This window comes from Achromobacter sp. JCM 18799, from assembly GCF_055395645.1.
Map to the genome: position 1 here is coordinate 223,154 of NZ_AP043866.1, position 53,687 is coordinate 276,840.

General features: G+C 68.5%; 53 protein-coding genes (2 of these 53 running past the window's edge). 29 read left to right on the top strand and 24 right to left on the bottom strand.

The features are described from left to right. Window positions 1–23, bottom strand: the 5' portion of a protein-coding gene (locus tag ACZ5YA_RS01315) for a MarR family winged helix-turn-helix transcriptional regulator (RefSeq protein WP_280015688.1). The gene continues 436 nt to the left of window position 1, outside the view; only the first 23 of its 459 coding nucleotides appear in the window; its start codon is at window positions 21–23; its stop codon lies off the left edge, out of view. A gap of 239 nt (window positions 24–262) precedes the next feature. Here ACZ5YA_RS01315 and ACZ5YA_RS01320 point away from each other — a divergent pair, with 239 nt between their 5' ends. Both ACZ5YA_RS01320 and ACZ5YA_RS01325 read left to right on the top strand, forming a co-directional pair. Further along, on the top strand, window positions 263–2,548 hold the full coding sequence (locus ACZ5YA_RS01320; protein ID WP_464092888.1) for a nitric-oxide reductase large subunit: 2,286 nt from the start codon (window positions 263–265) through the stop codon (window positions 2,546–2,548). Window positions 2,549–2,653: 105 nt separating this feature from the next. Then, window positions 2,654–3,529: a formylglycine-generating enzyme family protein gene (locus ACZ5YA_RS01325; RefSeq protein WP_118933753.1), complete on the top strand. Its 876-nt coding sequence runs from the start codon at window positions 2,654–2,656 to the stop codon at window positions 3,527–3,529. Here the strand turns inward: ACZ5YA_RS01325 and ACZ5YA_RS01330 are convergent. Continuing rightward, entirely contained in the window at window positions 3,526–4,371 is an 846-nt protein-coding gene (locus ACZ5YA_RS01330; RefSeq protein ID WP_464091896.1) for a Crp/Fnr family transcriptional regulator, read from the bottom strand. The genes ACZ5YA_RS01325 and ACZ5YA_RS01330 overlap by 4 nt on opposite strands. Before the next feature lie 156 nt (window positions 4,372–4,527). Between ACZ5YA_RS01330 and nirK the strand changes: the two genes are divergently transcribed. From nirK to aceE, 3 genes are all read left to right on the top strand, one after another. Then, on the top strand, window positions 4,528–5,610 hold the full coding sequence (gene nirK, locus ACZ5YA_RS01335) for a copper-containing nitrite reductase (RefSeq protein ID WP_059380265.1): 1,083 nt from the start codon (window positions 4,528–4,530) through the stop codon (window positions 5,608–5,610). A gap of 82 nt (window positions 5,611–5,692) precedes the next feature. Continuing rightward, a complete protein-coding gene (locus ACZ5YA_RS01340; protein WP_059380264.1) occupies window positions 5,693–6,019 on the top strand; it encodes a c-type cytochrome in 327 nt (108 codons plus the stop codon). A 159-nt stretch (window positions 6,020–6,178) separates the two neighbouring features. Beyond that, complete coding sequence (aceE, locus tag ACZ5YA_RS01345) at window positions 6,179–8,842, top strand: pyruvate dehydrogenase (acetyl-transferring), homodimeric type (RefSeq protein ID WP_251880760.1); 2,664 nt, start codon at window positions 6,179–6,181, stop codon at window positions 8,840–8,842. Between the two features lie 7 nt (window positions 8,843–8,849). Here the strand turns inward: aceE and ACZ5YA_RS01350 are convergent, their stop codons facing one another. Beyond that, on the bottom strand, window positions 8,850–9,473 hold the full coding sequence (locus ACZ5YA_RS01350; protein WP_251880758.1) for a LysE family translocator: 624 nt from the start codon (window positions 9,471–9,473) through the stop codon (window positions 8,850–8,852). Between the two features lie 171 nt (window positions 9,474–9,644). Here ACZ5YA_RS01350 and gorA point away from each other — a divergent pair, with 171 nt between their 5' ends. After that, entirely contained in the window at window positions 9,645–11,003 is a 1,359-nt protein-coding gene (gorA, locus tag ACZ5YA_RS01355) for a glutathione-disulfide reductase (protein ID WP_059380261.1), read from the top strand. Between the two features lie 6 nt (window positions 11,004–11,009). Here the strand turns inward: gorA and ACZ5YA_RS01360 are convergent, their stop codons facing one another. Next, window positions 11,010–11,825 carry a DUF72 domain-containing protein gene (locus ACZ5YA_RS01360; protein ID WP_118933757.1) on the bottom strand — a complete coding sequence of 272 codons (816 nt, stop codon included), beginning with the start codon at window positions 11,823–11,825 and terminating at the stop codon, window positions 11,010–11,012. A gap of 151 nt (window positions 11,826–11,976) precedes the next feature. Here ACZ5YA_RS01360 and ACZ5YA_RS01365 point away from each other — a divergent pair, with 151 nt between their 5' ends. Both ACZ5YA_RS01365 and ACZ5YA_RS01370 read left to right on the top strand, forming a co-directional pair. After that, a complete protein-coding gene (locus tag ACZ5YA_RS01365) occupies window positions 11,977–12,609 on the top strand; it encodes a LysE family translocator (RefSeq protein WP_059380273.1) in 633 nt (210 codons plus the stop codon). Continuing rightward, window positions 12,609–12,905 carry a hypothetical protein gene (locus tag ACZ5YA_RS01370; protein WP_306633063.1) on the top strand — a complete coding sequence of 99 codons (297 nt, stop codon included), beginning with the start codon at window positions 12,609–12,611 and terminating at the stop codon, window positions 12,903–12,905. The genes ACZ5YA_RS01365 and ACZ5YA_RS01370 overlap by 1 nt, the downstream gene beginning before the upstream one ends. Here the strand turns inward: ACZ5YA_RS01370 and ACZ5YA_RS01375 are convergent. Further along, entirely contained in the window at window positions 12,876–13,838 is a 963-nt protein-coding gene (locus ACZ5YA_RS01375) for a LysR family transcriptional regulator (protein ID WP_223124322.1), read from the bottom strand. The genes ACZ5YA_RS01370 and ACZ5YA_RS01375 overlap by 30 nt on opposite strands. Window positions 13,839–13,935: 97 nt before the next feature. Here ACZ5YA_RS01375 and ACZ5YA_RS01380 point away from each other — a divergent pair, with 97 nt between their 5' ends. Genes ACZ5YA_RS01380 through ACZ5YA_RS01400 form a run of 5 tightly spaced genes read left to right on the top strand, consistent with a single transcriptional unit; the run spans window position 13,936 to window position 18,772 of the window. Further along, complete coding sequence (locus ACZ5YA_RS01380) at window positions 13,936–14,913, top strand: Bug family tripartite tricarboxylate transporter substrate binding protein (protein WP_464091897.1); 978 nt, start codon at window positions 13,936–13,938, stop codon at window positions 14,911–14,913. Between the two features lie 14 nt (window positions 14,914–14,927). After that, window positions 14,928–16,184, top strand: coding sequence for a CaiB/BaiF CoA transferase family protein (locus ACZ5YA_RS01385; RefSeq protein ID WP_464091898.1), 1,257 nt, complete (start codon window positions 14,928–14,930; stop codon window positions 16,182–16,184). Window positions 16,185–16,207: 23 nt separating this feature from the next. Continuing rightward, complete coding sequence (locus ACZ5YA_RS01390; RefSeq protein WP_464091899.1) at window positions 16,208–17,110, top strand: SDR family NAD(P)-dependent oxidoreductase; 903 nt, start codon at window positions 16,208–16,210, stop codon at window positions 17,108–17,110. After that, a complete protein-coding gene (gene bktB, locus ACZ5YA_RS01395) occupies window positions 17,089–18,273 on the top strand; it encodes a beta-ketothiolase BktB (protein WP_464091900.1) in 1,185 nt (394 codons plus the stop codon). The genes ACZ5YA_RS01390 and bktB overlap by 22 nt, the downstream gene beginning before the upstream one ends. Window positions 18,274–18,280: 7 nt before the next feature. Continuing rightward, window positions 18,281–18,772 (top strand): MaoC family dehydratase, encoded by a 492-nt coding sequence (locus ACZ5YA_RS01400; protein WP_251880751.1) that lies wholly within the window; start codon window positions 18,281–18,283, stop codon window positions 18,770–18,772. Here the strand turns inward: ACZ5YA_RS01400 and pdxR are convergent. Next, window positions 18,747–20,225, bottom strand: a complete 1,479-nt coding sequence (gene pdxR, locus ACZ5YA_RS01405; protein WP_059380253.1) for a MocR-like pyridoxine biosynthesis transcription factor PdxR — start codon at window positions 20,223–20,225, stop codon at window positions 18,747–18,749. The genes ACZ5YA_RS01400 and pdxR overlap by 26 nt on opposite strands. A gap of 123 nt (window positions 20,226–20,348) precedes the next feature. Here pdxR and ACZ5YA_RS01410 point away from each other — a divergent pair, with 123 nt between their 5' ends. Beyond that, on the top strand, window positions 20,349–21,077 hold the full coding sequence (locus ACZ5YA_RS01410) for a GNAT family N-acetyltransferase (RefSeq protein WP_464091901.1): 729 nt from the start codon (window positions 20,349–20,351) through the stop codon (window positions 21,075–21,077). Next, entirely contained in the window at window positions 21,068–21,967 is a 900-nt protein-coding gene (locus tag ACZ5YA_RS01415; protein WP_059380251.1) for a DMT family transporter, read from the top strand. Before ACZ5YA_RS01410 ends, ACZ5YA_RS01415 begins: the two co-directional genes overlap by 10 nt. 11 nt (window positions 21,968–21,978) lie before the next feature. Here the strand turns inward: ACZ5YA_RS01415 and ACZ5YA_RS01420 are convergent, their stop codons facing one another. The 4 genes from ACZ5YA_RS01420 to ACZ5YA_RS01435 all read right to left on the bottom strand — a co-directional run bounded on the left by ACZ5YA_RS01420 (window position 21,979) and on the right by ACZ5YA_RS01435 (window position 26,152). Further along, window positions 21,979–22,917 (bottom strand): DMT family transporter, encoded by a 939-nt coding sequence (locus ACZ5YA_RS01420; protein ID WP_118933765.1) that lies wholly within the window; start codon window positions 22,915–22,917, stop codon window positions 21,979–21,981. Next, entirely contained in the window at window positions 22,914–23,249 is a 336-nt protein-coding gene (locus ACZ5YA_RS01425; protein WP_042793046.1) for a thioredoxin family protein, read from the bottom strand. The genes ACZ5YA_RS01420 and ACZ5YA_RS01425 overlap by 4 nt, the downstream gene beginning before the upstream one ends. Window positions 23,250–23,360: 111 nt before the next feature. After that, window positions 23,361–24,626 carry a Zn-dependent hydrolase gene (locus ACZ5YA_RS01430; protein WP_419342914.1) on the bottom strand — a complete coding sequence of 422 codons (1,266 nt, stop codon included), beginning with the start codon at window positions 24,624–24,626 and terminating at the stop codon, window positions 23,361–23,363. A gap of 26 nt (window positions 24,627–24,652) precedes the next feature. Continuing rightward, window positions 24,653–26,152, bottom strand: a complete 1,500-nt coding sequence (locus tag ACZ5YA_RS01435; RefSeq protein ID WP_464091902.1) for an MFS transporter — start codon at window positions 26,150–26,152, stop codon at window positions 24,653–24,655. A 119-nt stretch (window positions 26,153–26,271) separates the two neighbouring features. Here ACZ5YA_RS01435 and ACZ5YA_RS01440 point away from each other — a divergent pair, with 119 nt between their 5' ends. Continuing rightward, on the top strand, window positions 26,272–27,150 hold the full coding sequence (locus tag ACZ5YA_RS01440; protein ID WP_118934960.1) for a LysR family transcriptional regulator: 879 nt from the start codon (window positions 26,272–26,274) through the stop codon (window positions 27,148–27,150). Here ACZ5YA_RS01440 and ACZ5YA_RS01445 read toward each other — a convergent pair. Beyond that, on the bottom strand, window positions 27,147–27,941 hold the full coding sequence (locus ACZ5YA_RS01445) for an enoyl-CoA hydratase/isomerase family protein (protein ID WP_464091903.1): 795 nt from the start codon (window positions 27,939–27,941) through the stop codon (window positions 27,147–27,149). The genes ACZ5YA_RS01440 and ACZ5YA_RS01445 overlap by 4 nt on opposite strands. Before the next feature lie 137 nt (window positions 27,942–28,078). Here ACZ5YA_RS01445 and ACZ5YA_RS01450 point away from each other — a divergent pair, with 137 nt between their 5' ends. Then, window positions 28,079–28,990, top strand: a complete 912-nt coding sequence (locus tag ACZ5YA_RS01450) for an SDR family oxidoreductase (RefSeq protein ID WP_059379346.1) — start codon at window positions 28,079–28,081, stop codon at window positions 28,988–28,990. On the opposite strand, the gene ACZ5YA_RS01455 is transcribed toward ACZ5YA_RS01450, so the two are convergent. Next, the gene (locus tag ACZ5YA_RS01455; protein ID WP_059379347.1) at window positions 28,954–29,679 is read right to left on the bottom strand and encodes a TetR/AcrR family transcriptional regulator; all 726 of its coding nucleotides are present in this window, start codon (window positions 29,677–29,679) and stop codon (window positions 28,954–28,956) included. The two genes, ACZ5YA_RS01450 and ACZ5YA_RS01455, sit on opposite strands and share 37 nt — an antisense overlap. A gap of 124 nt (window positions 29,680–29,803) precedes the next feature. Between ACZ5YA_RS01455 and ACZ5YA_RS01460 the strand changes: the two genes are divergently transcribed. The 3 genes from ACZ5YA_RS01460 to ACZ5YA_RS01470 all read left to right on the top strand — a co-directional run bounded on the left by ACZ5YA_RS01460 (window position 29,804) and on the right by ACZ5YA_RS01470 (window position 34,224). After that, entirely contained in the window at window positions 29,804–31,426 is a 1,623-nt protein-coding gene (locus ACZ5YA_RS01460) for an acyl-CoA synthetase (RefSeq protein ID WP_464091904.1), read from the top strand. A gap of 145 nt (window positions 31,427–31,571) precedes the next feature. After that, window positions 31,572–33,428 carry a phosphoenolpyruvate carboxykinase (GTP) gene (locus ACZ5YA_RS01465; protein ID WP_059379349.1) on the top strand — a complete coding sequence of 619 codons (1,857 nt, stop codon included), beginning with the start codon at window positions 31,572–31,574 and terminating at the stop codon, window positions 33,426–33,428. A gap of 166 nt (window positions 33,429–33,594) precedes the next feature. Beyond that, a complete protein-coding gene (locus ACZ5YA_RS01470) occupies window positions 33,595–34,224 on the top strand; it encodes a class I SAM-dependent DNA methyltransferase (protein ID WP_059379350.1) in 630 nt (209 codons plus the stop codon). 1 nt (window position 34,225) lies between these two features. Here ACZ5YA_RS01470 and ACZ5YA_RS01475 read toward each other — a convergent pair whose 3' ends face one another. The 7 genes from ACZ5YA_RS01475 to ACZ5YA_RS01505 all read right to left on the bottom strand — a co-directional run bounded on the left by ACZ5YA_RS01475 (window position 34,226) and on the right by ACZ5YA_RS01505 (window position 41,122). Next, window positions 34,226–34,723: an ureidoglycolate lyase gene (locus ACZ5YA_RS01475; RefSeq protein ID WP_464091905.1), complete on the bottom strand. Its 498-nt coding sequence runs from the start codon at window positions 34,721–34,723 to the stop codon at window positions 34,226–34,228. Beyond that, on the bottom strand, window positions 34,723–35,457 hold the full coding sequence (locus tag ACZ5YA_RS01480; RefSeq protein ID WP_059379352.1) for an ABC transporter ATP-binding protein: 735 nt from the start codon (window positions 35,455–35,457) through the stop codon (window positions 34,723–34,725). The genes ACZ5YA_RS01475 and ACZ5YA_RS01480 overlap by 1 nt, the downstream gene beginning before the upstream one ends. After that, on the bottom strand, window positions 35,450–36,187 hold the full coding sequence (locus ACZ5YA_RS01485) for an ABC transporter ATP-binding protein (RefSeq protein ID WP_251880738.1): 738 nt from the start codon (window positions 36,185–36,187) through the stop codon (window positions 35,450–35,452). The genes ACZ5YA_RS01480 and ACZ5YA_RS01485 overlap by 8 nt, the downstream gene beginning before the upstream one ends. After that, entirely contained in the window at window positions 36,187–37,167 is a 981-nt protein-coding gene (locus tag ACZ5YA_RS01490) for a branched-chain amino acid ABC transporter permease (RefSeq protein WP_251880737.1), read from the bottom strand. Before ACZ5YA_RS01490 ends, ACZ5YA_RS01485 begins: the two co-directional genes overlap by 1 nt. 2 nt (window positions 37,168–37,169) lie before the next feature. Then, window positions 37,170–38,060 (bottom strand): branched-chain amino acid ABC transporter permease, encoded by an 891-nt coding sequence (locus tag ACZ5YA_RS01495; RefSeq protein WP_059379354.1) that lies wholly within the window; start codon window positions 38,058–38,060, stop codon window positions 37,170–37,172. Between the two features lie 116 nt (window positions 38,061–38,176). Continuing rightward, the gene (locus ACZ5YA_RS01500; protein WP_059379355.1) at window positions 38,177–39,382 is read right to left on the bottom strand and encodes an ABC transporter substrate-binding protein; all 1,206 of its coding nucleotides are present in this window, start codon (window positions 39,380–39,382) and stop codon (window positions 38,177–38,179) included. 168 nt (window positions 39,383–39,550) lie between these two features. Beyond that, entirely contained in the window at window positions 39,551–41,122 is a 1,572-nt protein-coding gene (locus tag ACZ5YA_RS01505) for an amidase (protein WP_280014963.1), read from the bottom strand. A 174-nt stretch (window positions 41,123–41,296) separates the two neighbouring features. Between ACZ5YA_RS01505 and ACZ5YA_RS01510 the strand changes: the two genes are divergently transcribed. After that, window positions 41,297–41,986: a FadR/GntR family transcriptional regulator gene (locus tag ACZ5YA_RS01510; protein ID WP_173142751.1), complete on the top strand. Its 690-nt coding sequence runs from the start codon at window positions 41,297–41,299 to the stop codon at window positions 41,984–41,986. A 6-nt stretch (window positions 41,987–41,992) separates the two neighbouring features. Here the strand turns inward: ACZ5YA_RS01510 and ACZ5YA_RS01515 are convergent, their stop codons facing one another. The 3 genes from ACZ5YA_RS01515 to ACZ5YA_RS01525 are packed head-to-tail and all read right to left on the bottom strand — an operon-like array spanning window position 41,993 to window position 44,527. Further along, window positions 41,993–42,574 carry an amino acid synthesis family protein gene (locus tag ACZ5YA_RS01515; RefSeq protein WP_251880734.1) on the bottom strand — a complete coding sequence of 194 codons (582 nt, stop codon included), beginning with the start codon at window positions 42,572–42,574 and terminating at the stop codon, window positions 41,993–41,995. Window positions 42,575–42,610: 36 nt separating this feature from the next. Then, on the bottom strand, window positions 42,611–43,576 hold the full coding sequence (locus ACZ5YA_RS01520; RefSeq protein ID WP_464091906.1) for a Bug family tripartite tricarboxylate transporter substrate binding protein: 966 nt from the start codon (window positions 43,574–43,576) through the stop codon (window positions 42,611–42,613). A 42-nt stretch (window positions 43,577–43,618) separates the two neighbouring features. After that, window positions 43,619–44,527 (bottom strand): NAD(P)-dependent oxidoreductase, encoded by a 909-nt coding sequence (locus ACZ5YA_RS01525; protein ID WP_306633034.1) that lies wholly within the window; start codon window positions 44,525–44,527, stop codon window positions 43,619–43,621. Window positions 44,528–44,652: 125 nt separating this feature from the next. Here ACZ5YA_RS01525 and ACZ5YA_RS01530 point away from each other — a divergent pair, with 125 nt between their 5' ends. The 7 genes from ACZ5YA_RS01530 to ACZ5YA_RS01560 all read left to right on the top strand — a co-directional run bounded on the left by ACZ5YA_RS01530 (window position 44,653) and on the right by ACZ5YA_RS01560 (window position 51,266). Then, window positions 44,653–45,573 (top strand): LysR family transcriptional regulator, encoded by a 921-nt coding sequence (locus ACZ5YA_RS01530; protein ID WP_464091907.1) that lies wholly within the window; start codon window positions 44,653–44,655, stop codon window positions 45,571–45,573. A gap of 179 nt (window positions 45,574–45,752) precedes the next feature. Continuing rightward, window positions 45,753–46,541, top strand: a complete 789-nt coding sequence (locus ACZ5YA_RS01535) for an SDR family oxidoreductase (protein WP_059379361.1) — start codon at window positions 45,753–45,755, stop codon at window positions 46,539–46,541. 20 nt (window positions 46,542–46,561) lie between these two features. Continuing rightward, window positions 46,562–47,803: a styrene monooxygenase/indole monooxygenase family protein gene (locus tag ACZ5YA_RS01540; protein ID WP_059379362.1), complete on the top strand. Its 1,242-nt coding sequence runs from the start codon at window positions 46,562–46,564 to the stop codon at window positions 47,801–47,803. Continuing rightward, a complete protein-coding gene (locus ACZ5YA_RS01545; RefSeq protein WP_059379363.1) occupies window positions 47,800–48,327 on the top strand; it encodes a flavin reductase family protein in 528 nt (175 codons plus the stop codon). The genes ACZ5YA_RS01540 and ACZ5YA_RS01545 overlap by 4 nt, the downstream gene beginning before the upstream one ends. Window positions 48,328–48,352: 25 nt before the next feature. Further along, the gene (locus tag ACZ5YA_RS01550; RefSeq protein ID WP_464091908.1) at window positions 48,353–49,963 is read left to right on the top strand and encodes a phytoene desaturase family protein; all 1,611 of its coding nucleotides are present in this window, start codon (window positions 48,353–48,355) and stop codon (window positions 49,961–49,963) included. Beyond that, window positions 49,960–50,856: a SphA family protein gene (locus tag ACZ5YA_RS01555; RefSeq protein WP_251880725.1), complete on the top strand. Its 897-nt coding sequence runs from the start codon at window positions 49,960–49,962 to the stop codon at window positions 50,854–50,856. The genes ACZ5YA_RS01550 and ACZ5YA_RS01555 overlap by 4 nt, the downstream gene beginning before the upstream one ends. 92 nt (window positions 50,857–50,948) lie before the next feature. Next, complete coding sequence (locus ACZ5YA_RS01560) at window positions 50,949–51,266, top strand: hypothetical protein (protein WP_251880724.1); 318 nt, start codon at window positions 50,949–50,951, stop codon at window positions 51,264–51,266. A gap of 11 nt (window positions 51,267–51,277) precedes the next feature. Here ACZ5YA_RS01560 and ACZ5YA_RS01565 read toward each other — a convergent pair whose 3' ends face one another. Beyond that, on the bottom strand, window positions 51,278–51,904 hold the full coding sequence (locus ACZ5YA_RS01565; RefSeq protein WP_464091909.1) for a hypothetical protein: 627 nt from the start codon (window positions 51,902–51,904) through the stop codon (window positions 51,278–51,280). Window positions 51,905–52,133: 229 nt separating this feature from the next. On the opposite strand from ACZ5YA_RS01565, the gene ACZ5YA_RS01570 reads away from it, so the two are divergent. Further along, entirely contained in the window at window positions 52,134–52,745 is a 612-nt protein-coding gene (locus tag ACZ5YA_RS01570) for a hypothetical protein (protein WP_464091910.1), read from the top strand. 12 nt (window positions 52,746–52,757) lie between these two features. On the opposite strand, the gene ACZ5YA_RS01575 is transcribed toward ACZ5YA_RS01570, so the two are convergent. Further along, on the bottom strand, window positions 52,758–53,687 hold the 3' portion of the coding sequence (locus ACZ5YA_RS01575; RefSeq protein ID WP_464091911.1) for an AraC family transcriptional regulator. 99 nt of this gene lie beyond the right edge of the window; the window shows 930 of its 1,029 coding nt (coding positions 100–1,029); its start codon lies beyond the right edge, outside the window — the gene reads right to left on this strand; the stop codon is at window positions 52,758–52,760.

The window sequence follows — 53,687 nt, forward strand, 5'->3', positions numbered from 1 at the left end:
GCATCGGGCTTGCCCCTGGCCATGCGGTCGGTTCCTTTGAAAGAGGTGGGAATGCAGCGGGGATTGTAAGAGGCGGGCGCCTGGCGCGACGCCGGCATTTCGTGGTCCAAACGACCCTTTATCGGTGATTTATACCCTGGCCGGCAATGGTGAAAAAGACCGGGTGAATTGCAATGCCCTGATTTGCATGGGATTTTTCCTGGCACGAAATTCGCATATGGGTACGTACCCCAAAACCGCAACACTGGAGGGCGTTCCCATCATGGGTCCGTATCGGAAATTATGGTTCACCTTGATCGCCGTATTGGCGGTCACGTTCGCATTGCTGGGTTTCTACGGCGGCGAGGTCTATCGCCAGGCGCCGCCGATTCCCGGGCAGGTCGTGACGACCGACGGCAAACCGCTGTTCGGGCGCGACGACATCCTGGACGGCCAGACCGCCTGGCAATCGGTCGGCGGCATGCAGCTGGGATCGGTCTGGGGACACGGCGCCTACCAGGCGCCCGACTGGACGGCCGACTGGCTGCATCGCGAACTGACGGCCTGGCTGGACCTGGCCGCGCGCGAGCAGCACGGCTGGGACTATGCGCAGCTGGACGCGGGCGCCCAGGCCGCGCTGCGCGCGGAACTGAAGGCCGAGTACCGCGCCAACCGCAGCGACGCCGCCACCGACACGCTGGCGGTGAGCCCGCGGCGCGCGCGCGCCATGGCGCAGACGGCGGCCTACTACGACCAGCTGTTCTCCGACGCGCCCGCGTTGCATCGCAGCCGCGAGAATTTCGCGATGAAGGAAAACACGCTGCCCGACGCCGCGCGCCGCACCCAGCTCACGCATTTCTTCTTCTGGACAGCGTGGGCCGCGGCCACCGAGCGCGAAGGCAAGTCGGTCACCTATACCAACAACTGGCCGCATGAGCCGCTGATCGACAACGTGCCCAGCGCCGAGAACGTCATGTGGTCCATCCTCAGCGTGGTGGTGCTGCTGGCCGGCATCGGCTTCCTGGTCTGGGCCTGGGCCTTCCTGCGCGGCAAGGAAGACGACGAGCCGCTGGCGCCGGCCAAGGATCCGCTGACCACCTTCGCCCTGACGCCGTCGCAGCGCGCCCTGGGCAAGTACCTGTTCCTGGTGGTGGCGCTGTTCGGCTTCCAGGTGCTGCTGGGCGCCTTCACCGCGCACTACACCGTCGAAGGGCAGAAGTTCTACGGCATCGACCTGTCGCAATGGTTCCCGTATTCGCTGGTGCGCACCTGGCATATCCAGAGCGCGCTGTTCTGGATCGCCACGGGTTTTCTGGCCGCCGGTCTGTTTCTTGCGCCGTTGATCAATGGTGGGCGCGATCCCAAATTCCAGAAGCTCGGGGTCGACATCCTGTTCTGGGCGCTGGTGTTGGTGGTGGTCGGATCGTTCACCGGCAACTATCTCGCGATCGCGCAGATCATGCCGCCGGACCTGAACTTCTGGCTGGGTCACCAGGGCTATGAATACGTGGACCTGGGCCGCCTGTGGCAGATCGGCAAGTTCGCGGGCATCTGCTTCTGGCTGGTGCTGATGTTGCGCGGCATCGTGCCCGCGCTGCGCACGCCGGGCGGCGACAAGAACCTGCTGGCGTTGCTGACCGCCTCGGTGGGCGCCATCGGCCTGTTCTACGGCGCGGGCTTTTTCTACGGCGAGCGCACGCACCTGACGGTGATGGAGTACTGGCGCTGGTGGATCGTGCACCTGTGGGTGGAGGGCTTCTTCGAAGTCTTCGCAACCACGGCGCTGGCCTTCATCTTTTCGACCCTGGGCCTGGTGTCGCGCCGCATGGCCACCACCGCCAGCCTGGCCTCGGCCTCGCTCTTCATGCTGGGCGGCATACCCGGCACCTTCCATCACCTGTACTTCGCCGGCACCACCACGCCCGTGATGGCCATCGGCGCCAGCTTCTCGGCGCTGGAAGTGGTGCCGCTCATCGTGCTGGGGCATGAGGCCTGGGAGAACTGGCGCCTGAAGACCCGCGCGCCCTGGATGGAAAACCTGAAGTGGCCGCTGATGTGCTTCGTGGCCGTGGCCTTCTGGAACATGCTGGGCGCGGGCGTCTTCGGCTTCATGATCAACCCGCCCGTTTCGCTGTACTACATCCAGGGCCTGAACACGACGCCGGTGCACGCGCACGCGGCCCTGTTCGGCGTGTATGGCTTCCTGGCGCTGGGCTTCACCCTGCTGGTGCTGCGCTACATCCGTCCGCAGTATGCGCTGAGCCCCGGCTTGATGAAGCTGGCGTTCTGGGGCATGAACCTGGGCCTGGCGCTGATGATCTTCACCAGCCTGCTGCCGGTGGGGCTGATCCAGTTCCACGCCAGCGTCAGCGAGGGCATGTGGTACGCCCGCAGCGAAGGCTTCATGCAGCAGGAGCTGCTGCAGAACCTGCGTTGGGGCCGCACCTTCGGCGACGTGGTGTTCCTGCTGGGCGCGCTGGCCATCGTGATGCAGGTGATCCTGGGCCTCTTGAGCGGCAAGCCCGCGCTGGCCGAGCCGCGCCTGCAGGCCAAGGCGGCGCGCGGCTAGCGTCCCGTCCCGCGCAGGCGTGGCGCACGCTTGCGCGGCAGGACGCCAGGCAAGCGCCGGGCTCTTTGCTTCAGCGCAAAGAGCCCGGCCGCCGCAGCCGGTCCAATGGAATCCAGCCCGCGCCCGACCGGCGCGGGCATTCCGGAGCACCGCCGCATGCGCATCCTGCCGACCGTCATTGTTCTATTGCTGTTGACCGCTTGCGGGCCCCAGGACGGGGCCCGCTTGGCTTTGCCGGAAATCACGCGCCTGCCGCCGGGCGAGGTGAGCTACGTGCCGCCGGGCGAGGCGCTGCGCAACGGCTATCCCGCCACGCCCGCGCCCCGCAGCGCGCGCTACCCGGATGGCCTGGCCATCATGACGCGGCAGGTCAGCCAGGCCGACTACGCGGCCTGCGTGCGCGCCGGCGGCTGCAAGCCGCTGGACCCCGCACAGCGCCAGGCGGCTGCGCCCGACCTGCCGGCGGTGGGCATCAGCTGGACCGACGCGTCCGCCTATGCCGCCTGGCTGTCCGAGCGCACCGGCAGGCGCCTGCGCCTGCCCAGCTATGCGGAATGGGTCTACGCGGCGGGCGAAGCCTATCGCGAGGAAGCCTTGCCGGCCTTGCCAGGCGGCAGCGACCCCGCGCAGCGCTGGCTGGCGGAATACGAGCAGCAGAGCCGCCGCGGCGCGCAGGGCGACGCCACGGTGCGGACCTTTGGGGCCTACGGCCGCAATCGCGCCGGCCTGATGGACATGGCGGGCAGCGTGTGGGACTGGACTGACGATTGCCATGCGCGGCGCGTGCTGGACGGGCTGCGCGATGGCGCAAGCGTCACCGCTGCGCAGGAACAGGAAAGCCGCAACTGCGGCATACGCGTCGCGGCGGGCAGGCACATCGCCTATCTGCCCGACTTCATCCGCGATCCCAAGGGCGGGGCGTGTTCGGTAGGCGTGCCGCCGGCGAACCTGGGTCTGCGGCTGGTGCTGGAGCCCGGCTAGGCCATGTTGCCTGCGCGCCATGCGCCGGCCAGCTCGGCGCTCGCGTCGCAGGCCTCGTCCGCGGCCGGCGATCCCTGGCGGCAGGACAGGCAGGCCGAACAGTCCACGGCGGGCGCGGCGTGCTCGCCCAGGCGGGCCAGCGCGGCGGGCGAGCGCAGCACCACGCGCTTGCGTCCGGCCGAGACGATGCCGCGCTGCTTCCAGTCGCTGAGCAGCCGGCTGACCGTGTGCAGGGTGGTGCCGGTCATTTCGGCGATGTCCTGGCGGGTGATGGGAAAGCCGATGCCGATGCCGTCCTGCATGGGCTGGCCGGATTGCTGCACCAGCCTCAGGATGGCGCGCGCCACGCGCTGTTCGACTTCGTCGGTGGACAGTTCCTGGATGCGGACGTGGGCGTCCTGCAGGCGCTGCCCCATGGTCTGCAGCGCGGCCGCGCCCAGCTGGGGATGGCAGGCGATGAAGCGTTCCCAGGCCGCGGCCGGCCATGCCAGGCAGACGCTTTCCTGCACCGCCTGCACGGTGGCGGGATAGCAGGGCTGCCGCATGGCGCAGGCCAGCCCGAACATGTCGCCGGGATGGACGTAGCGCACCACGACTTGTTCGCCCTCCGGCGTCAGCTGCGCCACCTTTAGACAGCCATGCAGCAGCACGAAAAAGTGCGCGGCCGCGGCGCCCTGGCGATAGGCCAATGCGCCGGCCTCCAGGCGGCAGGGCAGCGCGCCGCGCAGCGCGGCGTCCAGTTGCGCATCGGACAAGGGCCTGAACAGATCCAGGTTGCGGAGCAGGGCATGGCACAGGGGCGACGAGGCCGCAGGCCGCCCGGAAGCGTGTGGAGGGTCCATGCCCCGATGGTGACATCGCATCCGCGCAGCGGCAATGCGCGCCGGGCCGCGGGTTGGTTCGAAGTTTGCGCTACAGCAAAGAACACGAGCGATGCCCGGCCTTCAATGGAACCGCCGACAGACTCGGCGTTGCAGAAACCCGAACAGGAGTTGCACATGAACGCTTTGCGCCCCACCTTGCTTGCCATGGCATTGATCGCAGCGATGGCGGGCGGCCCAGCCGCCGCCCAGAACGCCGATCAGCTGGAACGCGCCAAGGTTGCGCTGGTCGCCCCGCCCATGGTCCACCCGCATGAGCAGGTGGCCCGTTCGGGCCCCAAGGTGATCGAATTCACGATGACCATCGAAGAAAAGAAGATGGTCATCGATGACAAGGGCACGACCTTGCAGGCAATGACGTTCGACGGGTCCATGCCCGGTCCTACCCTGGTGGTGCACGAAGGCGATTATGTCGAGCTGACCCTGGTCAATCCGGCCACCAACGCCATGCCGCACAACGTGGATTTCCATGCCGCCACCGGCGCGCTGGGCGGGGCCAAGCTCACCAACGTGAACCCGGGCGAGCAGGCCACGCTGCGCTTCAAGGCGGACCGCAGCGGCACCTTCGTCTACCACTGTGCGCCCGAAGGCATGGTGCCCTGGCACGTGGTGGCGGGCATGAGCGGCACGCTGATGGTGCTGCCGCGCGACGGCCTGAAGGATCCGCAGGGCAAGCCGCTGCGCTACGACCGCGCCTACACGATAGGCGAGTTCGACCTGTACATCCCCAAGGACGCGAACGGCAAGTACAAGGACTACGCGACCTTGGCGGAAAGCTATGGCGACACGGTCGAAGTCATGCGCACGCTGACGCCATCGCATATCGTCTTCAATGGCAAGGTCGGGGCCTTGACGGGGGCGAACGCGCTCACGGCCAAGGTCGGCGAGACGGTGCTGCTGATCCATTCGCAGGCCAATCGCGACACGCGCCCGCATCTGATCGGCGGCCATGGCGACTGGGTCTGGGAAACCGGCAAGTTCGCCAATCCGCCGCAGAAGGACCTGGAGACCTGGTTCATCCGCGGCGGCTCGGCGGGCGCCGCGCTCTACACCTTCAAGCAGCCCGGCGTGTACGCCTACCTGAACCACAACCTGATCGAGGCCTTCGAACTGGGCGCGGCCGGGCATATCAAGGTCGAGGGCAAATGGAATGACGACCTGATGAAGCAGATCAAGGCGCCGGGTCCGATCCCGCGCTGAGCGCTGCGGCAGGGCGCGCTCAGCGCGCCTTGCCCGTATCGGTCCGCCACGCCGTCACGCATTTTCCTTCCGGAGCCATTCCATGTCCTCGCTTTATCGAATCGCGTTCGCCGCCGCGCTGGCCAGCCTGCCCGTCCCGCAAGCGGGCGCCGAGTCGCTGGCCGCCATCAACCCTGCCGGAGAAAAACTCTACAAGTCCGCCTGTGTCGTGTGCCACGCCAGCGGGGTCGCCAACGCGCCCAGGCTGGGTGACAAGCAGGCCTGGTCGCCATTCATCGCGCAGGGCGCGGACGCGCTGTTGGCGACCGTGCTCAAAGGCAAGGGCGCGATGCCGCCGCGCGGCGGCTCATCGGCGGACGAGCCCACGCTCAGGGCCGCGGTGGAATTCATGATGGCCGCGTCCCGCTAGCCGCCGCGCGCGGCGGGCGGGCGGATTAATAGTTGCACTTGCAATTATTAAGAATCCTCCATACGATTGCAATTGCACATGATGCAATTGCAATTCACGATGCGAAATGACGGCGGCCGTACACCGGGATGCCGCCTTCGCGCCCACCAGGAGGACGCCATGGACACCCCGATAGAACCGACCGACGCCGATCCGCAGGAAACCCAGGAATGGCTGGAGGCCATGCAGGCCGTGCTGGCCCACGAGGGCCGGCCACGCACCCACTACTTGCTGGACCAATTGATCGGCCAGGACCGCGCCGGCCACGGCGGCTACGCCGCGCCGAACGCCACGCCCTACGTGAACACCATCCGGCCGGCGGACCAGGGGCTGTTCCCGGGCGACATGGGCATCGAGCTGCGGCTGGACGCCTATCTGCGGTGGAACGCCATGGCCATGGTGCTGCGCGCGGGCAAGACCTCGGGCGTGGGCGGACACATCGCGACCTACGCCTCGGCCACGACCTTGTACGAAACCGGCTTTCGCCATTTCTTCCGCGCGGCCACGCCGGATTTTCTGGGTGACATGCTGTACATCCAGGGCCACTCCGCGCCCGGCATCTATGCGCGCGCCTATCTGGAAGGCCGCATTTCCGAGGAAGAACTCGACCGCTTCCGGCGCGAGACGGCCGGCGGCGGACTGGCGTCCTATCCGCATCCGCGCACCATGCCCGGGTTCTGGCAGTTCCCGACCGTGTCGATGGGCCTGGGGCCGCTGATGGCCGCCTACCAGGCGCGCTACATGCGCTACCTGGAAGACCGCGAGCTGATCCCCGCGCAGGGCCGCAAGGTATGGGGCTTTCTGGGCGACGGCGAACAGGACCAGCCGGAGACGCTGGCGGCGGTGGCGATGGCCGGGCGCGAAAAACTGGACAACCTGATCTTCGTGGTGAACTGCAACCTGCAGCGCCTGGACGGCCCGGTGCGCGGCAACGCCAAGATCATCCAGGAACTGGAAAGCGTGTACCGCGGCGCCGGCTGGAACGTCATCAAGGTGATCTGGGGAGCCGGCTGGGATGCGCTCTTGGCCCAGGACCACGACGGCCGCCTGCGCCGGCGCATGATGCAGTGCGTGGACGGCGAGTACCAGGTGTTCAAGGCGCGCGGCGGCGCCTACGTGCGCGAACATTTCTTCGGCGCGGACCCGGTGCTGCTGGAGCGCGTGGCGCACCTGAGCGATGAGGAGATCGGCGCGCTGAACCGTGGCGGCCACGATCCGGCCAAGATCTATGCCGCCTACGCCACGGCGCTGGCCCATCGCGGCCAGCCCACCGTCATCCTGGCCAAGACCGTCAAGGGCTATGGCATGGGCGCGGCGGGCGAGGCGGCCAACACCAACCACCAGCAGAAGAAGATGGCGGACCCGGCGGTGCGCGCCTTTCGCGACCGCTTCTCCATCCCGGTCCCCGACGATCTGCTGGAACAGATTCCCTACATCAAGCCCGCGCCCGGCAGCGCCGAACGTACCTATTTCGACGCCGCGATCGCGCGCGCGGGCGGCCATCTGCCGCGGCGGCCGGCCGGGCCCGGCCCGTTGGCCACGCCGCCGCTGGAGGCTTTCGCCGCGCACCTGAAGGGCAGCGACGGCCGCGAGTTCTCGACCACCATGGCCTTCGTGCGGGTGCTGGCGCAATTGCTCAAGGACCCGGCCATCGGCCAGCGCGTGGTGCCCATCGTGCCCGACGAGTCGCGCACCTTCGGCATGGACGGCATGTTCCGGCAGGTGGGCATTTATTCGCACGTGGGGCAGCTGTACACGCCGCAGGACGCCGACCAGCTGAGCGTCTACCGCGAAGACCGGCGCGGCCAGATCCTGCAGGAAGGCATCAACGAATCGGGCGCGATGGCCTCGTGGATCGCGGCCGCCACCGCACACAGCACGCACGGCGTGGCGACGATTCCGTTCTACATTTTCTATTCCATGTTCGGCTTCCAGCGCGTGGGCGACCTGGCCTGGGCGGCGGGCGACATCCGCGCGCGCGGCTTCCTGCTGGGCGCGACCTCCGGACGCACCACGCTGGAAGGCGAGGGCCTGCAGCATGACGACGGCCACAGCCACGTGCTGGCTTCGGTCATCCCCTCATGCGTGGCCTACGACCCGGCCTACGCCTACGAGATCGCGGTGATCGTGCAGGACGGCATGCGCCGCATGTACCAGGACGAAGAAGACGTCTTCTACTACTTGACGCTGATCAACGAGAAGACCGCGCATCCGCCCATGCCGCAAGGCGCCGAGGAAGGCATCCTGCGCGGCATGTACCGCCTGCGCGACGGTGGCGATGGCGCGTTGCGGGTGCAGTTGCTGGGCAGCGGCGCCATCCTGGGCGAAACGCTGGCGGCGGCCGATCTGCTGCGTCAGGACTTCGGCGTGGCGGCCGACGTCTGGAGCGTGACCAGCTATTCGGAACTGGGCCGCGACGGCCAGGAGGCAGAACGCTGGAGCCGCCTGCATCCGCTGGAGGGCAGGCGCCGCGGCTACGCGGAAACGGTCCTGGCGGACAGCGAGGGGCCGGTGGTGGCGGCCACCGACTACATGAAGACGGTGGCCGAACAGATACGCCCGTTCATGCAGGACCGCCGTTACGTCACGCTGGGCACCGACGGCTTTGGCCGGTCCGACACGCGGACGGCCTTGCGCGCCTACTTCGAGGTGGACCAGCATCACATCGCGTTGGCGGCCCTGAAGGCGCTGGCGGACGACGGGCTGATGCCGCGCGACTGCGCGGCGGACGCCATCGCCCGCTACGGCATCGACCCGGAGGCCGTGTCCGCGGCGCGGCCCTAGGGGCAGGCTAGACGCGCCGCGCCAGCAAGGCCCAGATCCCGGCGGCGGACAGCAGGGCGCCGCCGCCCAGGTTGAAGCCGCGCTGCGCGCGGGGCGAGGCCAGCAGGCGCCGGGCCGACCCGGCGAAGATGGCGTAGGCCGTGGCATTGATGCCGGCGCAGGCGACGAAGGTGGCCGACAGGATCCAGAGCTGGCGCGTCACGTCGCCCGCCGGATCGATGAACTGCGGCAGGAAGGCCACGAAGAAGATGATGCCCTTGGGGTTAAGCGCCGTCACCAGATAGGTGTTGGCGAACAGTTTCCAGCGCGAGCCCGCGGCGCTGGCGGCGGGCAGCGTCGCCGGCGAGACGCCGGCGCGCAGCAGCTTGAAGCCCAGGTACAGCAAGTACAGGCCGCCCACGACCTTGACCGCCGTGAACCAGAACGCCGACGCCGCCAGCAGGGCGCCCAGGCCCAGCAGCGACAGCAACAGGGCGGTGGAGTCGCCCAGCGCCACCGCCAGCACCAGCGGCAGGCGGGCGCGCCGGCCTTGCGCGATGGAGTAGCTGATGACGGTGAGTATCGTGGGGCCGGGCAGCATCAAGAGCAGGGCGGACGCGCCCAGGAAGGCCAGCCAGGTTTCAAGCGACATGGGATCTGCTCCAGGGGTGGGGCTGTGCGCGGCGGCCAGCCTGCGGGCCACTGTATAGCAATCGCGGCCGCCTGCAAACCGGGCGCGGCCGGGCGTCAGCGCCGGGTGGTGTTAAATACAGCTTTCCCGGACAGTGAACGCGGCGCCGCAAGGCGACGCGAAGGAAACACCATGGCATTCGATTTTGATCTGTTTGTGATCGGCGCGGGCTCCGGCGGCGTGCGCGCGGCGCGTTTCGCCGCGGGCTTCGGCGCGCGCGTGGCGGTGGCGGAAAGCCGCTACCTGGGCGGCACCTGCGTGAACGTGGGCTGCGTGCCCAAGAAACTGCTGGTCTATGGCGCGCATTACAGCGAGGACTTCGAGCAGGCCCGCGGTTTCGGCTGGAGCGCCGGCGAGCCCAGTTTCGACTGGCCCACGCTGATCGCGAACAAGAATCGGGAAATCGAGCGTCTTAACGGCATTTACCGCAATTTGCTGGTCAATAGCGGCGTGACCCTGTTGGAAGGCCACGCCCGCATCCTGGATCCGCACACGGTCGAGATCAACGGCAAATCCTATAGCGCCGCCCATATCCTGGTGGCGACCGGCGGCTGGCCCCAGGTGCCGGACATTCCGGGCAAGGAACACGCCACCACCTCGAACGAAGCCTTCTTCCTGAAGGAACTGCCGCGCCGCGTGCTGGTGGTGGGCGGCGGCTACATCGCCGTGGAATTCGCCTCCATTTTCAACGGCATGGGCGCGCAGACCACGCAGGTCTACCGCGGCCCGTTGTTCCTGCGCGGCTTCGACCAGGGCGTGCGCGAGCATCTGCGCGACGAGCTGGTGAAAAAGGGTATCGACCTGCGCTTCAACTCGGAAGTGACGCGCATCGACAAGCAGGCCGACGGCACGCTGGCCGCCACCCTGAAGGACGGTTCCGTGGTCGAGGCCGATTGCGTGTTCTACGCCACCGGCCGCCGGCCCATGCTGGACAACCTGGGCCTGGAGAACACGGCGGTCAAGCTGGGCAAGGGCGGCTTCATCGAGGTGGACGACGAATACCGCACGGCCGAGCCTTCCATCCTGGCCATCGGTGACGTGATCGGCCGGGTGCCGCTGACGCCCGTGGCCCTGGCCGAAGGCATGGCGGTGGCGCGGCGCCTGTTCCGTCCCGAGGAATACCGCAAGGTCGACTACCAGCTGATCCCGACCGCCGTGTTCAGCCTGCCCAACATCGGCACGGTGGGCATGACGACGGAAGAGGCGCGCGCCGCCGGGCACGAGGTCAAGCTGTTCGAAAGCCGCTTCCGGCCCATGAAGCTGACGCTGACCGAGTCGCAGGAAAAGACGCTGATGAAGCTGATCGTGGACGCCAAGACCGACCGCGTGCTGGGCGTGCACATGGTCGGTCCGGACGCCGGCGAGATCGTGCAGGGCATCGCCATCGCGCTGAAGGCCGGCGCGACCAAGCAGGTGTTCGACGAGACCATCGGCATCCATCCCACGGCGGCCGAAGAGTTCGTGACCCTGCGCACCCCGGTCGCCCAATAGGGCGCGCTACAGGCGTTCGATCATGGCGCGCGCCGCCAGCGGCGCGAGTTCCTTGGCGCCATTGATGAAGAACGCGAAGACATTTCCCGGCCGCGCCGTCTTTTCCGGGGCGCCGGCGAGCGGCAGGTCGGCCGGGTGGCTGCCGCGGGCCCAGCCGCGCAGGCGGTCCGCCCAGGCGTCCAGCGCCTTGGGCGCGTAGCCCGCCTTGTAGGCGGTACTGGCGCGCATCAGCCGCGCATAGACGAAATCGGCGGTACGGTCGGCGATGGATGGGTAGTCCTCGCTATCCGTGTAGACGGTGGCTGCGCCGTGGCGCCGCGCCAGTTCCAGGTATTCCTCGCAGGCGAAGCTGGCATGGCGCACGTCCAGCACGTGGCGCAGCGGCAAGCCGTCCACCTTGTCTGGCAGCAGCGCGAGGAAGGCGGCGAAGTCGTCCGCATCGAACGCCTTGGTCGGCGCGAACTGCCAGACGATGGGCCCAAGCTTCGGACCCAGTTCGGCGATGCCGCTGTGCACGAAGCGGTGGATCGAGTCCTTGGCGCCCGCCAGTTCGCGGCGGTTGGTCGCGTAGCGCGAGGCCTTCAGCGAAAAGACGAAGCCTTCGGGCGTCTCATCGCGCCATTTGGCGAAGGTGGCCGGCTTCTGGGTGCTGTAGTAGGTGCCGTTGATCTCGATGGCGGTGAGCTGGCTGCTGGCGTATTCCAGTTCGCGCGCGTGCGGCAGGTTTTCGGGGTAGAAGAGGCCGCGCCAGGGGGCGTAGGTCCAGCCGCCGATACCGATGCGGATGGCGCCGTCTTTCGGATGAGGATGCGCTTGCGGCATGTCCGGCCCTCCAGGCGTGGGAACCGGACAACTGTATCGCCGGCGCCACTGGTCCGCAAACCGCTGCCGGAAGTTCGCTGTTCCGATACAGTTTTGCGCTAAGGTGTGGATTCACGTTTCCACTTTCCGCGCGGCCTCGCGCCGGCCCATCATGCCCGACCTTACCCATCTGATGACGTTCGCCCTGGTTGCCCTGGGCATGGTGCTCACGCCCGGGCCCAACATGATCTACCTGGTCTCCCGTTCCATCTCGCAGGGCGCGCAGGCGGGTCTGATTTCGCTGGGGGGCGTGGCGGTCGGCTTTGTCTTCTACGTGCTCTGCGCGGCCTTCGGCATCACGGCGCTGCTGATGGCGGTGCCTTACGCCTATGACGCGCTGCGCATCGGCGGCGCGCTGTACCTGCTGTACATGGCCTGGCAGGCCCTGCGCCCGGGCGGGCGTTCGCCGTTCCAGGTACGCGAACTGCCCAAGAGCAGCCCGCGCACGCTGTTCACGATGGGGCTGGTGACCAATCTGCTCAACCCCAAGATCGCGATCATGTATGTGTCGTTGCTGCCGCAGTTCATCCAGCCCGAACGCGGCAGCGTGTTCACGCAGTCGCTGGCGCTGGGCATGACGCAGGTGGCCATCAGCCTGACGGTCAATGCGCTGATCGCCATCATGGCCGGTTCCATCGCCGGGTTCCTGGCGGGCCGCCCCTTGTGGATGGTGGTGCAGCGCTGGCTGATGGGCACGGTGCTGGCCGGGCTGGCGGTGCGCATGCTGATGGACAATCGCCGCTGATGCAGGCCGAAGACGGTTTCTTCGCTTCCCTGGGCAGCATGCTGGGCGAGGCGCTGCGCAGCGTCGTCGCGGGCTTGAAGTGGCTGCTGGGCGGCCTGGGCCATGCCTTCGGCGATTTCTACTCGGGGCTGGCCGGCGCAATGGGCATGAGCCCTTCGATCTTCAATTTCATCCTGCTGGTGCTGGGGCTGATGTGCCTGTGGGCCGCGGTCAAGGCGCTGCTGCGCCGTTCCATCATCGGCTTCCTGTTCTGGCTGGTCGTGGCGCTACTGCTGCTGGGCGGACTGGGCGCCTAGCGCCTCTCCCAGCGCTTCCCGCAAGAGGGCGATGCGGGGGTTGGCCGGTCCCTTCCGGGTTATCAAGGCCACCACGCTGGAAGGCGGTTCCGGAAGCACGCGTATCTGCCTGACCGCGCCTGCAAGCGCGACATCGTGGCGAATGAGGGCCATGTCCGGCACGATGCCGATGCCCAGGCCGCTGGCGACGAACTGCACGCCGGTGGTGGGGCTGGTTGATTCCACCACGGGCAGCGGCGCGGGCAGACCGGCATGGATGAAGCAGTCTTCTATCAGCTTGCGGCCCATGGATCCTTCGGCCGGCATGATCCAGCGTTCCCGCGCCAGGCGAGTCCAGTCCACGCGCCGTGCGCGGACCAGCGGATGGCTGGCCGCCGCGATCACCGCGAACTGCACTTCAAACAATTTGACGTACTGAAACGCGGCCGCCCCGGATTCCAGCATCTGCAGCGGGAAAGTGGAAATCAGCGCGTCGATTTCGCCCAGCTCCAGCGCGTGGAGCAGGGCGGGCACGCGCTCCTCCAGCAATTGCACGCGCATCGGCCTGGCATGGTTCACCAGCTTCTCGACTACGCCGCGCAGGTAGGTCTGCGCGAGGAAGGGAGGCGCGCCGATGCGGATCTTCGCTGCATAGCGATCGGCGGTCTGGGCGTCGGCGCGCAGATGTCCCAGCTCTTCAAGCAACAGCGCGGCGCCGCGCAGCACCACCTCTCCTTGCGCGGTCGGTTTCAGGCCGCGCGCGGTGCGCAGGAACAAGGCAAAGCCGAACGCGCTTTCGACTTCCGTCAGCGCCTTGCTGAGCGCGGGTTGCGTCAGATTGAGCGCCTGGCTCGCGGCCCGCAGGCTGCCCGTTCCCTGCACGACCTGCAGCATGCGCAGATGGCGGAAGCGCAGCTTGGATACCAGATGGTCGGGTTCGATGGCGCCGGTCATGGGTGGGTATAGAACTGAAAGTTATCGCTATATCAAAATATATCAATTTTTCGATTAACTGCGATCGCCTATCCTGCCCGCATAACAAGGAGACAACATGCAACGCCGTACTTTTTGCCTGGGCGCCCTCGGCGCCGGCATGATGTTCCGTGCCATGGCGAACGCCGCAGAGAGCTATCCGTCGCGGGCCGTGCGCGTCGTCGTTCCCTATGCCGCAGGCGGCGGGCCCGACATCATGGTGCGCCAATTCGGCCCGGTGCTCAGCGCCAGCATGGGTCAGCCCATCGTGGTGGAGAACAAGGTGGGCGCGGGCGGCGTGCTGGCCGCCCAATACGTGGCCCAGGCCGCGCCCGACGGCTACACCGTGCTGCTGGGATCCAACTCGCACCTGATCCAGAAAGCGCTGCAGCCCAGCCTGATGTTCGATCCCGAGCAGGACTTTCTGCCGGTGACGGTAATCGGCGCCTCGCCCAGCGTGCTGGTCGTGTCTGCCAAGTCGCCCTACCGCACGGCGCAAGATCTGATCGCCGCCCTGAAGGCGCAACCGGGCAAGATGAACTACGCCTCGGGCGGCATCGGCTCGGCCGCGCATCTGGGCGGCGCGACCTTCGTCACGCTGCTGGGCGCCGAAGCCACGCACGTTCCCTTCAAGGGGTCGGTGGAGATCCCGACCTCTCTGCTGCGCGGCGACACGGATTTCGCCTTCGCTATTGCCGGGACCGCCGTTCCGCAGGTGCAGGGCGGCCGGCTGCGCGCGCTGGCCGTGACCAGCCGCGAACCCATGGCGGAGCTTGCCGGCGTGCCCACGCTGCGGGAGATCCTGGGCAGCGATCTGGCGGTCCAGGAATTCTGGTTCGCCTTCTGGCTGCCGCGCAAATCGAGCGCCGAGGTGGTCGACAAGCTCTATGGCGCGACCACGGCTTCGCTCAAGGATCCGGGCGTCAAGAGCAATTTCGAGGCGGCCGGCGTCAGCGTGATGCATAGCGACAGCCCGCAAGCCGCCGCGTCGTTCGTGCGCGCCGAAGCCCGCAAATGGGCCGAAATCATCAAACTGACCGGCATCGCCGCCGGCTGATCCGCAGGAAATTTATGGCCAAGCCTCTCGAAGGCGTACGCGTGCTCGACCTGTCGCACGTGATCGCCGGTCCTCTCGCTTCCTTCTATCTGGCGCAGCTGGGCGCCGAAGTCATCAAGGTCGAACCGCCGCTGGCGGGCGAAGTCCTGCGCTCGATGAAGAACGGCGTCGACACCGACACGCCCACCGGCTTCGCGGCCATCAACGCCGGCAAGCAATCGCTGGCGCTGGACATCCGGACCCGGCAGGGGGCGGACTTGCTGCGCTCGCTGGCCGCCTCGGCCGATGTGTTCATCGAAAACTTCAGGCCCGGCGTGGTGGCGCGTTACGGGCTGGACTACGCCTCGATCAAGGCGGTCAAGCCCGACATCGTGTACTGCTCCATCTCGGGCTTCGGCCAGCAAGGGGCCTGGTCGCAGCGCGGGGCCTACGACCACGTGGTCCAGGCGATGACCGGCATGATGATGATGTCGGGCGAGGGTGACGACGCGCCGCCGCTGAAAGTGGGTTTCCCGGTGATCGACGTGGCGGTGGGCATGCTGGGCGCGTTGTCCATCGTGTCGGCGCTGCACCGCAGGTTGCGCGAAGGCTCCGGCCAGTACATCGACGCGTCCATGGTCCAGGCCTCGCTGGCGCTGATGTACACCAATACCTGCGCCTACCTGAGCGACGGCACGCCGACGCGCAGGGTCGGCAATCGGGGCTACACCGGCAGTCCCGCCGCCGACACCTACCGCTGCGCCGACGGCTGGCTGGCGGTGGCCGCGAACACGCCGGAACAATTCCGCAAGCTCACCGCCGCCATTGGGGTGGAAGCACTATGCGGCGACGCCAGGGCGCTGGATCTGGAAGCCTTCAACCTGCCCAACGGATTCGTGGTGCCGAACGACCGCGAGTACGTGGTGCAACAGTTGAGAGCCGCGTTTTCGACCCGCAGCGCCGCGCAGCTCGAGGACCTGCTCAGCCAGGCCGGCGTGCCAGCGGCCAAGGTGAGAAAGCTCGAGGAGTTCCTCGACGAGGCGGACGTCACCGGCTGCGTGAGCCTGCCTGATCATCGTTTTCACCAGGGTGGACGCGAACTGCGCACGCATGGGCTAGGCTTTGCCTTCGAGCAGGACGGCGGTCCGACCAAGGCAGGTGCTCCCGCGCTGGGCGAGGGTACGCGCGAGGTGCTCAGGCGAGTGGGCCTGGACGACGCCGCGATTGCCGAGCTCGAGCGCGCCGGCGTCCTGCGGACCCAGGCCGACACCGCGCTTCCCCTGATCCCCTGAACAACCATTCATCCGGAGACTCTATGACTCAACTTTTGCAAGGCCGCGTCGCCATCGTGACCGGAGCCGGGCGTGGATTGGGCCGCTCGCATGCGCTGGAGCTTGCGCAGCACGGCGCCCAGGTGCTGGTCAACGACATGGGCGCGGACCAGCCGGACGCGCCGGCCCAGGCCGTGGTGGACGCGATCCGCGCGGCAGGCGGGGATGCCATGGCGCATGGCGCCGACGTGACCCAGCCGCAGCAGGTCGAGGCGATGGTGCAGGCGGCCATCGCAAAATGGGGGCGCGTCGACATCCTGGTCAACAACGCGGGCATCCTGCGCGACAAGACCTTTGCCAAGATGAGCCTGGAGGACTTCCGGCTCGTGATGGAAGTCCATCTGATGGGCGCGGTGCACTGCACCCAGGCGGTGTGGAACGCCATGCGTGAACAGAACTACGGCCGCATCGTCATGACCACGTCGTCCTCCGGGCTTTACGGCAACTTCGGCCAGGCCAATTACGGCGCGGCGAAGATGGCGCTGGTCGGCCTGATGCAGACCCTGGCCCTTGAAGGGGAACGCTACGGCGTGCGCGTGAATTGCCTGGCGCCGACGGCTGCCACGGCCATGACCGAAGGCCTGCTCGACGAGCAGGCGCTGGCCTTGTTGACGCCGGGCTCGGTCAGTCCCGCCCTGGTTGCCCTGGTGACGGAAAACGCGCCGACCCGGACCATCCTGATGGCGGGCGCGGGCAGTTTCGAGCAGGCCCACATCACCATGACCCGCGGTATCCACCTGAACGGCGCGGACTTGTCCGCCCAGGCACTGATCGACCGCCTGGACGAGGTTTCCGACCGCGCGCAAGAAACCGTTCCCGCCACTGGTTTCGACCAGTTGCGCCACGAGATCGCCAAGGCCCAGGCATGCGAAACCGAGAAGTTGTAGTCCTGTCGGGCGTGCGCACGGCCATCGGCAGTTTCGGCAAGAGCTTGAAGGACGTCCCGCCCACGGCGCTGGCCGCCGAGGTGCTGAAGGCCGCCGTGGCGCGCGCAGGCCTTGCGCCTGCGCAGGTCGAGCACGTCTGCTTCGGCCAGGTCATCACCACCGAAGCGCGTGACCTGTACCTGTCCCGGGTGGCGGCGATCGAGGCCGGTTGCGCCGACGGCACGCCGGCATTCAACGTCAACCGCTTGTGCGGTTCGGGATTGCAGGCGGTCGTTTCCGCGGCGCAATCCATCCTGCTTGGTGACTGCAAGGTCGCGGTGGCGGGCGGCGCCGAGAGCATGTCGCGCGCGCCGTACGCCACATCGGCGCTGCGCTTTGGCGCGCGCATGGGCGATGCGCCGATGACCGATATGCTGCTGGGCGCCTTGCATGATCCGTTCCACCGCATCCACATGGGCGTCACGGCGGAAAACGTCGCCAGGCGCTACGGCATTACGCGGGACGCGCAGGATGCGCTGGCGCTGGAGAGCCACCGCCGCGCCGCGCGCGCCGCGGCCGAAGGCCGCTTCGACGCGCAGCTCGTGGCCGTCACGACACCCGGCCGCAAGCCCGTCGTGTTCGCGCGGGACGAGCACGTCCGCGCCGATATCGCGCCGTCGGAGCTTGCCGCCCTCAGACCCGTATTTTCTTCCGACGATGGCACGGTCACGGCGGGCAACTCGTCCGGCATCAATGACGGCGCGGCCGCGCTGGTGCTGATGGAACGTTCTGAGGCGCTGGCCCGTGGCGCGCGTCCCATGGCCCGCCTGCTTGCCTATGCCCATGCCGGCGTGGACCCGCTCTACATGGGCATGGGCCCGGTTCCCGCCGTGCGCTGCGCCCTGGCCAAAGCGGGCTTGTCCGCCGCCGATATGGATGTGATCGAGTCCAACGAGGCCTTCGCGGCGCAGGCCTGCGCGGTGGCGCGCGAACTGGATCTGGATCCGGCCAAGGTCAATCCCAACGGGTCGGGCATCGCGTTGGGGCATCCGGTGGGCGCCACGGGCGCGATTATCGCGGTCAAGGCCTTGCACGAACTCGAGCGCATTGGCGGACGGTATGCGCTGGTCACCATGTGCATAGGCGGCGGGCAGGGCATCGCCGCAATTTTCGAACGCATCTGAAGCCGCCATGACACACAATCCTGTTGCCTCTCCGCTGCCGTTCGGCTCGGTCCAGTCTTTGCTGGACGCCGTGGGGCAGCCTCCCATTGTTTCCGATGCGCTGCTGATCGATCAGGGCATGATCGACCGGTTCGCGCAGGTCACGCTCGATACGCAGTGGATCCATGTGGACCGGTTGCGCGCGCAGGCGGAATCCCCTTACGGCGACACCATCGCGCATGGCTTTCTGGCGCTGTCGCTGCTGACGCACTGGCAGAACAGCTGCATCGCCTTTCCGGGCGCGGCGATGTTGCTGAACTACGGATTCGACAAGGTCCGCTTCACCGCGCCGGTGGTTTCCGGCACGCGCGTGGCCGCCAGCTTTTCCTTGGCCGAGGTCGTGGAGAACGGCACAGGCGTGGCTCGCTGCGCCTGGAAGGTCGCGATCCAGGCCGAGGGGACGCCCAGGCCGTCGGTGCACGCCGACTGGCTGATCATGGTCCGCTACGGGAGCCCTTGAGGCCCAGCGTCACGTCGCGGAGCCTGCGCACCAGGCCCGCGAACCGCTCGGCCCCGGTGTTGCCGTATCCGATCACCAGGCCGTTGTCCTCCGCCCGCGGCGCCACCGCAAACGACGACAACGCGCCCGGATTCATGCCGATCTTGCGTGCCTGCTCCACGATCTCCCGGTCGGGGTACGCGGCAGGCAGGCGCACCGTCAGATGCAGCCCGGAATGTCCGCCCAGGACCTCGTGTTCGATCCCCAGATGCGCCGCGAGCGCCTCGCGCAGCGCTCCCTGGCGTTCGCGGTACAGGCGCCGCATGCGGCCCAGGTGGCGCGAGAACTGGCCGTTTTCCATGAAGGCCGCCATGGTCAGCTGTTCCAGCCGGTGGCCGCCGCGCAGCATCTCGATGATGGACGGCATTGCCTGCGCGGCGATGGCTTCGGGCAGCACCAGGAAGCCCAGGCGCAGCGCCGGGAACATGGTCTTGCTGAAGGTGCCCACGTAGAGCACCGGCGCGTCTTCGACCAGGCCTTGCATCGCGGCGATGGGTTCGCCTTGATGGCGGAATTCGCTGTCGTAATCGTCTTCGATGATCCAGGCGCCGGCCTGGCGGGCGCGTTCGATCAGGCCCAGGCGGCGCGGCAAGGACAGCACCGCGCCCGTGGGGTACTGGTGCGACGGCGTGGTCTGGATGAGGCGGGGCGGACGTTCCTGCCAGGCGCTTTCGGGGATCACGATGCCGTCCGCGTCGACGCGCATGGCCACCACGTCCAGGTCGCCGCCATGGAAGGCGGACTTGGCGCCGCGGTAGCCGGGGTCTTCCAGCCAGGCGGTGTCGCCGGGGTTGGTCAGCAGCTGCACGCACAGCGCCAGCGCGCCCTGGGCGCCTTCGGTGATGACGATGCGCGAGGCGTCGCAGCGCACGCCGCGCGACACGCGCAGGTATTGGGCGATGGCTTCGCGCAGGGCGGGTTCGCCTACCGGATGGCCGTAGCCCAGGGCGGTGGCGGGCGCCGCTTGCAGCGCGTGGTCCTGCGCGCGGCGCCAGGCGCTTATTGGGAATTGCGTCAGCGCCGGGGTGCCGGGCGTCATGGGCAGCGACCCGTCATGGGCGTAGCGCGTGGAGACGATGCGCGTCAGCCGCTTGGCCGTCAGCGAGGGCTGGTCCGTGGGCGGTGTCGCGCGCTTGGCGGCGATGGCCGCGGCGGCCGACAGGGGCGCGACCCGCGTGCCCTGGCGGTCGGCGATCACGTAGCCTTCGGCCGTCAGTTGCTCGTAGGCGATCAGCACCGTGTTGCGCGAGATGGCCAGTTCCTCGGACAGGGCGCGCGACGAAGGCAGCTTGCCGCCCGCCGGCAGTTGGCCGGCCAGGATGGCCTGCTTGAGGCGCTGGATCAGCTGGCGCTGGCGTGGCAGCGCGCCGGGGCCGCGCGTGAGCGGGCTGGACAGCAGGGCGGGGGTGTTCATCTTGGCCCTATTAAAATTCGGGATCGTGGTGCTTTTTATGATGCCACGATTCCGATATCGTGAGGGCATGCGTACTGCGTCCGTCCCTTCGGGCGGCGCGCCAACCTGAAGAGGCCCCGTAGCATGCAACCCCGCGTCAACGCCTACCAGCAACCCATTGGCCCGGACATGACGGGCTGGACCACGCGCCCGCGTCCGCCCCTGACGCCCGTCGTCGGCCGCTATTGCCGGCTGGAGCCGCTGTCGGCCGAGCGCCACGCCGAGGATCTGTATCACGCGTTCAGCCAGGCGCCGGATGACAGCGACTGGACCTATATGTCGGTGGGGCCGTTCGCAGACCTGGCGGCCTACCGCCAATTCGCCGAGAAGGCGCAGGCCGGCAACGACCCCTTGCACCACGCCATCATCGACCTGGAAACGGGCCGCGCCATTGGCACGCTGGCGCTGATGCGCATCGACCCGGCCAACGGCGCGATCGAAGTCGGCTTCGTGTCGTTCTCGTGCCAGCTCAAGCGCACCCGCATCGCCACCGAGGCCCAGTTCCTGCTGATGCGCCGCGCCTTCGATGAGCTGGGCTATCGCCGCTACGAATGGAAGTGCGACAGCCTGAACGCGCCGTCGCGCGCGGCCGCCGCCCGCCTCGGATTCCAGTTCGAGGGCATCTTCCGCCAGGCCACGGTGTACAAGGGCCGCAGCCGCGACACGGCCTGGTTCGCGATGGTCGACGGCGACTGGCCCGCGCTGCGCGCCGCTTATGAACGCTGGCTGAGCCCCGACAACTTCGACGCGCAAGGGCGCCAGCGCCAGGGCCTGTCCGAGCTGACGGCCGAGGCGCGCGCCGCGTGCGCCTGATCCCGATTGCGCTGGCCCTGTTCTGGGGCCTGAACTGGCCGGCGGTGAAGATCATCCTGTCGATCTTCCCGCCGTTCACGCTGCGCCTGCTCGGCCTGGGCAGCGGCGCGGTATTGCTGTTGCTGCTGGCGCGCGCCAAGCGGGTCAGCTTGCTGCCGCCGCGCGAGTCGTGGCGCGGCATCATCGTGGGCGGCTTGCTTGCCGTCGCGGCCTTCAACCTGCTGGTGGCTTGGGCGCAGCTCAGCACCAGTACCTCGCGCGCGGCAGTGCTGACCTTCACCATGCCCATGATGTCGGCCCTGCTGGCCTGGGCGGTACTGGGCGAACGCCTGGACCGGCGCCGGGCGCTGGCGCTGCTGCTGGGCGCGGCGGGAGTGTCCATCCTGGCCTGGCCGGTGCTGCGCGCGGTCTTCGGCGAACACGACGCGGCCGCGGCCAAGGGCCTGGTGTTTCCGCTGGTGGCGGCCTTCGGCTGGGCTGCCGGCACGGTCTACCTGAAGGGCTGGCCGGTGGCCGGCGACCGCATCGTCGTCACGGCCTGGCAGTTGGCGGTGGGTGCGGCCTGCGCGCTGGGCGGCATGCTGATCGCGGGCGAATCGTTTCCCACGCAGGGCTGGAACGGCCGCGTGGTGGCGGCATTGTCGTTCCACATCATCCTGGGCACCGCCGTCGCGTACTGGCTCTGGTTCGTGCTGAGCGAGCGCGTCAGCGCCACGGTGGCCGCGCTGACCACATTGATGGTGCCGGTGGTGGGAGTGCTGGGCGCGATGGCGCTGGTGGGCGACCGGCCCGCGGCTTTGGACTGGTGGGGGTTCGCCCTGGTGCTGGGCGGCGCCGCGCTGATCGTGCTGAACCTGGGCGCGGCGCCCGCGCCGCGATCCAGGCCATAGGCGCGGGCGGTTCAGCGTGCGCGCCGCAGCTTCTCGCGCAGCAGTTCGGCGCCACTCACCAGGGTGATGCCGGCCAGCACCAGCAGGGCGCCCAACACAAAGCCGGCGTCCAGCGGTTCGTCCAGGATGAGCACGCCGAAGCTCACGCCGAACAGCGGCGTCATGAACGACAGGACGGACAGGCGCGAAGCCAGGTAGCGGCGCAGCAGCCAGAACCAGGCCAGATAGCTGGACAGGGCCACCACCACGGACTGGAAGGCGACGCTTAACACCGCCGCCTGCGTATAACGAAAACCGGCGTTGCCGGTGGCCGCGGCGTATGCCAGCAGGGTAATGGCCGCGACCGCCATCTGGTAGAACAGCGTCTTGGCGGGCGCGGCTTCGGACAGCGAGGTCTTGCGGATCGCCACGGTGGTGGCGCCCCAGAACAGGCCGGCCAGCAGTCCCATCGCATCGCCCAGCAGCATGTTGGGAGCGGCGTCGGAGCCCGCGGGCTGGCCCTTGCCCAGGAAGGCCACGGCGATGCCGCAGAAGGCGATGGCCACGCCGACCCATTGCAGCGGCTTGAGGCGTTCTTCGGGCAGCAGCCAGTGCAGCCCCAGCGCGGCGAAGATGGGCGCGGTGTAGAGGAACACAGACATGTGCGAGGCGGTGGTGTAGACCAGGCCCTGCGCGACGAACAGGAATTCCCCGGCGAACAGCAGGCCCACGATCAGGCCGGGCAGCGCCGTGCCGTCCATGACGGCGCGCAGGCCTTCGCGTCGCCACACTGCCACAGCCAGGACCAGCGCCGCGAACGTCGAGCGCAGTCCGATCTGCATGATGGGCGACACGTCCGCGGCCACCAGCTTGATGGCGATCTGCTGGAAGCCCCAGCAGACGCACAAGAGCAGCATGGCGCCGGTCGCCAGTCCGTCCAGCGGCTGGCGCAGGGGCTTGGCGGCGCTCACGGCAGTTCGGCGGGGTAGCTGTCCAGGGCCAGCCCGATCTGCTGGCGCAGGTCCCATTCCGCCAGCGTCGATTGCACCGGGCCGAAGAAGGCGCCGTCGCGGGTCACGAACATGGCGGGCAGGTGGAAGACTTCGTAGCGTTCGACCAGGCCGCGGTTGTCGCCGGCATCGACCCAGCACACGCGTTCCACGGGCAGCTCCAGCTGCGGCAGTTGTTCGCGGGCGATGCGGCAGGTGCCGCAGGTGCGGCTGTGGAAGACCAGCAGGGACAGCCCGGGCGCGTCCAGCAGGTAGCGGTCGGCGGTGCTGTCGTTGAGTTCTATCTGTTCCATGGGGCGGGCAAGGCGGGAGAGGGGCACCGGTCGCGGCGCGAGGCGCCCATTATGGCAGCGGCCCGCCCGTGGGCGGGAGATACCCGCGGACCTGGCAGGGACGCCCCGGCCTCAGGCGGCGCGCAGCTTGCGGTCGAGTTCCAGCACCGACTGGTACAGCACGCGGGTGCCGTCCAGCAGCTGCGCGGGCTCGATCCATTCTTCCGGACAGTGGCTGCGGCCGTTCAGGCAAGGGATGAAGATCATGCCGATGGGGCCGGTGGGCGCCATGTAGACCGCGTCGTGGCCCGCGCCGCTGGGCAGGCGCATGGAGGCGTAGCCCAGCTGGTCGGCGGCGGCCTGCACCGCGTCCATCACCAGCGGCGTGCAGTCGGTGGGCCGCGCGCGGCTCAGCTGCGTGAAGCTTGCGGACAGGCGCAGCGCGGTCAGGTCCGTGGCCACGCCGGCCATCAGGGTCTCGGGGAAGGCGTCCAGCACGGCGTCGCTGTCGCTGCGCATTTCCAGCGTCAGTTCGACGCGGCCCGGCACCGCGTTGGCGGCGTTGGGCGTCATGGACAGGCGGCCCACGGTGGCGACCACGTAATGCGGATTGCCGCTGGCGGCGCTGGCCTGGCGGTGGGCGGCATCGATGATGCGGGCCGCGCCCACCAGGGCGTCGCGGCGGATGTCCATGGGCGTGGTGCCGGCATGGTCGGGCTGCCCTTCCACCGTGATCAGCACGCGGCGGATGCCGACGATGTTGGTGACCACGCCGATGGGCAGGCCGCGGCTTTCCAGCACCGGACCTTGTTCGATATGCAGTTCCACGAACGCCGCGGTGCCATCGGCAGCGCGCAGCGGCGCGCCCAGCGCCGAGGGGTCGCCGCCGATGCGGGCGATGCCGGCCGCCAGCGTCTCGCCCTCGGGGTTGCGGGCCGCCAGCATGTCGGGCGTGAGCTGGCCGCAGAGTGCGCGGCTGCCGACACAGGAAATGCCGTAATCGCTGGGCTCCTCGGACAGGAAGTCGATGACCTCGAAGGGGTGTTCCAGCTGCACGCCCTGTTCGCGCAAGGTGTGGGCGACTTCGATGCCGGCCAGCACGCCGATGATGCCGTCGAAACGGCCCCCGGCCATCACGGTGTCGCAGTGCGAGCCGGTGGCGATGGGCTTGCGCGCCGGGTCGCGCCCGGCCAGCGTGCCTATCAGGTTGCCGCCGGCGTCCAGGCGGGTGGTGAGGCCCGCGGCCTCGAATTCGCTGCGCAGCCAGGCGCGGGCTTCGTCGAACAGCGGCGAGAACGCGCGGCGGGTCCAGGGGACCTCGGGCAGGGTGTAGCGGGAAAGGGTTTCGACGCGGGCCCAGAGGCGCTCGGCGTTCAGGGGAGGAAAAGCGTGTGGCATGAGACTTCCTGAAATTGCGCCAGGAATTATGGCATGCGTGCCTGCAGCGTCTGGCTGCGCGGCGCATCCAGGAACAGCGCCACCACGGCGGCGCAGGCCAGGGTGATCGCGATCAGCGCGTGCAGCAGTTGGCGGAAGGCCTCGTCATAAACCTGGCGCAGCAGCGCCGGACCCGCGCCGGGCAGGTGGGCCAGGGCCTGCGCCATGTCGCCGGCCGCGAGGTATTGCGCGGCGGCGCCTGGATCCGCGCCGAGCCGATGGGCGACCAACAAGGTCAGCAAGGCGTTGACGCTGGCCAGCGCGATGCCTTCTCCGGCCACGCGGGTGGTGCTGAAGATGCCGGCGGCCATGCCCGCGCGCTCGGGCGGCGCGACGCTCATCGAGAGGCCGTCCATCAGGCCCCATGGCAGGCCGGTGCCCGCGCCGATCAGCAGCATCGGCCAGAGCGCGGCCTGGGCCGGCTGTGCGACGCCGATGCGGCTGAGCCAATACAGGCCCAGGGCGGCGGCAAGCAGGCCCAGCGCGCAGCTACGGCCCGCGCTCATCCAGCGCGTGGTCCAGACGGCGACCGCCGGCATGAAGAGCAGCGGCGCGGACAGGGCCGCCATCGCCAGTCCCGCGCCGGCTTCGCCGCGCCCCTCGATGCCGATGAAGCGGATCGGCAGCAGCACCAGCAGCACCACATAGCAATAGCAGGTGGCCACGGGCAGCATCTGCACGCCGACAAAGCGCGGATAGCGCAACAGCGCCAGGTCCAGCATCGGCCGGCGCACGCGCCGCTCGATTGCCACGAAGGCCAGCAGGCACAGCGCCGCCGCCGCCAGCAGCTTCCAGGCGAGCGCCGACGCGTCGCGCGCGGCGGGCGTTTCCAGGATGCCCCAGGTCAAGAGCGCCAACGCGCAGGTGAAGGTCAGGCTGCCGGCCCAGTCCAGCGGGCCCGCTTGCGGGTCCCGCGATTCCTGCATCCGGGGCAGGGCGACGGCCAGCGCCAGCGCGCCGACCGCGGCGCTCGACAGAAAGACCGAGCGCCACCCCAGGCTGTCGATCAGCAGGCCGGCCAGCATCGGCCCCAGCGCCAGGCCCGCGCCGAAACTGGCGCCGAGCAGGCCGAATGCACGGGTGCGCGCCGGGCCCGGGCAGGCGTGGGCCAGGGACGCCGAGCCGCCGGCCAGGGCCGCGGCGGCGCCCGCGCCTTGCAGCGCGCGCAGGCCGTCCAGCCAGGCCACCGTGGGAGCGAGCGCCAGCGCAACCGATACCAGCGCGAACAAGGCCACGCCGGACACGAACAGGCGCTTGCGGCCATAGGCATCGGCCAGCGTGCCCGCCGCCATCAGCAGGCTGCCGAAGCTCAGCATGAAGGCGTTGGTGATCCAGCCGAGCGCCTGGGCGCCGCCGCCCAGGTCGCGGCCGATGGCGGGCGTGGCGACCGCGCCGCCGGAAAAGCTCAAGGGCAGGATGAGGGCGGCCGTGCAGACGGCAAGCACGGTCCAGCCCGGGGAGACAGGAACTGAGGAAGAAGAAGGCATCGACGAATCAGGTTGGAATAGCCGGGATAGGCGTCGATGAAGGATAAAATTGCGTCAATGAAACAAAAACACCGCCGATATCCTGTCTGAGCGGATAAATAATCCTTAATGGGGCGGAAATGGACAGCCTGAACGGAATACACGCCTTCGTCCACGCCGCACAGCGCGGCAGCTATGTCGCGGCCGCGGAGCACCTGGGCCTGTCGGCCTCGGCCGTGGGCAAGAGCGTGGCGCGGCTGGAGGACAGGCTGGGCGTGCGCCTGCTCAACCGCAGCACGCGGCGCATCAGCCTGACCGAAGAGGGCGCGCTCTACCTGGAGCGCTGCCTGCGTATCGTGAACGAACTGGATGAAGCGGAAGCCGAGGTGACGCGGGGCCGCGAGGCGCCGCGCGGCCGGCTGCGGGTCAGCGTGCCGGCCATCGGCTACCGCCTGCTGCTGCCATTGCTGCCCGAGTTCACCCGCCGCTATCCCGAGATCGAGCTGGAACTGGATTTCAACGACCGCATCGTCGATGTCATCGGAGAGGGGCTGGACGCGGTGATACGCAGCGGCGACTTTGCGGATTCGCGCTTGAGGGCGCGGCCGCTGCGGCCTTACCGCTTCGTGGTGGCGGGCGCGCCCGCCTATCTGGCCGCGCGTGGCACGCCGCGAGCGCCGGGCGACTTGGACGGACATGCCAGGCTGGCCTATCGCTATCCGGGCACGGGCCAGGTGCAGCCATGGCAGTTCCGCGACGGCCCTGTCGCACCCGCGCCGGCGGCGCTGAGCTTCAACAGCGTGGAGGCGTTGATCGGCGCGGCCCAAGCTGGGCTGGGCCTGGCCTATCTGCCCGATTTTGCGCTGCGGGCGGCCTTGGACGAAGGCCGTCTTGCCACCGTGCTGGACGACTGTCTCGATGCCGGTGGCCGCTTTTCCGTGCTGTGGCCGGACAGCAGGCACCCGCTGCCCAAGCTGCGGGCCTTCGTGGATTTCCTGGCCGAGCGGCTGGGCGCCTAGCGCTTTGCGCGCCAGGCGGGCTCGCGCTTTTCCAGGAAGGCGCTGACCCCTTCGCGCGCTTCGTCCGTGCTGCGCACGGCGGCGATGCGCTCCACCGTGTCGGCGATGAGGGCGGCGTCGATCTCCTGGCCGGCGAAATCGCGCACCAGCCGCTTGCTGGCCTGCACCGCGCCGGGGCCGTTGTCGCACAGGGCGTGGCACAGCGCCTCGGCGCGCTGCGCCAGCTCGGCCAGGGGCGCGATATCGTGCACCAATCCCAGCCGGAACGCGGTCGCGGCGTCGAAGCGCTCGGCGGTCAGGAAGTACCGGTTGGCCGCGCGCTCGCCCATGGCGCGCAGCACGTAGGGGCTGATGGTGGCGGGCAGCAGCCCCAGCCGGGTTTCCGACAGGCAGAAATGCGCGCTGTCCGCGGCGATGGCGATGTCGCAGGCCGACACCAGGCCCATGCCGCCGGCATAGGCGTCGCCGTTGACGCAGGCCACCACGGGCTTGGGGCAGGACCAGATCGCGTGCAGCATGCGGGCCAGCTTGGCCGCGTCGGCGCGGTTCTCGGCGTCGGTCAGCGTGGCCATTTTGCGCATCCAGTTCAGGTCGCCGCCGGCGCAGAAGGCCTTGCCCGCGCCGGTCAGCAGCAGCACGCGCACGGCGGGATCGTCCACCGCAGCCTGCACGGCGCCGGTCAGGGCGGCGATCAGCGTGTCGTCGAACGCGTTGCGCATGTCGGGGCGGTTCAGCGTCAGGCGGGCGATGGGGCCGTCGTGGGCGATGTCCAGCGGGGCAGGCGTGGTCATTCCTGGTCTCCAGTTTTCTTGATTCAAGCTCAACAAAGCAACGGGACTAACGATCGATTCTAGGTTGAAATTTCTGTTCCGGCCATCGAATCGGAACAAATATTGAGTTATCCTCAAAAAAAATAATGGAGCGAGACATGAGCCAGAACGCAGGCGGCGCGGCCGCCGGCCAGCGCTACGCGTCGGTATTCCGGCCGGGCCTGTATCAAGGCAAGACCATCGTCGTGACCGGGGGCGGCAGCGGCCTGGGCCGCTGCACCGCGCACGAGCTGGCGTCGCTGGGCGCAGGCCTGGCGCTGGTGGGGCGCAAGCTGGACAAGCTGCAGGCGGCGCAGGACGAAATCTCCCGCATCTATCCGGAGGCCGCCAGCCGCATCAGCGTGCACGCCTGCGACATTCGCGACGAGGCCGGCGTGCGCGGCGCGGTTTCCGATGCGCTGGCGCGGCATGGCGCCATCGACGGCTTGTTCAATTGCGCGGGCGGCCAGTTCCCCGCGCCGCTGGACCGCATCAGCTACAACGGCTGGAACGCGGTGGTGCAGAACAATCTGCACGGCACCTTCCTGATGTCGCGCGAGGTCTATACCCAGCACATGCGCCAGCATGGCGGCGCCATCGTCAACATGCTGGCCGACATCTGGGGCGGCATGCCGGGCATGGGGCATTCGGGCGCGGCCCGCGCCGGCGTCTGGAACCTGACCGAAACCGCGGCCTGCGAATGGGGCCATGCGGGCGTGCGCGTCAACGCGGTGGCGCCGGGCTGGATCGCTTCCAGCGGCATGGACAGCTACGACGAGGACTACCGCGCCGTGCTGCGCGAATTGCGCACCAAGGTGCCGCTGCAGCGCTTCGGCACCGAGGCCGAGCTGGCGGCGGCGGTGGTGTTCCTGCTGTCGCCGGCCGCCGCCTTCATCAACGGCAGCGTCATCCGGGTGGATGGCGGCGTGCCCAACGCCCGCCATTCATGGACCCTGGCGCCCGCCGAGCGGGGCGAGGCCTACAACGGCTTTCCTCAGTACGAGCCGCCGTCCTTGTTTTCCGACGATTGAAGCCGATGCAGGGCGTCCCGTACTTCGCCGCGGAATTGCGCGAGCGCCAGCGCGTCCTGCGCGGGCGGTTGCAGCGCCTGCCACAGAAAGCCGACCAGCTGGTCGGCGGTGGCGGCCACGTTCACCCGCGCGCCGCGCAGGATGGCGTCCCACAGCACGTGCTCCATCGGCCCGTAGACGGCCGAGCGCAAGAGCCGCAGCGGCATGTCGCGGCGGATATCGCCGTCGGCCTGGCCCTGGGCCAGGATGCCCATCAGCGGCGCGGTGTAGCGGCGTTGCAGTTCCGCGTAGACCTCGCCGAAATCGTCGTTGCGCGCGCGCCCTTCGGACAGGATGAAGGCGCACAGCCCGGTGCCTTCGGCCAGCAGATGGCGCAGGTGCGCATGCACCAGGTAATGCAGCCGGGCCCGCGCGCCGTGCACGTGGGGCAGGCTGTCCTCGACCTTGGCGATGATCTCGTCGTACCAGTCGCTGATCACCCGCACGCACAGTTCGCGCTTGCCGCCGAAGTAAGTGAACACGGTGGCTTCGGACACGCCCAGGCGCTGCGCGATTTCGGTGGTGGTGGCCGCCTGGAAGCCGGCTTCGGAAAAGACCTGGCGGGCGACGCGCAGGATGTCGCGGATGCGCTGTTCGGATTTGGCGCTGGCCGGCGGGCGGCGCATCGGGACGGTGGCGGCTTTTTCCATGCGGCGGGGAGTGGGCTGGGGAGGGGCGGGGGCTTATTATTGAGCCAGGGTCAAGTTTGAGGCAAGACGTTACATCGCTGGCGCCGGGCGCCGGCGCGTTCGACAACAACATCAGAGACAAACCATGCTGTCCAGAGCCGATTCCTACGCGCAGCTCGCGTCCCAGTTCCAATGGCAGGTGCCGGCGGCCTACAACATCGGCGTCGACGCCTGCGACAAGTGGGCCGACGGCAGCGGCCGGCTGGCGCTGATCTACGAGCAGAGCGACGGCGCGCAATCGCGCTACACCTTCGATCAGATCAGGGCCCAGTCCAACCGGCTGGCGCACAGCCTGGAGCGCCACGGCGTCAAGCGCGGCGACCGCGTCGCCGTCTACCTGCCGCAGGCGCCCGAAACGGCGGTGACCCATATCGCGGTCTACAAGATGGGCGCGGTGGCGGTGCCGTTGTTCACGCTGTTCGGCGTGGACGCGATCCAGTACCGCCTGGCCAACAGCGGCGCGGCCGCGTTGGTGACCGACGCGGAAGGCTGCCGCAAGCTGCGCGAGATCCGCGCCGGGCTGCCCGACCTGAAGGTGGTCTATTGCATCGACCCGGACTGCCCGGACGACGCCGTGCCTTTCCACGCTGCGCTGGCCACCGAATCCGACGACTACACGCCGGTGGCGACGGCGGCCGACGACCCGGCCGTCATCATCTATACGTCGGGCACCACCGGCAAGCCCAAGGGTGCGCTGCACGCGCACCGGGTGCTGCTGGGCCATCTGCCGGGCGTGGAGATGTCGCACGAATTCTTCCCGGAGAATGCCGCGCTGATGTGGACGCCGGCCGACTGGGCCTGGATCGGCGGCCTGCTGGACGTGCTGTTGCCGTCCTGGCACCACGGCGTGCCGGTGCTGGCGCGCCGCTTCGAGAAGTTCGACGGCGCCAGCGCCTTCGAGCTGATGGCGCGCCATGGCGTGACTCACACTTTCCTGCCGCCCACCGCACTCAAGATGATGCGCGGCGCCGAGCTGCCGGCCGGCGCCGGCGCGCTGGCGCTGCGCTCGGTGGCCAGCGGCGGCGAGTCGCTGGGGGCCGAACTCATAGACTGGGGCCGGCGCGTGCTGGGCGTGACCATCAACGAGTTCTACGGCCAGACCGAATGCAACATGCTGGTGTCGTCCTGCTCGTCCCTGTTCGACCCCTGCATTGGCGCCATCGGCCGCGCGGCGCCGGGCCACCGGGTTGCTATTGTGGATGACCGTGGTGTCGAAGTGGCGGATGGACAGGAGGGGAATATCGGCGTATTGCGGCCGGACCCCGTCATGTTCCTGGGCTACTGGAACAACCCCGAGGCCACCGCCGAAAAATTCGCGGGCGACTACCTGCTGACCGGCGACCAGGGCGTGCGCGATGCGCAGGGTTTCATCCGCTTCGTCGGCCGCAACGACGACGTCATTACCAGCGCCGGCTACCGCATCGGCCCGGGACCCATCGAGGACTGCCTGATCGGCCATCCGGCCGTGCGCATGGCCGCGGTGGTGGGTGTGCCGGACGCCCAGCGCACCGAGATCGTGATGGCCTATGTGGTGCTGAACGCAGGCTACGAAGGCAGCGACGCGCTGGTGCAGGAGCTGCAGGCCCACGTGCGCAAGCGCCTGGCGGCCCACGAGTATCCGCGCGCGATCCGCTTTGTAACCAGTTTGCCGACGACCGCCACCGGCAAGATCATCCGCCGCGAGCTGCGCGACGGCCGCTACGCCTGACCCGTCTCAACCGGTGACAATGTCGTCCAAGAGGATGGGTTGACGGGCAACCAGCCGCTGCAAGTATGATGGCGCAAATTGATACGGCCCCATGCCAATTGGGGCCGTATCACCATTAGCCTTACTAGTATGGAGATAAACCCCGATGAATAAGCCTTTGGATGGGGGATTGGCAGCCTTGAACGTGCCTGCCTATGTGAAGCACCGCGGCCTGATCGACTGGGTCGCCAGCTTTGTGGCGCTGGCCAAGCCGGACCAGGTCGTCTGGTGCGACGGTTCCCAGGAAGAATATGACCGGCTGTGCGAACAGATGGTCCAGGCGGGCACGATGCGCAGGCTGAACCCCGCCAAGCGGCCTAATTCCTTCCTGGCGTGCTCGGATCCTTCCGACGTCGCCCGCGTGGAGGACCGCACCTTCATTTGCTCCGATCGCGCCGAGGACGCCGGCCCGACCAACAACTGGGCCGAGCCCGCCGCCATGCGCGAGACGCTCAACGGCCTGTTCGACGGCGCCATGCGCGGCCGCACGCTGTATGTCGTGCCGTTCTCGATGGGTCCGCTGGGTTCGGACATCGCCCACATCGGCGTGGAACTGTCCGACAGCCCCTACGTGGCCGTGAACATGCGCATCATGACGCGCATGGGCAAGCAGGTTTATGACGTGCTGGGCGCCGACGGCGACTTCGTGCCCTGTGTCCATTCGGTGGGCAAACCGCTGGCCGCAGGCGAGGCCGACGTGGCCTGGCCGTGCAACCCGACCAAGTACATCGTCCATTTCCCCAAGACCCGCGAAATCTGGAGCTTCGGCTCGGGCTACGGCGGCAACGCGCTGCTGGGCAAGAAGTGCTTCGCGCTGCGCATCGCCTCCACCATGGGCCGCGACCAGGGCTGGCTGGCCGAACACATGCTGATCCTGGGCGTGACCTCGCCCAAGGGCCGCAAGTATCACGTGGCAGCCGCGTTCCCGTCGGCCTGCGGCAAGACCAACTTCGCCATGCTGATCCCGCCGCAAGGCATGGACGGCTGGAAGGTCACCACCATCGGCGACGACATCGCCTGGATCAAGCCCGGCAAGGACGGCCGCCTGCACGCCATCAACCCGGAAGCCGGCTACTTCGGCGTGGCCCCGGGCACCAGCGAGCAGACCAACTTCAACGCCATGGCCACGCTCAAGGCCAACGTCATCTTTACCAACGTGGCGCTCACCGATGACGGCGACGTCTGGTGGGAAGGCATGACGGACGAACCGCCGGCGCACCTGATCGACTGGCAGGGCCAGGACTGGACGCCCGCCATCGCGCGCGAAACCGGCCGCAAGGCCGCGCACCCGAACGCGCGCTTCACCGCGCCGGCCGCGCAATGCCCGTCCATCGACCCCGAATGGGAAAACCCCGAAGGCGTGGTCATCGACGCCTTCATCTTCGGCGGTCGCCGCTCCACCACCGTGCCGCTGGTCACCGAAGCCCGCAACTGGGTCGAAGGCGTCTACATGGCCGCCACCATGGGCTCGGAAACCACCGCCGCCGCTGCCGGCCAGCAGGGCGTGGTGCGCCGCGATCCCTTCGCCATGCTGCCGTTCTGCGGCTACAACATGAGCGACTACTTCAGCCACTGGCTGAAGCTGGGCAAGCAGCTGGAAGCCGCCGGCGCCACCTTGCCGCGCATCTACTGCGTCAACTGGTTCCGCAAGGGTCCGGACGGCAAGTTCGTCTGGCCGGGGTTCGGCGACAACATGCGCGTGCTGCGCTGGATGCTGGGCCGCATCGACGGCCAGTCCAAGGGCGTGGACCAGGTGTTCGGCATTTCGCCGAGCTACCAGGACATCGACTGGACCGGCCTGGAGTTCAGCCCGGACAAGTTCGAACAGGTCATGTCGGTCGACGCCGCCGCCTGGCGCGACGAACTGGCATTGCACCAGGAGCTCTTCGCCCAGCTCAAGCAGGGCCTGCCCGCAGACCTGCCGGCCACCAAGGCCAGCATCGAAGGCCGCCTGGCGGCCTGAGGCCGGCAGGGCGTCGAGAGAGTGTCCGACGCTGGCGCACTGCCGGCGTCTGACACTCCATGGGAAGCTTGCGCAGGTTGAGACGGCTCCGCCCGGTTGCCAGACAGCCGTACGGAGCCGGCTTCCGGCGACGGCCGCATGCGGTTTTTTGCGGCACAATCACCCCATGAAACTCGACGCCGAAGACCTCGCCAAGATCAGCTCCCTGACCGTCGCGCACTACCAAGAGAACGCGGAATCGTTCGAGGCCGGCACGCGCGACCATGACGTCAGCCAGAACATTGCGGCGCTTCTGCGCCACATCGAAGGCGATCCTCCCTACGACATCCTGGATTTCGGCTGCGGGCCGGGCCGCGACCTGAAAACGTTCGCGGCCCTGGGCCACCGGCCGGTCGGTCTGGACGGGACGCCGCGCTTCGTCGAGATGGCGCGGCAGGCCACTGGCTGCGAGGTCTGGCAGCAGGACTTCCTGCGCCTGGCGTTGCCGCCAGAGCGCTTCGACGGCATCTTTGCCAACGCCGCCTTGTTCCACGTGCCTGGCCAGGAACTGCCGCAGGTGCTGCGCGCCTTGCACGGCGCGCTCAAGCCGCGCGGCGTGCTGTTCAGCTCCAACCCGCGCGGCGGCAACCAGGAAGGCTGGAACCGTGGGCGCTACGGCGCCTACCATGACCTGGAAGGCTGGAGCGCGCTGCTGACGGCGGCCGGCTTCGAGGCGCTGGAACACTACTACCGGCCGCAGGGCCTGCCGCGCGAGCAACAGCCCTGGCTGGCCAGCGTCTGGCGGCGTACGGTGTAGTTCAGGCGGCCTGGATGGTCCAGGGCGCATCCGGCAGATCGATCACTTCGCAATCCACCGTGGGGCCTGCGCGCTCCAGCACGGCGAATTCGCCGTCCGCCAGCGCCATCAGCGGGTGGTGCCAGACATCCCTGCGCAGCGTGATGCCCGCGCCCGCGCCCGCCATGAAGGCGCGCAGCGTGGCCAGGTCCGGCGCCTCCGCGCCCAGTGCCACCAGCACCACATAAGGCGTGCCTGCCAGCGGCAGGAAGGTCTGGCTGCCCAGCCTGTGGCGTTCCAGCATGCGCGCGGCAAAGGGCAGGGCGATCGCCTGCGCGCGGAAAACCGATAGCGAAGGCCGGCCTTCCGCGTCCAGCAGATCGGGTTCGCCCATTTCCACCCGCAGCGAGGTGCCGGCGTTGATGGAACGGCCGGCGCGGTCGGCGCTGCTGACGACCTCGCCATAGGGAGCGAAGGTCTCGGGTGTCAGGGGCTGGGCGATCAGGGTGCGGGCAGCCATCAGAAATTGATCCCCAGCCATTCGCGCACCTGCTCGTGCAGGTCGCCGGCGAAGTCCTCCGGCGAACCCGAGGCGGTGATCTCGCCCAGGCTCAGCACGTAGATGTGGTTGGACATGGCCACCACCCGGCGCACGTTGTGGTCCACCAGCAGGATGCCCATGCCGGCGTCGGCGAAGGCGCGGATCCATTGGAAGACTTCGGCCGCGACGCGCGGCGCCAGGCCGATGCTGGGCTCGTCGATCAGGCAGACCTGCGGCTGCACCATGTAGGCCTTGGCGAATTCCAGCGATTTCTGCTGGCCGCCGGACAGGTTGCCGGCCTGGTCCTTGAGCTTTTCCTTCAGCACCGGAAAGCGCTCCAGCGTTTCCTTGAAGCGCGGCTCCAGCACGTCGCCGTAGCGCTTGCGCCGGCCTTCCAGCGGCAGGCGCAGGTTCTCTTCCACCGTCAGGTAGGGGAACAGGCTGGACTCCTGCGGGATGTACCAGAGGCCGTCGTCGATCATGCGGTGCGGCGGCTGGCCCGAGATGTCGCGCCCGGCGCGCGTGACGCGGCCGGACTTGGGCCGCAGGAAGCCGCAGATGGCTTTCATCAGCGTGGACTTGCCCGCGCCGTTCAGGCCGATCAGGCCGCTGATGCGGCCGGCCTGCACCGTGAGCGAGACGTTGCGCAGCACGTCGATGTCGCCCATGTAGCCCGCGGTCACGCCTTCCATGGCGAGCAGCGTGTCAGGCATGGTCCTGCTCCTCTTGTCCCGGTTCGCCCAGATAGGCTTCGATCACCGCGGGTTCGCGCAGCACCTGCTGCGTGGGGCCGTCGGCCAGCACGCGGCCGGCGTTCATGCACACCGAGCGCGGGCACAAGTCCACCACCACCGGCATGTCGTGGCTGACCAGGATGAAGGTCTGGCCGCTCTGGTTGCGGCGGCGGATGAATTCCGACATGGTTTCCTTCATGACCGGATGCACCGCGGCGAAGGGCTCGTCCAGCAGCGCGATGCGCGGCTGCGCCATGAAGCAGGCGCCGAACTCCAACAGCTTCTTCTGTCCGCCCGATAACTGTCCGGCGTCCAGGTGCATGACGTGGGCCAGCTTGAGCTCGTCCAGCAGATCCAGCGCGCGGCGGCTTGCGGCCGTTTCGTCCAGGCCCATGGCCAGCCCGCACACGATCAGGTTGTCATAGGCGCTGACCCGGTTGAAGACGCGGGTCATCTGGAACATGCGCAGCACGCCCAGCCGCGTCAGCCGCGTGGGATTCAGGCCCATCACGCTGCGGCCGTCCAGCAGCACCTGTCCCGCGTCCGCCGCCAGGTGGCCGGACAGCACATTGAGCAGGGTGGTCTTGCCGGAGCCGTTGGGGCCGATCAGTCCCAGGAGCTCGCCGTCGGCGACGTTCATGCCCGCGCCGTTCACGGCCAGCAGGCCGCCGAAGCGTTTTTGTATTCCGGATATCTGCAGCAGTGGCATCAGGCCCCCCTGGCGCTGGCGCGGGCGTCGCTGGATCGGCGCAGGAAGGCGCGGCGCGCCAGGCCCCACAGCCCTTCGCGGAAGAAGCGCGCGAAGATGATGACCAGCAGCGCGAATACGATCATCTGGATGTTGCCCGCGTCGCGCAGCAGTTCCGACGCGACGTACACCAGCACCGCGCCCAGGAGCGGCCCGACCAGCGTGCCCATGCCGCCGATCACCACCATGGCAATCACCATGCCCGTCTGCGTCACGATGCCGAGTTCCGGACTGACCAGCTGCGCGAAGGTGCCGTACAGGCCGCCGGCGAAGCCGCAGATGGCGCAGCTGACCAGGAAGGCCAGCGTCTTGTAGCGCACCACGTCGATGCCGCGGCTGGCCGCGCCGATCTCGTCGTCGCGGATGGCCTGCAGGAAGCGCCCCGGGCGCGCCCGCAGCAGCAGGAAGATCAGCAGCGTCACCGCCGCCAGCGCGGCCAGGAACAGGTAATAGTTGCCCACGCGGCTCTCCAGCAGCGCCGGCACGTGCAGACCCTGGTCGCCCCGCGTGAAGTCGATGGAGTTGTAGATCACCAGGCGCACGATCTCGGCGAAGGACAGCGTGGTCAGCGCCAGGTAGGGCCCGGACAGACGCAGCACGATGCGGCCCAGCACCAAGCCGACCAGTCCGGGCACCACCGCGGACAGCGGCAGGCCCAGCCACAGCGGCACCTGCCAGTGATAGGCCAGGAGACCAGTGGTGTAGCCGCCTAGCATGGCGAAGGCGGCCGGCGCCAGCGAGAACTGGCCGGCATAGCCCGCCAGCAGGTTCCAGCCGCAGGCCAGCATGGCGAAGTACATGCTGACGATCAGCACGCCCAGCCAGTACGGCGAGGACACGCCCAGCGGCAGCAGCGCCAGCACGGCCAGGAACGCCAGCGACAGCCGCATTTCCTGGGTCAGCTTGTTGCGCAGCAGATTGGGATGGGTCAGCGGATCCATGTTCAGACCTCCCGCGCGCGTTCGCCGAACAGGCCCTTGGGCCGGAACAGCAGGATCAGGATCAGCAAGGCCAGGCCGAAGGTGTCGCGGTAGTCATAGGACAGGTAGACCGCGCCGAAGCTCTCCAGCACCCCCAGCGCCAGCGCCGCGACGATGCTGCCGGGAATCGAGCCCATGCCGCCTATGACCACGATCACATAGGACTTGATCGCCGGAAACGCGCCCACGTCCGGCGCCGGGTTGATGACCGGCGCCAGCAGCGCGCCGGCCAGCGCCGCCAGCACGCCGGAGGCCATGAAGATGATGCTGCTGGCGCGCGCCGTGTCGATGCCGGCGATAGAGGCGCCCAGCCGGTTCTGCGCCACCGCCTGCACCTGCCGGCCCCACAGCGAGCGCTTGATGAAGAGCGCCAGCCCGATCAGCAGCACGATGGACAGGCCCGCGGTGATCAGCTTCTGGCCGCTCATCATGAAGGGGCCGATCGCCATGCGCGTCACGTCGGACAGCGCCGGGCCGCGCATGGGGTAGGGGCCCACGACCTTGTCCACCAGGTTGATCAGCAGCAGCGACAGGCCGAAGGTAACGACCACCGCGTACTCGTCCTTCATCAGCCCCCAGGAGCCGTAGCCCGCATACAGCGGACGCATCAGCCAGCGTTCCGTGGCCCAGCCCAGCAGCGCGCCAGCGGCGGCTGCCACGGGCAGCGCCAGCCAGGGCGGTACGCCCAGGGCCAGCGACACCAGGGTGTAGGTGTAGGCGCCTATCATGTAGAACTCGCCATGGGCGAAGTTCACGACCTTCAGGATGCCGAAGATCATGGTCAGGCCGACCGCCATCAGCGCGTAGTACAGGCCGATGATCAGGCCGTTGACGAACAGGTCCAATGCCAGCACTCGATTCTCCCTGGCGCCGGGGCGGGGCCCCGGCGCGTGTTGCGGTCACGGCGTGGAGGCGATCCAGCCTTCTTGCTGTCGGGGCAGCAAGCCGAAGACGCAGCGTGGGGGCGCCACTATTTCGGTTTGACCAGCTTGTCGACCTGCAGCGGCTGGCCGGTGGCCTGGATCAGCGTGGTCTTGCTCAGTGGCTGGTCCACCTCGGTCAGCTGATAGGTGACGTAGGGAATGTCGACCCACTGCTGGTAGGTGTAGCCGGGCTGCTGCGAGAACCCGAACTTGCCGCGCACGCCTTCGAACTGCATGCCTTGCAGCGCCTTGATGATGGCGGCGCTGTCGGTGGACTTGGCCTCTTCGATGGCGCGGGCGATCAGGAGCACCGAGTCCGCGGCCTGGAAGATCAGGCGATTGGGTTCGGTCTTGGCCTGCTTCTGGTAAGTGGCGGCCACGTCCAGGCCCATCTGCGGCATGGGCATCTGCGGGTGGTAAAGGCCGAAGGCCAGCATGTACTTGCCGGCTTCCTTCACGTTCTTCCAGAAGTCCGGATAGTCGGCGATGCCGGCGCCGTCGTAGAACCAGGTCTTGGCGCTGGGCGCCACGCCTTGTTCGTAGAGCTGGTTCATCAGGATGTAGGCGGCCGGCGGCAGCATGATGTTGACCACCAGGTCCGGCGGGCTTGCGCGCAACGGCAGCACGGCCGGCGTGAAGTCCTTGCCAGCGCGGTCCAGCGCCACGTACTTGTACTGGGTCTGCGGCGCGGCCTTCTTGAGGAACTCGCCCAGCAGCTTGGCCTGGCCGATACCGTAGTCGGTGTTCTCGGCGAAGGCGATCACGTTCTTGACCTTCAGCGCCGCGATGGTGTCGGCCATGGCGCTGGAGACGCGGGTGTTGTAGTTGGCCGGATTGAAGACTTCCGGATAGCCCTTGGCGCGCACGTCGTCGGACCAGCAATTGGTGTTGACGTAGGGCACCTTGTAGCGGTGCGCGACTTCGATTTCGGCCAGACAGACCGAGCTTTGGTGGCCGCCCGTCACGGCCACGACCTTGTCGCGCGAGATCAGTTTCTCGGCCGCCGCGCGGCCTTTTTCCGGAATGCCCTGGTTGTCTTCGTAGACGATCTTCAGCGGCCGGCCCAGCACGCCGCCCTTGTCGTTGATCATCTTGGCGATGATTTCCACGCCGTCCTTCACCTGGGTGCCTTGCACCACCGAGCCGGGCGGGGACTGCGCGATGCTCACGCCGATGACGACAGGATCGGCGCCGTGGGCGGCAGAGGCAAGTACGACCGCGGATACGGCTGCGGCTAAGCGGAGCAGTTTCATCGTGGTTTCCTTTTGGAAAGGATCAACGGCGATGCCGTCGCTCGCGCGGGCGAGGCGTCGGCGGGCGGGAACTCTGCTTGTTTGTAATCTTGTAGTACCGGTCTGACCAGTTAGGGCTTACCAGCATGGAGACCGTGGCCGGCGATGGCGCCGGCCCCGGCGGCGGCGTCAGGCCGCCAGCAGGCTTTCCACGCGGGCGGCGGTGTTCAGCACGCGCCAATCGGCGCCGCGCGCACCGGCGATCTGCAAGCCCAGCGGCAAGCCGTTGCGGCCGCTGCCGCAGGGCAGCGTCAACGCCGGCATGCCGGTCAGGTTGAAGGGCATGGTGAGGCCCGTGACGGCGGTGTGCAGCGGCACTTCGCGGCCCCCGATGGTGACCGCGCCGGCGCCGGAGCGCGGCGGCTCGATGCGCAGCGTGGGGGTGACCAGCACGTCCACCGACTGCATCGCCTGGTCGAACATGCGCGCCAGCGCGGCGCGGCCGCGCTGCGCCCGCGTGTACCAGGTGGCAGGGAAGAACTGGCCGATCTCCAGGCGCACGCGCACGTCGTCGCCCAGCGTCTCGGGCTGGTCGACCAGCCGGCGCCAGTGGATGTCGGTGGCTTCGCTGCACAGGGTGGCGAATTGCAGCGCCGCGCTGTGCTCGACGCCGGGCAGGTCCAGCGGCACCAGCGTGGCGCCGTCGGCCTGCATCCGCGCCAGCGCATGGTCGACTGCCTGCGCCACGTCCTCGGCCAGCGGGTCGTAGAAGTAATTGCGCGGCACGCCCACGCGCAGGCCCGTCAGCGCACCGGCGCTGACGGTGCGTTCGGCCTGGCCCGACATGATCGAATAGGCCAGGGCGGCATCCGCCACGCTGGCGGCAATGGGACCCAGGTGGTCCAGGCTGGCGCCCAGCGCCTGCGCGCCCTCGCGCGAAATGGCGTCGAAGGTGGGTTTGAAGCCGACCACGCCGCAGCAGGCGGCGGGGATGCGGATGGACCCTGCGGTGTCGGTGCCGATGGCCACGCGGACGATGCCGGCGGCCACCGCCGCGGCCGAGCCGCCGCTGGAGCCGCCCGCGGTATAGCCCGCCCCGCGCGGATTGCCGACCCAGCCGTAATGCGGGTTTTCGCTGGTGATGCCGTAGGCCAGCTCGTGCAGGTTGGTCGTGCCCACCACCAGCGCGCCGGCTTCGCGCAGCCGCGCCACGGCCAGCGCATCGTGCAACGCGGGCGGCGGCTTCAGGCCGCCGCTGCCGTTGGTCTGGGGAAAGCCTGCGACCTGCATCAGGTCCTTGACGGCGATCGGCACGCCCATCAGCGGCATGGCCGCGCCTTCGCGCAGCCTGCGCGCGGCCGCGGCCGCGGCGCCGTCCAGCGCCGGGGTGTCGGACAGGCTGATGAAGGCATTCAGGCCGGCCTGCTGCCGGGCTGCGGCCAGCGCGGCGCGGGCGGCGTCGGCGGCGCGCGCCGGGTCCTCGCGGCATTCGCGGGCAATGGCGGCGATGCCGCGGGCGTGGCGCGACACCGCGACGCCGCGGCCGGCCTGCGCGGCGGGCAGCCGTTCAGCGGGCGCGGCGGGCGGCGGCGCCAGGTAGCCCAGCTCGGCTTCCGGCGCCAGCGAGTCCAGCACGGTGAGTTCGGGCAGATTGACGCGCAGCCGGTCCAGCCAGGCCTGGCGGCGTTCGGAATAGGGGTAGTCAGCCAGTCGGGCCATGGCGTCGACGGCGCGGGCAAATCGATCGTAGAGGTCGGTCATGAGCGGCGCTATGTACGAGAGAGTGCGTGGGGCCCGCGGCCGTGCCGGGGCGCTTTGCAGTACGGCTTTATCCTAACCGGTCAGACCAGTTGAATGTCATAATGCCCAGGCAGTATATGGCTGTCAACGCCAAACCGGGCGGTAGCCGCGCACCCCTGCCTTGAGAATTCCGCGATGAACACCGTCGAACACATAGCCCAGCAGTTGCAGGCCCGCATCCGCCAGCGCGATTGGGCCGAGGCCGGCAAGCTGCCGGGGCAGCGCCAGCTGGCCGAGGAACTGGGCGTGAGCCGCGCCTCGCTGCGCGAGGCCATCACCATGCTGGAAGGGCTGGGACTGCTGCGCAGCGAAGCTGGCCGCGGCGTGTTCATCGCCCGGCCCGGCGAAAAAGGCCTGGGCAGCGCCTACGGCCGCTGGCGCTTCCAGGGCCGCTATGCCTTGCGCGACGTCTATCTGGTGCGCAACCAGCTGGAGGAGTTGGCCGCCGGCCTGGCCGCGGGCGTCGTCACCCAGGCGGGGCTGGCCCGCCTGCGCGCCACCATCACGCACATGGAGCAGGCCGCCGACGCTGGCGACCTGGTGGCCATGTCGGAAGGCGACCGCGCCTTCCACGCCTGCCTGTACGAGATCGCCGGCAGCCCCATGCTGCTGGACCTGGCCGAGAACATCGCCGAAGTGGTGGACGGCAGCCGGCAGGTCGCGTTCGCCGATCCGGCGCGCGTGCGCGAACCCATCTACGAACACGCGGCCATCATCGACGCGCTGGCCACCGGTTCCGCCGAGGCCGCGCGCCGGGCCATGCGCGCCCACATCTGCAACGTGGCCGACCGCGCGGGCCTGTCGCTGACGATCCCGGGCGCCTGAGTCTCCCTAGCGCTGTCCGTCGTGCACGGACACGGCTTGCTTGGTCAGTCCGCCCAGCCGCGAATGCACCCGGCCGCCCGTGCCCATGACCAGGGCGAACAGGATCTCGTTGGCGCGCGGCGCATCCTGGATGCCGATCTCGATGCTGTTGAAGTGGCTGCGCACATACGAAGCGTGGATGTAGTGCACCGGCACCATCATGCGGTAGCCGGCCACGGCCACGGCCTTGACGGCGGGCACCATGGCTTTGGGTTCGCCCAGCACGCTGCGCATGGCCCAGCCGCCGGCCTCGTGCCAGACCGCGCCATGCTCCATTTCGCCATCCAGGCCGACGATGGCGGCCTTGCTGTAGACCTCGATCTGGTCCTTGCCGCCCAACGTCTCGACCAGCTCGGTCGCCAGCAGCGTACCCAGGCTGCGCAGTTCCGCCATGAAGGGCATCAGGTCCGGTTCGTAGCGGCCGGCGTAGGGATTGCGGATGACGGCGCAGGACGCCGCCAGCTTGAGCGGGCGTTCGGGGGCCGGGCCGTTCTCGTGATACGTGGTCTCGACGATGAGGCAGCGTTTGCGGATATCGATCAGCGACATGCGGGGAATTCCTGGTAGCGGTTGAAAGAGGGCGTTCTATTGCGGCGGAATGCCGGTTTCCTTGACGATGGCGGCCCATTTGTCGATCTCGGCGCGCACGAAGCCGCCAAATTCGGCCGGCGTCTGCTGCTTGACGCTCAGGCCCTGGCGTTCATAGGTCTGCCTGAGTTCGCCGTTGGCCAGGGCGTTGTCCAGCGATTGCGACAGGCGTGCGACCACGGGCGCGGGCAGGCCGGCCGGACCCATCAGGCCGAACCACACGGTCAGGTCGAAGCCGGCGGCGCCGGTTTCGTTGAGCGTGGGAATGTCCGGGGCCAGCGGAAAGCGTTCGGGGGTGCTGACGCCGTAGGTCTTGACCTTGCCGGCGCGCGCCTGCTGCAGGCCGTTGGCCAGATCGGTGAAGGTAAGGTCGACGGTGCCGCCGATGACGTCGGTGAGCGCCTGCGGACCGCCGCGATAAGGCACTGGCGTGACGTTGATCTTGCCCATGGCCGCGAGCTTGGCGCCGAACACCTGCGCGCTGCCCGAGCCATAGGCATAGGTCAGCTTGCCCGGATGCTGGGCGCCGTAGGCAAACAGATCGGATACCTGGGTGCCCGGCATGCGCGGCGAACCCACCAGCAGATAGGGCGTTTCGGCGACTGCGCCGATGGGCGTGAGGTCGGTGGCGGGGTTGTAGGGCAGGTCCTTGAACAGGCTCACGCCGCTGGCCGCCGTGGACACGCCCACCACCACCAGGGTGTAGCCGTCGGGCTTGGCGCGGGCCACGTCGTGGGTGCCGATGATGCCGTTGGCGCCGGGCTTGTTCTCCACCACCACCGGCTGGCCCAAATCGTCGGCCATGGCCTTACCCAGGCTGCGCGCCACCACGTCGGTGATGCTGCCTGGCGGAAAGGGCACGACCATGCGGATGGGGTGGTCGGGATAGCCCGCGGCGCCGGCGGGCGCGAGCGGCGCGCCCAGAACCAGCGCCAGCGCAAGCGCGGCGGCGGATCGTTTCATACTTGTCTCCTGTGGATCTCGTTATCGTTGGAGTCCGGCGCTTCAGGCCGGCGCCGGGGCTTCCAGGCCTTGCAGGTAGCGGTGGATTTCGGTGTTGTCGACGCCGGCGGGCATGTCGGCAAGCGCGCGCTGCCACAGGGCCGTGCACAGCGACAGCTGCGAGGCCGGAACGCCGGCCAGGGTCTGCAGCGCATCGGCGGTGCGCAGGTCCTTGGCCATCAACGCCAGGGCAAAGCCGCCGTTGTAGCTGCCGGGCACGATGAACTGGCGCAGCTTGGTTTCGGTGGCGACGTTGCGGCCGCTGGAGGCGTTGAGCACGTCGGTGAACACCTCCAGGTCCAGGTCCATGCGCTGCGCGATCAGGAGCGCTTCGCTGGCCGCCAGCAGGCCGGCCGCGTAGACGTAGTTGTTCAGCGCCTTCATGGCATGGGCGGAACCCACGGCGCCGGTGTGGATGAGCGAAGCGCCCATGCGCGAGAGCAGCGGGCGCACGCGCGCCAGGCCGTCGGCATCGGCGCCCACCATGATGGCCAGGGTGCCGGCGGCCGCCTTGGCCACCGCGCCCGACACCGGGGCATCGATGAGGGTCACGCCCGCCGCGCGCAACAGCGGCGCCAGCCGCAGCGTTTCGGCCGGGTTGGACGAACCCATGTCCAGCAGCACGGAGCCGGGGCGCATCACGCCCGCCAGTCCGTGTTCGCCTTCGATCACCGCGTTGGTGACGGCGCTGTCGGGCAGCATGGTGATGACCACGTCGCAGGCGGCCAGCGCCTGCAGGCCGGCGGCCGGTTTGAGCGTCTGGTTCCAGGCGGGGTGGTCCGCCAGGCGCTCCAGGCGCGCGGGGTCGCGGTCATACGCCAGGATGTTGTAGCGCTCCTCGCCGCGGGCGAGGTTTTCCAGCATGGGCAGGCCCATCATGCCCAGGCCCACGAAACCTACTGTGAGTGTCATGCATTCCCTTTATCGAATCGTCCTGGAAAGCGCGCCAGGAGCCATCTGGGATGCTAATGAATGCGTGATTTCAGCGCTTATGCTAAGTTGGCCAGGGGTTATAACAAACGATTATCGGATCAGCCATGCGATTCAAGCTCAGGCAGATGGAAGCGTTCCGGGCGGTGATGCTGACCGGTTCCATGAACGGTGCGGCCAAGCTGCTGTTCGTGTCGCAGCCCGCGGTCAGCCGCCTCATCGCCCATACCGAGCAAAGCCTGGGCCTGCAACTGTTCGAACGCGACAAGGGCAAGCTCACGCCCACCCCTGAAGCGCAGCGCCTGTTCCAGGAGGTGGGGCCGTTGTTCGACGAAGCCCTGCGCATCGACGAACTGGCGCGGGACCTGGCCGAGCGGCCGGAGGGCGCGTTGACCCTGTGTTCCAGCCCCAGCCTGGCGTTGAACTTCGTGCCGCCCGTGATCGCGCAGTACATGGAGCTGTACCCCGACGTCAGGCTCAAGTTCCACACCACGCTGCTGTCCGACATGGCGCACGAACTGTTGGGACGCAAGGCGGAACTGGCCGTGTCGGTGCTGCCGATAGACCATCCCAACCTGGTGGTCGAGCCGCTGGCCACCGGCGAGATGGTTTGCATCCTGCCGCAAGGCCATGCCCTGGCCGCAAGGCGGGCGGTCAGCCTGGCCGAGCTGGCCGAGTGCCGGCTGATCCTCTACAACCGCAACATCCCGTTCGGACAGTTGGTGGCCGCGGCCTTCCAGCGTGCCGGCGTAAGCTGGAATCCGGCCGTGGAAATCGTGCGCGCCGAACTGGCCTGCGCCCTGGTGCGGGTGGGTGCGGGCGTGGCCATCGTCGACGAGTTCTCGGTCGGGCAGCAGGGCTGGCCCGGCGTGGTGACGCGGCCGCTGCGCGAGTCCATCCCGCTGTCGCTGAGCCTGGTGCGTTCGCGCTTCGAGCGCCCCGGCCGCCAGGTGCAGCGCTTCGTGCGCCTGATCAAAGAGCACGCGCGGACCTCGCGCAAGCCGGGCCGCGCCCGGCCGGCGGCGTAGCCGGCATCCGCAGGGAACGGACAGCCGGCGCATTTTCCGGACACGCCTGTTGGACCTGGCGCAAGCTTGCCTCGAATAAGCGCAGTTTGCGGATAGCGTCGGCCGGATCCGGCTAACGCGGCCGCGGCGCGCGGCGCCAGTATTCGCCTCACTCAATCAGCCAACGGTGAGGTGATGCGATGAAGGGTCTGGACAATAAAGTGGCCATCGTGACCGGCGGCGCCACGCTGATCGGCGCGGGCGTGGTCGCCGCGCTGCGCGCCTACGGCGTGCGCGTGGCGCTGTTCGATATCGACGCGGCCGGCGGCGAACGCGTGGCCGCCGCCGATCCGGCCGGCACGCGCTTCTGGCCGGTGGACATCGCGGAGGACGCGCAACTGGAGCGCGGCGTGGCCGATGCCGCGGCGCATTTCGGCCGCATCGATTTTCTCGTCAACCTGGCCGCGACCTACCTGGACGACGGCGCCGCATCGGGCCGCGCCGACTGGCTGCGCGCGCTCGACGTGAACGTGGTCAGCGCCGTGATGGCCGCGCGCGCGGTCCATCCGCATCTGCTTGCCGCCGGCGGCGGGGCCATCGTCAATTTCACCAGCATCTCCTCGCGCGTCGCGCAGACCGGACGCTGGCTCTATCCGGTGTCCAAGGCGGCGCTGCTGCAGGTCACCCGCAACATGGCGATGGACTATGCCGCCGACGGCATACGCGTCAACTCCGTGTCGCCAGGCTGGACCTGGTCGCGCGTGATGGACGAGCTGACGCAGGGCGACCGCGCCAAGACCGACCGGGTGGCCGCGGACTACCACCTGCTGGGCCGCGCCGGCGATCCGGCCGAAGTGGCAGAGGTGGTTGCCTTCCTGCTTTCAGACCATGCCAGCTTCGTCACCGGCGCCGACTACGCGGTGGACGGCGGCTATTCCGCCATGGGCCCCGAACAGGCCAAGCCCGCGATTCCGCGCCTGGCCGCCTAGCCATACAAAGGAGAACAGACATGCGTCGAATCGCGATCGTGGGTGGAGGGCAGGCCGGCCTGCCCCTGGCGTTGGGACTGCTGGACAAAGGGTATGAAGTGACTGTCGTCACCAACCGCGAGCCGGACGATATCCGGCGCGGCAAAGTGATGTCCAGCCAGTGCATGTTCGATGCCTCGCTGCAGGTCGAGCGTGACCTGGGTTTGAACCAGTGGGAGGCCGACTGTCCGACCGTCGACGGCATCGGCCTGGCGATACCGCATCCTGAGCGGCCCGGCCACAAGCTGATCGATTGGGTCGCGCGCCTGGACCGTCCCGCGCAGGCGGTGGACCAGCGCATCAAGATGCCGGCCTGGATGGAACTGTTCGCCGCGCGCGGCGGCCGGCTGCTGATCCAGGACGGCGGCGTGGCCGAACTCGAATTGCTGGCGGCCTCGCACGACCTGGTGTTGCTGGCCGCGGGCAAGGGCGAGGTGGTCAAGCTGTTCGAGCGCGATGCGCTGCGCTCGCGCTTTGACCGGCCGCAGCGCGCGCTGGCGCTGACCTATGTGCACGGCATGCGCCCGGCGCCGGAGCATTCGCGCGTCGCCTTCAACCTGATTCCGGGCGTGGGCGAGTACTTCGTGTTCCCGGCGCTGACCGTCAGCGGTCCCTGCGAGATCATGGTGTTCGAAGGCGTACCCGGTGGTCCGATGGATTGCTGGCGCGACATCAAGTCGCCGCAGGAGCATCTGGCGCAAAGCCTGCATATCCTGCACGCCTATCTGCCCTGGGAGGCCGAGCGCTGCAGCGCGGTGGAGCTGACCGACGCCAACGGCATCCTGGCCGGCAGCTTCGCGCCCACGGTGCGCAAGCCGGTGCTGACCTTGCCGTCGGGCCGGCTGGTGTTCGGCCTGGGCGATGCGGTGGTGACCAACGACCCGATCACGGGGCAGGGCTCTAACAACGCCACCAAGGCCTGCGCCGTGTACCTGGACGCGATCCTGTCGCATGGCGACGCCACCTTCACGGCGGAATGGATGCAGCGCACCTTCGAGCGTTTCTGGGACTACGCGGGCGCGGTGGTGGAATGGACCAATTCGATGTTGTTGCCGCCGCCGCCTCACCTGCTCAAGCTGCTGCAGGCCGCGGACCACACGCCGGCGATCGCCAGTACCATCGCCAACGGCTTCAACCATCCGCCGTCGCTGTACCCCTGGTGGGGCGACGCCACGGCCTGCGAAGCCTTCATCGCGGCGCAGCCGGCGCGGGCGGCGGCATGAAGCCCGATTGCGCGGCGGGCCTGCCCCTGGACTGGGGCTGCACCGATCTGCACCCCAAGGTCCTGCGCGGCGTGCTCGGCAGCTATCCGACCGGCGTGGCCATCGTCGCCACGCGCTGTCCGGACGGCCGCCGGGTCGGGCTCACCATCAACTCCTTCGCCTCGCTGTCGCTGGACCCGCCGCTGGTGTTGTGGAGCCTGGTGAACCATTCGCCCAACCTGGCGGCGTTCCGCGATTGCAGCCACTTCACCATCAGCGTTCTGGCCTGCGGCCAGGAAGAGTTGGCAATGCGCTTTGCCAGTTCCGCGGTGCCGGACAAGTTCGCGGGGGCGCCCGTGCACGATGTGCCCGAAGGCGTGCCCGCCATCGAAGGGGCGGTGGCCACCCTGGTCTGCGCCAACGACCAGCAAAGCCCCGCGGGCGACCATCTGCTGTTGTTCGGCCGGGTGCTACGCGTGGCCAGCGTGGCGGCCACGCCCCTGGTGTTCCATGCCGGGCGCTTTACCGCGCTGACCGCCGCGTAGCGGCCCACTTTCATCGGAGCGCATCATGCCCCTGGAGTCAGAGGCGCAGGTCATCATCGTCGGCAGCGGCATGAATTCGCTGGTCTGCGCCGCCTTGCTGGCGCAGCGCGGCAAGTCCGTGCTGGTGCTGGAACGCAACGACAGGCTGGGCGGCTGCATCCGCACCGAGGAGCTGTTCCCCGGCTACCGCCACGACGTGCTGTCCTGCTGGTATCCGCTGTTCATGGGCAGCCCGGCCTACGCGGCGCTCAAGCCCGCGCTGCACGAGGCCGGGCTGGAATTCATGCAGGGCGAGTACGCCACCGGGTTGGTGCTGCCCGACGGCTCGGGCCTGGCCTTGAAGCAGGACGTGGCGGACAGCGCGCGGCGGCTGGATGCCTGGGCGCCCGGCGACGGCGCGGCCTTCGGTGCGATGGCGCAGCGCCTGTTCGGCGAGGACGCGGCGCTGACCTTCGGCCTGCTGGGGCAGAACCCCTACGGCGCGGGCATGCTCAAACTGCTGTTCGGCGAATGGCGCAAGCGCGGCATGGACGGCCTGGCGGCCTTTGCCGCCGACTCGATGGAGAGCTTTCGCCGCTGGTCCGAACGCGCGCTGCAGTCGGATGCCGCGCGCGCGCTGATCGCGCCCTGGGTGCTGCACACCGGCCTGGGTCCGGACGACGCCTGTTCCGCGCTGATCGGCAAGCTGACTTTCGCCGCGGTGGTGGCCGGCGGCATGCCGGTGGTCAAGGGCGGCGGCAGCGGCGTGGTGGACGCGCTGGCCGCCGTCATCGAACGGCACGGCGGCCACTGGCAGACTGGCGTCGAGGTCGAACGCGTCATCACTAGCGGCCAGGGCAAGCGGCGCCGTGCGGTGGGCGTGCTGGCGGGTGGACGCGAGTATCGCGCGACAGAAGCCGTGGTCTGCAACGTGACGCCCGGCCAGTTGTACGGGCGGTTGCTGCCCGATGCGCCACCCGCCGTGCGCGAACGCGCCGCCGGCTATCGCTACGGCCGCGGCGGCATGCAGATCCATTTTGCGCTGAACGCGCCGCCGGACTGGCTGACGCCGGAGCTGCGCTACGTGCCGCTGGTGCACCTGACCGAGAGCATGGAGCAGGTCTGCGCCTCGGTGACCGAGGCCAACAACGGCCTGCTGCCCGCGCGTCCCACGCTGGCCATCGGCCAGCCCGTCGCGGTCGACCCCACGCGCGCGCCGCCCGGCGGCTGGATCCTGTGGGTGCAGATGCAGGAACTGCCGGCGCGGATCAAGGGCGATGCCGCGGGCGAGCTGACCGCGCCCGCCGACGGCCGCTGGAACGAGGCCTTGCGCGAGGCGATGGCCGACCGGGTGCAGGCGCGCATGGAGCGCGTGATGCCAGGCCTGGCGCGGCGCATCGTCGGCCGGCGCGCGTACTCGCCGGCGGACCTGGAAGGGCTGAACTGCAATCTGGTGGGCGGCGATCCCTACTCGGGCGTGTGTTCGCCCGACCAGTTCTTCTGGCTGCGGCCCTTTGCCGGCGGCCAGGGCGCGCGCGGCCACCGCACGCCGCTGCGCAATCTCTTTCACATCGGCGCCGCCACCCACCCGGGCCCCGGCCTGGGCGGCGGCTCCGGCTATCTCGTCGCACAACAAATAGGCAGGAGGGGAACATGAACGGACACCTGAAACTCCGGCGGCTGGCCAGCGCCTTGGCATTGGCGCTGGCCAGCGCGGGGGCCCAGGCCACCGAGGGCGGCGGCCTGGGCATCTACCCGGACGGCCTGGAAAACTTCATGTCGGGCGCGCTGCCGCCGCCGGGCGTGCACATGCTGGTCTATGCTGGCGGGGCGCGCTACGACACGCTGCGAGGCAATGACGGCCAGCGCGTGCCGGTGCCCGGCTTCAAGGTGGACGTCAACGTGCTGGCCCCGCGCCTGATCTGGGTCACGCAACAGCAGGTCATGGGCGGACAGCTGGCCTTCCACGCCATCGCGCCGCTGCTGGATGTGACCGCCAAGGCGGCCGGACAGCGCAACCGCAGCACCGGCCTGGGCGACATGACGCTGGGCGTGGCGCTGGGTTATCACCCGTCCGAAAGCCTGCATTACGTAGTGGGGCTGGACATGTACGCACCCACCGGCGAGTACGACCGCAAGGACCCGTCCAGCCTGGGCAAGAACTACTGGACCGCGCAGCCGGTGTTCGCATTGAGCCGCATCAGTCCGGACGGTTTCAACGCCGACCTGAAAGTCATGTACGACTTCAACTTCACCAATTCCGCCACTGACACGCGCTCGGGCCAGGCCCTGCACGCCGACTACGCGCTGGGCTGGGGCGTGGGCAAAGGCTGGGTGCTGGGGGTGGGCGGCTACGCCTTCCAGCAGGTCACGGACGACAGCGGCCCCAACAGCGCCGCCGGCCGCGCCCGGGCTTTCGGCTTCGGTCCATCGGTGCGGTACATGAACGAAAAGGGTTGGCTGTTTACTGCGAAGTGGCAGCAGGATTTCAAGGTCAAGAACCGGCCCGAAGGGGCGCAGCTGTATGTGAAGCTGGGGATACCGTTCTAGGTCTGGCGGCAGCACTGGAAGGCCCTGGCTGTCGTTCTCTGCAGGGCTGTTCTGCTGGTATCGTTGCGCTGTCGACGGGACGGGGCAGGGACATGAATCTGTACGAAGCGATACGCTGGGGCAACGAATCCGAGGACCCGTACACAGGTGGTCCGGATGGCGCGGATACCTGCTTCCTGGTGCGGGCGGAATCTGTCGAAGAGGCCGGACGGCTTGCGGATGCGGCATTGCGCGGCGCCCGGGGCGGGCTGGCGGACTGGGCCCAGGTTCTGCACTTGCTCGGCACGGAACAGGCCACGGACAGTGAGCCTCGAATCCTGCGCGGACCCTATTTGCAGCACGCTTACCGGTACGGCTGGCGTCACTGGAGCCGGGACGAGGCGATGGCGCCGTGGATTGAACAGCCGTAGGCCCGGGGCGTTCAGCGTGCAGACCTGTTTCGCCGTTCGATCTCCGCTACGGCCAACAGGATGACTTCGGCCTTGACCAGCGAGTCGTCGCTATCGGCTTTTTCCAGCAGGTCATCGATCTGCGCGCGTAGATAGCGGCAGTCGCTGGGTTCGCCTTTGGGATTGATCTTTTTTACCTCGACCCGTATCCGGGAGACCCAGTCGCGCTCGGCCTGAGCCAATTTTCCCAGACGTACTTGACGCTTGTTTGCCGCCGCGACCGCTTCTTCAGTGCCCACGGCATCCATCGTCAGGAGCGCAAGCTTTCTTCCATCCAGGGGCGCCTGAGAGAGTGGCTTGTCCAGGATCGCTTCCGCCGTTGCCAGCGACGACAGTTTATCGAGGTCCGCGCTTGGAACCTCGACGGCGCAGGCGCCAGCAGCTGCGATGTGCGAGGCGGCCCGCTGGCCTTGCGAGAGTTTCTGCAGGCGGGGTGACAAGCCATCCACGGCCGCGCGCCTGGCCTTGGCGTTTGCCTCGCCCGAGCGCAAGGCGTCACTCGAAGCCTCGAACGCCTTCATCTCGGCATCCTCCCCGGCAGATGCTGGGCTCATGACCAGCGACACGCAAAGAAGAAGACTGCTTTTCAGTGTTTTCATCGCGTTTCCTTGCAGGGGCTGCGCCGGACCGGCGGACTTTCTTCTGCGCGAGTTTCGTGGAAACACGGGCTCCGCGCCATAGAGGCCGGCAAGCCAGCCAAGCACGCGTTGTTGGGATGCAACTGCAAGTCCGCTCCCGCATGGGGGCTTCGGGCTTCACTCATCAATCCGCCCGATGTTGGAATAGCATGCGGCTTGGGGATTCGCGCAGCAGATGCGCACGGGGAACATGATGAAAAGAACAATTTCGGCGCTGGCGTTTTGCTTGTGCGGCGGATTTGCCGCGGCACAGAACACGGGCAGCAGTTTTGAAGTGCAGGAGCCGATGCGCGACTCGTTGGGCTTTCCGATGGGGAGCGATGGCGGTCAGGAGTGGCTGGGCGACAAGGCGGTCGCGCACATGGGTTTCATTGCCGCTTGCAAGCTGTATCCGGCAGACGGGCCGGAGGTCCAGGGGATGGTGGCCATGGCCCTGGCGCAAGCGAGCCTGGGCATGGACCTGGCCCGCGCGCCGACGGACCCGGCCGCGCTGCGCGCCAGGCTCTCCCAGCGCTTGAATTCCCAGGAAGGGCGCAAGGACGCGGCGGAAAAAATCCAGGCCATGCGCAAGCGGGTCCTTGCCGAGCAGGCGCATGCGGGCAAGTTGATAGACGCCTCCGTGGGTTTCACGGGCAAGAATCCGAATCCTTGCGAGCTTGAACGGCACTACGCGCGTCAGTTCCTGACAAAGCACAAGGACGGCGCCATGAAGGCCGCTCCCAAGATCAATCAGCTCGCGCGTGAGGTCATGGCGCAGGATGCCTCTGCCAAGGCCAAGCCGGCCGCGCCAGCCCGACCCTGAAGCGGCGCCGCTTCACCCGCGCCGCCGCAGGCTCTGACTTGGACTTACGCCGTAGCGTTCCTTATATCCGGCGCTGAAGCGCCCCATGTGCGCGAAGCCCCAGCGCAGCGCCACGCCGGCGATGTTGCGGCTTTCGCCCGAGACCAGCTCGGCGTGCGCGCGCTCCATGCGCAGGTCGCGCAGGTAATGCATGGGACTCACGCCCAGGAATTCCTTGAATCCCGCGTACAGGCTGCGCACGCTGACGCCGGCGATGCGCGCCAGCTGTTCGGCGCTGACGGGTTCGTGCGCGTGCGCCTGCAGGTAATCCTGGACGCTGCGCACGTGGCGCGGCAGCACCGCGCCGCGGCGGCCGGGCAGGGCGCCGGCATAGTTATGGGGCTGGGCCGACAGCAGGGTGGCGGCGACCAGCTGTTCCATCTGGTGCACGATGAGCTTGTGCTCGGCCAGGTTGGCATGCTGCGTCGAGCAGTCCAGCAGATAGCTCATCAGGCAGCGCCAGGCGGGACATTCGCGCCAGCGGAATCCCAGTTGGAAACGTAGCGGCCGGTCCAGCGCACAGCCCAGATGGCCCATCAGCGTGCGTTCCAGCAGCGAACGGCCCACGCGCAGCATGAACTGGTCGTTGTCGTCGGCCCAGCGCATGGCCAGGTCGTCGTCCGGGCTGACGACCGAGGCGACCTCGGGCGTCGAATCCAGCTGCTGGGGGCCGCTGCTGATGCGGGCGCAGCCCGACAGCGGCATCTGCACCAGGAAGAAGTCCTCCAGCGGACCGGGACGGATCTCGACGTTGGCGCCGTAGCGCAGGCGGTTCAGCGAGACCTCGCCCAGCGGCTGGTGGTGCATGCGGGCGTCCAGGCGCTGCAGCGCGCCGACCACGCCCAGGTGGTGCGGACGCATGACGCGGCCGACCATGGAACGGGCTTCGTCCAGATCGCCGGA

Excerpts from the sequence above, each read along its gene's own strand:
- ACZ5YA_RS01325 (WP_118933753.1), top strand. The coding sequence starts at position 2,654 with ATGGAATCCAGCCCGCGCCCGACCGGCGCGGGCATTCCGGAGCACCGC.
- ACZ5YA_RS01410 (WP_464091901.1), top strand. The coding sequence starts at position 20,349 with ATGCAACCCCGCGTCAACGCCTACCAGCAACCCATTGGCCCGGACATG.
- ACZ5YA_RS01500 (WP_059379355.1), bottom strand. The coding sequence starts at position 39,382 with ATGAAACTGCTCCGCTTAGCCGCAGCCGTATCCGCGGTCGTACTTGCC.
- bktB (WP_464091900.1), top strand. The coding sequence starts at position 17,089 with ATGCGAAACCGAGAAGTTGTAGTCCTGTCGGGCGTGCGCACGGCCATC.
- ACZ5YA_RS01540 (WP_059379362.1), top strand. The coding sequence starts at position 46,562 with ATGCGTCGAATCGCGATCGTGGGTGGAGGGCAGGCCGGCCTGCCCCTG.
- ACZ5YA_RS01510 (WP_173142751.1), top strand. The coding sequence starts at position 41,297 with ATGAACACCGTCGAACACATAGCCCAGCAGTTGCAGGCCCGCATCCGC.
- ACZ5YA_RS01530 (WP_464091907.1), top strand. The coding sequence starts at position 44,653 with ATGCGATTCAAGCTCAGGCAGATGGAAGCGTTCCGGGCGGTGATGCTG.
- ACZ5YA_RS01545 (WP_059379363.1), top strand. The coding sequence starts at position 47,800 with ATGAAGCCCGATTGCGCGGCGGGCCTGCCCCTGGACTGGGGCTGCACC.
- ACZ5YA_RS01455 (WP_059379347.1), bottom strand. The coding sequence starts at position 29,679 with ATGGAAAAAGCCGCCACCGTCCCGATGCGCCGCCCGCCGGCCAGCGCC.
- ACZ5YA_RS01320 (WP_464092888.1), top strand. The coding sequence starts at position 263 with ATGGGTCCGTATCGGAAATTATGGTTCACCTTGATCGCCGTATTGGCG.
- ACZ5YA_RS01330 (WP_464091896.1), bottom strand. The coding sequence starts at position 4,371 with ATGGACCCTCCACACGCTTCCGGGCGGCCTGCGGCCTCGTCGCCCCTG.
- ACZ5YA_RS01370 (WP_306633063.1), top strand. The coding sequence starts at position 12,609 with ATGCAGGCCGAAGACGGTTTCTTCGCTTCCCTGGGCAGCATGCTGGGC.
- ACZ5YA_RS01450 (WP_059379346.1), top strand. The coding sequence starts at position 28,079 with ATGAGCCAGAACGCAGGCGGCGCGGCCGCCGGCCAGCGCTACGCGTCG.
- aceE (WP_251880760.1), top strand. The coding sequence starts at position 6,179 with ATGGACACCCCGATAGAACCGACCGACGCCGATCCGCAGGAAACCCAG.
- ACZ5YA_RS01505 (WP_280014963.1), bottom strand. The coding sequence starts at position 41,122 with ATGACCGACCTCTACGATCGATTTGCCCGCGCCGTCGACGCCATGGCC.
- ACZ5YA_RS01465 (WP_059379349.1), top strand. The coding sequence starts at position 31,572 with ATGAATAAGCCTTTGGATGGGGGATTGGCAGCCTTGAACGTGCCTGCC.
- ACZ5YA_RS01435 (WP_464091902.1), bottom strand. The coding sequence starts at position 26,152 with ATGCCTTCTTCTTCCTCAGTTCCTGTCTCCCCGGGCTGGACCGTGCTT.
- ACZ5YA_RS01425 (WP_042793046.1), bottom strand. The coding sequence starts at position 23,249 with ATGGAACAGATAGAACTCAACGACAGCACCGCCGACCGCTACCTGCTG.
- ACZ5YA_RS01430 (WP_419342914.1), bottom strand. The coding sequence starts at position 24,626 with ATGCCACACGCTTTTCCTCCCCTGAACGCCGAGCGCCTCTGGGCCCGC.
- ACZ5YA_RS01340 (WP_059380264.1), top strand. The coding sequence starts at position 5,693 with ATGTCCTCGCTTTATCGAATCGCGTTCGCCGCCGCGCTGGCCAGCCTG.
- ACZ5YA_RS01385 (WP_464091898.1), top strand. The coding sequence starts at position 14,928 with ATGGCCAAGCCTCTCGAAGGCGTACGCGTGCTCGACCTGTCGCACGTG.
- nirK (WP_059380265.1), top strand. The coding sequence starts at position 4,528 with ATGAACGCTTTGCGCCCCACCTTGCTTGCCATGGCATTGATCGCAGCG.
- gorA (WP_059380261.1), top strand. The coding sequence starts at position 9,645 with ATGGCATTCGATTTTGATCTGTTTGTGATCGGCGCGGGCTCCGGCGGC.
- ACZ5YA_RS01350 (WP_251880758.1), bottom strand. The coding sequence starts at position 9,473 with ATGTCGCTTGAAACCTGGCTGGCCTTCCTGGGCGCGTCCGCCCTGCTC.
- ACZ5YA_RS01520 (WP_464091906.1), bottom strand. The coding sequence starts at position 43,576 with ATGAAACGATCCGCCGCCGCGCTTGCGCTGGCGCTGGTTCTGGGCGCG.
- ACZ5YA_RS01565 (WP_464091909.1), bottom strand. The coding sequence starts at position 51,904 with ATGAAAACACTGAAAAGCAGTCTTCTTCTTTGCGTGTCGCTGGTCATG.
- ACZ5YA_RS01440 (WP_118934960.1), top strand. The coding sequence starts at position 26,272 with ATGGACAGCCTGAACGGAATACACGCCTTCGTCCACGCCGCACAGCGC.
- ACZ5YA_RS01570 (WP_464091910.1), top strand. The coding sequence starts at position 52,134 with ATGATGAAAAGAACAATTTCGGCGCTGGCGTTTTGCTTGTGCGGCGGA.
- ACZ5YA_RS01490 (WP_251880737.1), bottom strand. The coding sequence starts at position 37,167 with ATGGATCCGCTGACCCATCCCAATCTGCTGCGCAACAAGCTGACCCAG.
- ACZ5YA_RS01535 (WP_059379361.1), top strand. The coding sequence starts at position 45,753 with ATGAAGGGTCTGGACAATAAAGTGGCCATCGTGACCGGCGGCGCCACG.
- ACZ5YA_RS01485 (WP_251880738.1), bottom strand. The coding sequence starts at position 36,187 with ATGCCACTGCTGCAGATATCCGGAATACAAAAACGCTTCGGCGGCCTG.
- ACZ5YA_RS01525 (WP_306633034.1), bottom strand. The coding sequence starts at position 44,527 with ATGACACTCACAGTAGGTTTCGTGGGCCTGGGCATGATGGGCCTGCCC.
- ACZ5YA_RS01475 (WP_464091905.1), bottom strand. The coding sequence starts at position 34,723 with ATGGCTGCCCGCACCCTGATCGCCCAGCCCCTGACACCCGAGACCTTC.
- ACZ5YA_RS01560 (WP_251880724.1), top strand. The coding sequence starts at position 50,949 with ATGAATCTGTACGAAGCGATACGCTGGGGCAACGAATCCGAGGACCCG.
- ACZ5YA_RS01515 (WP_251880734.1), bottom strand. The coding sequence starts at position 42,574 with ATGTCGCTGATCGATATCCGCAAACGCTGCCTCATCGTCGAGACCACG.
- ACZ5YA_RS01375 (WP_223124322.1), bottom strand. The coding sequence starts at position 13,838 with ATGACCGGCGCCATCGAACCCGACCATCTGGTATCCAAGCTGCGCTTC.
- ACZ5YA_RS01390 (WP_464091899.1), top strand. The coding sequence starts at position 16,208 with ATGACTCAACTTTTGCAAGGCCGCGTCGCCATCGTGACCGGAGCCGGG.
- ACZ5YA_RS01365 (WP_059380273.1), top strand. The coding sequence starts at position 11,977 with ATGCCCGACCTTACCCATCTGATGACGTTCGCCCTGGTTGCCCTGGGC.
- ACZ5YA_RS01400 (WP_251880751.1), top strand. The coding sequence starts at position 18,281 with ATGACACACAATCCTGTTGCCTCTCCGCTGCCGTTCGGCTCGGTCCAG.
- pdxR (WP_059380253.1), bottom strand. The coding sequence starts at position 20,225 with ATGAACACCCCCGCCCTGCTGTCCAGCCCGCTCACGCGCGGCCCCGGC.
- ACZ5YA_RS01550 (WP_464091908.1), top strand. The coding sequence starts at position 48,353 with ATGCCCCTGGAGTCAGAGGCGCAGGTCATCATCGTCGGCAGCGGCATG.
- ACZ5YA_RS01460 (WP_464091904.1), top strand. The coding sequence starts at position 29,804 with ATGCTGTCCAGAGCCGATTCCTACGCGCAGCTCGCGTCCCAGTTCCAA.
- ACZ5YA_RS01480 (WP_059379352.1), bottom strand. The coding sequence starts at position 35,457 with ATGCCTGACACGCTGCTCGCCATGGAAGGCGTGACCGCGGGCTACATG.
- ACZ5YA_RS01470 (WP_059379350.1), top strand. The coding sequence starts at position 33,595 with ATGAAACTCGACGCCGAAGACCTCGCCAAGATCAGCTCCCTGACCGTC.
- ACZ5YA_RS01445 (WP_464091903.1), bottom strand. The coding sequence starts at position 27,941 with ATGACCACGCCTGCCCCGCTGGACATCGCCCACGACGGCCCCATCGCC.
- ACZ5YA_RS01360 (WP_118933757.1), bottom strand. The coding sequence starts at position 11,825 with ATGCCGCAAGCGCATCCTCATCCGAAAGACGGCGCCATCCGCATCGGT.
- ACZ5YA_RS01380 (WP_464091897.1), top strand. The coding sequence starts at position 13,936 with ATGCAACGCCGTACTTTTTGCCTGGGCGCCCTCGGCGCCGGCATGATG.
- ACZ5YA_RS01555 (WP_251880725.1), top strand. The coding sequence starts at position 49,960 with ATGAACGGACACCTGAAACTCCGGCGGCTGGCCAGCGCCTTGGCATTG.